The sequence below is a fragment of the Wolbachia endosymbiont of Encarsia formosa genome, from assembly GCF_039540065.1.
GTDB lineage: Bacteria > Pseudomonadota > Alphaproteobacteria > Rickettsiales > Anaplasmataceae > Wolbachia.
Window position 1 is genome coordinate 519,045 of the sequence record NZ_CP154278.1, and the last position, 57,671, is coordinate 576,715.

57 protein-coding genes, 3 tRNA genes and 4 pseudogenes (2 of these 64 cut by a window edge) are annotated in these 57,671 nt (G+C 34.9%); 36 read left to right on the top strand and 28 right to left on the bottom strand.

Annotated features, from left to right (window positions below):
- The 3 genes from AAE962_RS02745 to dnaN form a co-directional block, all read left to right on the top strand.
- Positions 1-391, top strand: the 3' portion of a protein-coding gene (locus AAE962_RS02745) for an RNA polymerase factor sigma-32 (RefSeq protein WP_343289476.1). It extends 503 nt beyond the left edge of the window; only the last 391 of its 894 coding nucleotides appear in the window; the start codon falls outside the window, past its left edge; its stop codon occupies positions 389-391.
- Positions 384-881, top strand: coding sequence for an invasion associated locus B family protein (locus tag AAE962_RS02750; RefSeq protein ID WP_343289477.1), 498 nt, complete (start codon positions 384-386; stop codon positions 879-881). The genes AAE962_RS02745 and AAE962_RS02750 overlap by 8 nt, the downstream gene beginning before the upstream one ends.
- 112 nt (positions 882-993) lie before the next feature.
- Complete coding sequence (gene dnaN, locus AAE962_RS02755; RefSeq protein WP_343289478.1) at positions 994-2,133, top strand: DNA polymerase III subunit beta; 1,140 nt, start codon at positions 994-996, stop codon at positions 2,131-2,133.
- A 1-nt stretch (position 2,134) separates the two neighbouring features.
- Here the strand turns inward: dnaN and truA are convergent, their stop codons facing one another.
- On the bottom strand, positions 2,135-2,872 hold the full coding sequence (truA, locus tag AAE962_RS02760; RefSeq protein ID WP_343289479.1) for a tRNA pseudouridine(38-40) synthase TruA: 738 nt from the start codon (positions 2,870-2,872) through the stop codon (positions 2,135-2,137).
- 113 nt (positions 2,873-2,985) lie between these two features.
- On the opposite strand from truA, the gene recA reads away from it, so the two are divergent.
- Together recA and AAE962_RS02770 are read left to right on the top strand one after the other, a co-directional pair.
- Positions 2,986-4,053 carry a recombinase RecA gene (recA, locus tag AAE962_RS02765; protein ID WP_343289480.1) on the top strand — a complete coding sequence of 356 codons (1,068 nt, stop codon included), beginning with the start codon at positions 2,986-2,988 and terminating at the stop codon, positions 4,051-4,053.
- A 266-nt stretch (positions 4,054-4,319) separates the two neighbouring features.
- A pseudogene (locus AAE962_RS02770) lies at positions 4,320-5,278 on the top strand (transposase).
- A gap of 92 nt (positions 5,279-5,370) precedes the next feature.
- Here the strand turns inward: AAE962_RS02770 and carB are convergent.
- The 3 genes from carB to AAE962_RS02785 form a co-directional block, all read right to left on the bottom strand.
- On the bottom strand, positions 5,371-8,598 hold the full coding sequence (gene carB, locus AAE962_RS02775; RefSeq protein ID WP_343289481.1) for a carbamoyl-phosphate synthase large subunit: 3,228 nt from the start codon (positions 8,596-8,598) through the stop codon (positions 5,371-5,373).
- A 116-nt stretch (positions 8,599-8,714) separates the two neighbouring features.
- Positions 8,715-9,479 (bottom strand): SDR family oxidoreductase, encoded by a 765-nt coding sequence (locus AAE962_RS02780; RefSeq protein ID WP_343289482.1) that lies wholly within the window; start codon positions 9,477-9,479, stop codon positions 8,715-8,717.
- Positions 9,466-10,281: a YihY/virulence factor BrkB family protein gene (locus AAE962_RS02785; protein WP_343289483.1), complete on the bottom strand. Its 816-nt coding sequence runs from the start codon at positions 10,279-10,281 to the stop codon at positions 9,466-9,468. The genes AAE962_RS02780 and AAE962_RS02785 overlap by 14 nt, the downstream gene beginning before the upstream one ends.
- 128 nt (positions 10,282-10,409) lie before the next feature.
- Between AAE962_RS02785 and AAE962_RS02790 the strand changes: the two genes are divergently transcribed.
- Positions 10,410-10,778: a TrbC/VirB2 family protein gene (locus tag AAE962_RS02790; RefSeq protein ID WP_343289484.1), complete on the top strand. Its 369-nt coding sequence runs from the start codon at positions 10,410-10,412 to the stop codon at positions 10,776-10,778.
- A gap of 444 nt (positions 10,779-11,222) precedes the next feature.
- On the opposite strand, the gene AAE962_RS02795 is transcribed toward AAE962_RS02790, so the two are convergent.
- Positions 11,223-12,779 (bottom strand): hypothetical protein, encoded by a 1,557-nt coding sequence (locus AAE962_RS02795; protein WP_343289485.1) that lies wholly within the window; start codon positions 12,777-12,779, stop codon positions 11,223-11,225.
- Between the two features lie 25 nt (positions 12,780-12,804).
- Entirely contained in the window at positions 12,805-12,984 is a 180-nt protein-coding gene (locus AAE962_RS02800; protein ID WP_343289486.1) for a hypothetical protein, read from the bottom strand.
- 445 nt (positions 12,985-13,429) lie between these two features.
- Here AAE962_RS02800 and AAE962_RS02805 point away from each other — a divergent pair.
- Positions 13,430-13,715, top strand: a pseudogene (locus AAE962_RS02805) (GIY-YIG nuclease family protein).
- Positions 13,716-14,017: 302 nt separating this feature from the next.
- On the opposite strand, the gene AAE962_RS02810 reads toward AAE962_RS02805, so the two are convergent.
- The 3 genes from AAE962_RS02810 to ruvA form a co-directional block, all read right to left on the bottom strand.
- Positions 14,018-15,244, bottom strand: a complete 1,227-nt coding sequence (locus AAE962_RS02810; protein WP_343289487.1) for a hypothetical protein — start codon at positions 15,242-15,244, stop codon at positions 14,018-14,020.
- A gap of 268 nt (positions 15,245-15,512) precedes the next feature.
- Positions 15,513-16,502 carry a Holliday junction branch migration DNA helicase RuvB gene (ruvB, locus tag AAE962_RS02815; protein WP_343289488.1) on the bottom strand — a complete coding sequence of 330 codons (990 nt, stop codon included), beginning with the start codon at positions 16,500-16,502 and terminating at the stop codon, positions 15,513-15,515.
- Positions 16,499-17,071: a Holliday junction branch migration protein RuvA gene (ruvA, locus tag AAE962_RS02820; protein ID WP_343289489.1), complete on the bottom strand. Its 573-nt coding sequence runs from the start codon at positions 17,069-17,071 to the stop codon at positions 16,499-16,501. Before ruvA ends, ruvB begins: the two co-directional genes overlap by 4 nt.
- Before the next feature lie 69 nt (positions 17,072-17,140).
- Here ruvA and AAE962_RS02825 point away from each other — a divergent pair, with 69 nt between their 5' ends.
- The 3 genes from AAE962_RS02825 to AAE962_RS02835 all read left to right on the top strand — a co-directional run bounded on the left by AAE962_RS02825 (position 17,141) and on the right by AAE962_RS02835 (position 18,652).
- On the top strand, positions 17,141-17,275 hold the full coding sequence (locus AAE962_RS02825) for a hypothetical protein (protein WP_264336485.1): 135 nt from the start codon (positions 17,141-17,143) through the stop codon (positions 17,273-17,275).
- A 95-nt stretch (positions 17,276-17,370) separates the two neighbouring features.
- Positions 17,371-17,895, top strand: coding sequence for a cytochrome c family protein (locus AAE962_RS02830; RefSeq protein ID WP_343289490.1), 525 nt, complete (start codon positions 17,371-17,373; stop codon positions 17,893-17,895).
- Between the two features lies 1 nt (position 17,896).
- Entirely contained in the window at positions 17,897-18,652 is a 756-nt protein-coding gene (locus AAE962_RS02835) for an alpha/beta hydrolase (RefSeq protein ID WP_264719739.1), read from the top strand.
- A gap of 42 nt (positions 18,653-18,694) precedes the next feature.
- Here the strand turns inward: AAE962_RS02835 and AAE962_RS02840 are convergent, their stop codons facing one another.
- Positions 18,695-20,608 carry an ATP-dependent helicase gene (locus AAE962_RS02840; RefSeq protein ID WP_343289491.1) on the bottom strand — a complete coding sequence of 638 codons (1,914 nt, stop codon included), beginning with the start codon at positions 20,606-20,608 and terminating at the stop codon, positions 18,695-18,697.
- 128 nt (positions 20,609-20,736) lie between these two features.
- Positions 20,737-21,153: a hypothetical protein gene (locus AAE962_RS02845; protein ID WP_343289492.1), complete on the bottom strand. Its 417-nt coding sequence runs from the start codon at positions 21,151-21,153 to the stop codon at positions 20,737-20,739.
- Positions 21,154-21,364: 211 nt separating this feature from the next.
- Between AAE962_RS02845 and AAE962_RS02850 the strand changes: the two genes are divergently transcribed.
- The 7 genes from AAE962_RS02850 (at position 21,365) to ccmE (ending at position 28,261) form a co-directional block, all read left to right on the top strand.
- Positions 21,365-21,952: an NADH-quinone oxidoreductase subunit J gene (locus AAE962_RS02850; RefSeq protein ID WP_343289493.1), complete on the top strand. Its 588-nt coding sequence runs from the start codon at positions 21,365-21,367 to the stop codon at positions 21,950-21,952.
- On the top strand, positions 21,943-22,251 hold the full coding sequence (gene nuoK, locus AAE962_RS02855; protein ID WP_343289494.1) for an NADH-quinone oxidoreductase subunit NuoK: 309 nt from the start codon (positions 21,943-21,945) through the stop codon (positions 22,249-22,251). Before AAE962_RS02850 ends, nuoK begins: the two co-directional genes overlap by 10 nt.
- Before the next feature lie 4 nt (positions 22,252-22,255).
- Positions 22,256-24,103, top strand: a complete 1,848-nt coding sequence (gene nuoL / locus AAE962_RS02860) for an NADH-quinone oxidoreductase subunit L (protein WP_343289495.1) — start codon at positions 22,256-22,258, stop codon at positions 24,101-24,103.
- Positions 24,104-24,106: 3 nt separating this feature from the next.
- The gene (locus AAE962_RS02865) at positions 24,107-25,549 is read left to right on the top strand and encodes an NADH-quinone oxidoreductase subunit M (protein ID WP_343289496.1); all 1,443 of its coding nucleotides are present in this window, start codon (positions 24,107-24,109) and stop codon (positions 25,547-25,549) included.
- Positions 25,546-26,919 (top strand): NADH-quinone oxidoreductase subunit N, encoded by a 1,374-nt coding sequence (locus AAE962_RS02870; protein ID WP_343289497.1) that lies wholly within the window; start codon positions 25,546-25,548, stop codon positions 26,917-26,919. The genes AAE962_RS02865 and AAE962_RS02870 overlap by 4 nt, the downstream gene beginning before the upstream one ends.
- A gap of 4 nt (positions 26,920-26,923) precedes the next feature.
- Positions 26,924-27,751, top strand: coding sequence for a biotin--[acetyl-CoA-carboxylase] ligase (locus tag AAE962_RS02875; RefSeq protein WP_343289498.1), 828 nt, complete (start codon positions 26,924-26,926; stop codon positions 27,749-27,751).
- A 117-nt stretch (positions 27,752-27,868) separates the two neighbouring features.
- Positions 27,869-28,261 carry a cytochrome c maturation protein CcmE gene (ccmE, locus tag AAE962_RS02880; protein WP_343289499.1) on the top strand — a complete coding sequence of 131 codons (393 nt, stop codon included), beginning with the start codon at positions 27,869-27,871 and terminating at the stop codon, positions 28,259-28,261.
- A gap of 70 nt (positions 28,262-28,331) precedes the next feature.
- Here the strand turns inward: ccmE and AAE962_RS02885 are convergent, their stop codons facing one another.
- The 5 genes from AAE962_RS02885 to AAE962_RS02905 all read right to left on the bottom strand — a co-directional run bounded on the left by AAE962_RS02885 (position 28,332) and on the right by AAE962_RS02905 (position 31,043).
- Entirely contained in the window at positions 28,332-28,805 is a 474-nt protein-coding gene (locus tag AAE962_RS02885) for a hypothetical protein (RefSeq protein WP_343289500.1), read from the bottom strand.
- A gap of 95 nt (positions 28,806-28,900) precedes the next feature.
- Positions 28,901-29,254: a hypothetical protein gene (locus tag AAE962_RS02890; RefSeq protein WP_343289501.1), complete on the bottom strand. Its 354-nt coding sequence runs from the start codon at positions 29,252-29,254 to the stop codon at positions 28,901-28,903.
- A gap of 81 nt (positions 29,255-29,335) precedes the next feature.
- Positions 29,336-30,382 carry a hypothetical protein gene (locus tag AAE962_RS02895; protein WP_343289502.1) on the bottom strand — a complete coding sequence of 349 codons (1,047 nt, stop codon included), beginning with the start codon at positions 30,380-30,382 and terminating at the stop codon, positions 29,336-29,338.
- Positions 30,342-30,803, bottom strand: coding sequence for a hypothetical protein (locus tag AAE962_RS02900; protein ID WP_343289503.1), 462 nt, complete (start codon positions 30,801-30,803; stop codon positions 30,342-30,344). Before AAE962_RS02900 ends, AAE962_RS02895 begins: the two co-directional genes overlap by 41 nt.
- Before the next feature lie 164 nt (positions 30,804-30,967).
- Positions 30,968-31,043, bottom strand: a tRNA-Ala gene (locus AAE962_RS02905).
- Positions 31,044-31,341: 298 nt separating this feature from the next.
- Here AAE962_RS02905 and AAE962_RS02910 point away from each other — a divergent pair.
- Positions 31,342-31,414: transfer RNA gene (locus tag AAE962_RS02910), tRNA-Lys, on the top strand.
- Positions 31,415-31,431: 17 nt separating this feature from the next.
- The gene (gene nuoF / locus AAE962_RS02915) at positions 31,432-32,685 is read left to right on the top strand and encodes an NADH-quinone oxidoreductase subunit NuoF (protein WP_343289504.1); all 1,254 of its coding nucleotides are present in this window, start codon (positions 31,432-31,434) and stop codon (positions 32,683-32,685) included.
- Positions 32,686-32,707: 22 nt separating this feature from the next.
- On the opposite strand, the gene infC is transcribed toward nuoF, so the two are convergent.
- The 3 genes from infC to nuoI all read right to left on the bottom strand — a co-directional run bounded on the left by infC (position 32,708) and on the right by nuoI (position 35,809).
- Positions 32,708-33,226 carry a translation initiation factor IF-3 gene (infC, locus tag AAE962_RS02920; protein ID WP_343289505.1) on the bottom strand — a complete coding sequence of 173 codons (519 nt, stop codon included), beginning with the start codon at positions 33,224-33,226 and terminating at the stop codon, positions 32,708-32,710.
- A complete protein-coding gene (gene thrS, locus AAE962_RS02925; RefSeq protein WP_343289506.1) occupies positions 33,204-35,141 on the bottom strand; it encodes a threonine--tRNA ligase in 1,938 nt (645 codons plus the stop codon). Before thrS ends, infC begins: the two co-directional genes overlap by 23 nt.
- Before the next feature lie 185 nt (positions 35,142-35,326).
- Complete coding sequence (gene nuoI, locus AAE962_RS02930; RefSeq protein WP_343289507.1) at positions 35,327-35,809, bottom strand: NADH-quinone oxidoreductase subunit NuoI; 483 nt, start codon at positions 35,807-35,809, stop codon at positions 35,327-35,329.
- A gap of 203 nt (positions 35,810-36,012) precedes the next feature.
- On the opposite strand from nuoI, the gene mnmE reads away from it, so the two are divergent.
- The 6 genes from mnmE to AAE962_RS02960 all read left to right on the top strand — a co-directional run bounded on the left by mnmE (position 36,013) and on the right by AAE962_RS02960 (position 43,130).
- Complete coding sequence (gene mnmE / locus AAE962_RS02935; RefSeq protein ID WP_343289508.1) at positions 36,013-37,341, top strand: tRNA uridine-5-carboxymethylaminomethyl(34) synthesis GTPase MnmE; 1,329 nt, start codon at positions 36,013-36,015, stop codon at positions 37,339-37,341.
- A gap of 47 nt (positions 37,342-37,388) precedes the next feature.
- Positions 37,389-37,476, top strand: a tRNA-Ser gene (locus tag AAE962_RS02940).
- Between the two features lie 168 nt (positions 37,477-37,644).
- Positions 37,645-38,655 carry an NAD(P)/FAD-dependent oxidoreductase gene (locus AAE962_RS02945; protein WP_343289509.1) on the top strand — a complete coding sequence of 337 codons (1,011 nt, stop codon included), beginning with the start codon at positions 37,645-37,647 and terminating at the stop codon, positions 38,653-38,655.
- 628 nt (positions 38,656-39,283) lie between these two features.
- Complete coding sequence (gene terL, locus AAE962_RS02950; RefSeq protein ID WP_343289510.1) at positions 39,284-40,717, top strand: phage terminase large subunit; 1,434 nt, start codon at positions 39,284-39,286, stop codon at positions 40,715-40,717.
- Between the two features lie 121 nt (positions 40,718-40,838).
- Positions 40,839-41,726: an ankyrin repeat domain-containing protein gene (locus AAE962_RS02955; protein ID WP_343289511.1), complete on the top strand. Its 888-nt coding sequence runs from the start codon at positions 40,839-40,841 to the stop codon at positions 41,724-41,726.
- A gap of 162 nt (positions 41,727-41,888) precedes the next feature.
- Positions 41,889-43,130 (top strand): IscS subfamily cysteine desulfurase, encoded by a 1,242-nt coding sequence (locus AAE962_RS02960; RefSeq protein WP_343289512.1) that lies wholly within the window; start codon positions 41,889-41,891, stop codon positions 43,128-43,130.
- A gap of 48 nt (positions 43,131-43,178) precedes the next feature.
- Here the strand turns inward: AAE962_RS02960 and rodA are convergent, their stop codons facing one another.
- A complete protein-coding gene (gene rodA, locus AAE962_RS02965; protein WP_343289513.1) occupies positions 43,179-44,282 on the bottom strand; it encodes a rod shape-determining protein RodA in 1,104 nt (367 codons plus the stop codon).
- A 45-nt stretch (positions 44,283-44,327) separates the two neighbouring features.
- A complete protein-coding gene (locus AAE962_RS02970) occupies positions 44,328-45,776 on the bottom strand; it encodes a proton-conducting transporter membrane subunit (RefSeq protein WP_343289514.1) in 1,449 nt (482 codons plus the stop codon).
- Positions 45,777-45,840: 64 nt separating this feature from the next.
- Here AAE962_RS02970 and AAE962_RS02975 point away from each other — a divergent pair, with 64 nt between their 5' ends.
- Complete coding sequence (locus tag AAE962_RS02975) at positions 45,841-46,146, top strand: NADH-ubiquinone oxidoreductase subunit NDUFA12 family protein (protein ID WP_343289515.1); 306 nt, start codon at positions 45,841-45,843, stop codon at positions 46,144-46,146.
- Between the two features lie 2 nt (positions 46,147-46,148).
- Positions 46,149-46,604 carry an outer membrane lipid asymmetry maintenance protein MlaD gene (gene mlaD / locus AAE962_RS02980; RefSeq protein WP_343289516.1) on the top strand — a complete coding sequence of 152 codons (456 nt, stop codon included), beginning with the start codon at positions 46,149-46,151 and terminating at the stop codon, positions 46,602-46,604.
- A 37-nt stretch (positions 46,605-46,641) separates the two neighbouring features.
- On the opposite strand, the gene AAE962_RS02985 is transcribed toward mlaD, so the two are convergent.
- A complete protein-coding gene (locus tag AAE962_RS02985; RefSeq protein WP_343289517.1) occupies positions 46,642-47,307 on the bottom strand; it encodes a hypothetical protein in 666 nt (221 codons plus the stop codon).
- 24 nt (positions 47,308-47,331) lie between these two features.
- Positions 47,332-47,499: pseudogene (locus AAE962_RS02990) on the bottom strand (IS630 family transposase); the annotation flags it as partial.
- Positions 47,500-47,560: 61 nt separating this feature from the next.
- On the opposite strand from AAE962_RS02990, the gene AAE962_RS02995 reads away from it, so the two are divergent.
- The 4 genes from AAE962_RS02995 to AAE962_RS06735 all read left to right on the top strand — a co-directional run bounded on the left by AAE962_RS02995 (position 47,561) and on the right by AAE962_RS06735 (position 49,019).
- Positions 47,561-48,037, top strand: coding sequence for a transposase DNA-binding-containing protein (locus tag AAE962_RS02995; RefSeq protein ID WP_343288676.1), 477 nt, complete (start codon positions 47,561-47,563; stop codon positions 48,035-48,037).
- The gene (locus AAE962_RS03000; RefSeq protein ID WP_343288677.1) at positions 47,991-48,344 is read left to right on the top strand and encodes a hypothetical protein; all 354 of its coding nucleotides are present in this window, start codon (positions 47,991-47,993) and stop codon (positions 48,342-48,344) included. The genes AAE962_RS02995 and AAE962_RS03000 overlap by 47 nt, the downstream gene beginning before the upstream one ends.
- A gap of 54 nt (positions 48,345-48,398) precedes the next feature.
- On the top strand, positions 48,399-48,662 hold the full coding sequence (locus tag AAE962_RS03005; protein WP_343288678.1) for a hypothetical protein: 264 nt from the start codon (positions 48,399-48,401) through the stop codon (positions 48,660-48,662).
- Positions 48,663-48,767: 105 nt separating this feature from the next.
- Entirely contained in the window at positions 48,768-49,019 is a 252-nt protein-coding gene (locus tag AAE962_RS06735) for an IS4 family transposase (RefSeq protein WP_343288679.1), read from the top strand.
- An 8-nt stretch (positions 49,020-49,027) separates the two neighbouring features.
- Here the strand turns inward: AAE962_RS06735 and AAE962_RS03015 are convergent.
- Positions 49,028-49,778 (bottom strand): annotated as a pseudogene (locus tag AAE962_RS03015) (IS630 family transposase); the annotation flags it as partial.
- Positions 49,779-49,816: 38 nt separating this feature from the next.
- Between AAE962_RS03015 and AAE962_RS03020 the strand changes: the two are divergent.
- Positions 49,817-50,122 carry a transposase gene (locus tag AAE962_RS03020; RefSeq protein WP_343289518.1) on the top strand — a complete coding sequence of 102 codons (306 nt, stop codon included), beginning with the start codon at positions 49,817-49,819 and terminating at the stop codon, positions 50,120-50,122.
- 912 nt (positions 50,123-51,034) lie between these two features.
- Here AAE962_RS03020 and purF read toward each other — a convergent pair.
- Positions 51,035-52,420, bottom strand: a complete 1,386-nt coding sequence (gene purF, locus AAE962_RS03025) for an amidophosphoribosyltransferase (RefSeq protein ID WP_343289519.1) — start codon at positions 52,418-52,420, stop codon at positions 51,035-51,037.
- Between the two features lie 237 nt (positions 52,421-52,657).
- Here purF and AAE962_RS03030 point away from each other — a divergent pair, with 237 nt between their 5' ends.
- The 3 genes from AAE962_RS03030 (at position 52,658) to AAE962_RS03040 (ending at position 54,038) form a co-directional block, all read left to right on the top strand.
- Complete coding sequence (locus AAE962_RS03030; protein ID WP_343289520.1) at positions 52,658-53,272, top strand: hypothetical protein; 615 nt, start codon at positions 52,658-52,660, stop codon at positions 53,270-53,272.
- A gap of 73 nt (positions 53,273-53,345) precedes the next feature.
- Complete coding sequence (locus AAE962_RS03035) at positions 53,346-53,702, top strand: hypothetical protein (RefSeq protein WP_343289521.1); 357 nt, start codon at positions 53,346-53,348, stop codon at positions 53,700-53,702.
- Positions 53,703-53,780: 78 nt separating this feature from the next.
- Positions 53,781-54,038 (top strand): hypothetical protein, encoded by a 258-nt coding sequence (locus AAE962_RS03040; RefSeq protein WP_343289522.1) that lies wholly within the window; start codon positions 53,781-53,783, stop codon positions 54,036-54,038.
- Here AAE962_RS03040 and AAE962_RS03045 read toward each other — a convergent pair.
- The 3 genes from AAE962_RS03045 to def all read right to left on the bottom strand — a co-directional run bounded on the left by AAE962_RS03045 (position 54,035) and on the right by def (position 56,302).
- A complete protein-coding gene (locus tag AAE962_RS03045; RefSeq protein WP_343289523.1) occupies positions 54,035-54,562 on the bottom strand; it encodes a demethoxyubiquinone hydroxylase family protein in 528 nt (175 codons plus the stop codon). The genes AAE962_RS03040 and AAE962_RS03045 overlap by 4 nt on opposite strands.
- Before the next feature lie 437 nt (positions 54,563-54,999).
- On the bottom strand, positions 55,000-55,773 hold the full coding sequence (locus tag AAE962_RS03050; RefSeq protein WP_343289524.1) for a uracil-DNA glycosylase: 774 nt from the start codon (positions 55,771-55,773) through the stop codon (positions 55,000-55,002).
- A complete protein-coding gene (def, locus tag AAE962_RS03055; protein WP_343289525.1) occupies positions 55,763-56,302 on the bottom strand; it encodes a peptide deformylase in 540 nt (179 codons plus the stop codon). The genes AAE962_RS03050 and def overlap by 11 nt, the downstream gene beginning before the upstream one ends.
- Positions 56,303-56,433: 131 nt before the next feature.
- Here def and ftsA point away from each other — a divergent pair, with 131 nt between their 5' ends.
- A protein-coding gene (ftsA, locus tag AAE962_RS03060; RefSeq protein WP_343289526.1) for a cell division protein FtsA crosses the window boundary here: on the top strand, positions 56,434-57,671 show its 5' portion. It continues 1 nt past the right edge of the window; the window shows 1,238 of its 1,239 coding nt (coding positions 1-1,238); it begins with the start codon at positions 56,434-56,436; only part of the stop codon is in view: it crosses the right edge, with 2 bases visible at positions 57,670-57,671.

The following is a 57,671-nucleotide window of genomic DNA, read 5'->3' on the forward strand; positions in this document are numbered from 1 at the left end:
TGTATCTGAAGAAGATGTTGTACAGATGAACTATCGTTTGGCTTGTAAGGATCAGTCGTTAAATAATTGTATAAAAATAGGTGATGACTCTAAAAAGGAGTTACAAGATATGATTCCGTGTAATTTAGTCAATCAAGAATTAGCTTACCAGAATCATGAAGAAAAGGCATTAAAAGAAACAATCTTAAGCAATTCATTAGCAAGTCTTAATGAAAGATCAAGAGACATTTTCATTAGCAGATATTTGTCTGAGAATACTCAGACTTTGGATGAGCTTAGCAAAAAATATTGTGTTTCAAGAGAAAGAATAAGACAGCTGGCTGAACAAGCGATGAGTAAGGTAAAACAACATATAAAATCAGAGAGTTTGAAATTCGGTTTACATGCATAGTCTTTTCGTATTTCTAATATTTTTTTCAATAGACACTCTTGCATCGGTTAGTAATGTACAACTGAGGGAAAAATATAAAGACTGGTTTGTGTATACTGCACTGGAAGATGGTGAGAAAGTGTGTTATATTGTATCCTATCCTAAGGAAAAAAGTGAACACTATACAGCCGATCGCAAGCCTTATGTAATGGTCAGTTACGTTGATAAAAAAGCAGATGAGGTGAGCGTCACTTCTGGCTTTCAGTATAATAATGAGCCCGTAGTTCTCAATATCGATAAAAAAATAAAATATCAATTGCCGATAATACAGAGAAGTCTTGCGTGGACAGATGATACAAAAACGGACCAAGATTTGATTCTAAAAATGAAACAAGGATTATCAATGATAGTTAATGGAAAAATAAAAACAGCAAATGTTGATGATACTTATTCTTTGCTTGGGTTTCAAAAAGCTTACCAAAAAATGCACGACTTATGCCATACAAAGTAAATTATTGATTACTAAAGTATAAGATAGGCTGTTTTTATCTCTCAGATAAAAAGATAAATAGCACTTTACATAGAATATGAATATCATTTAAAATATACTTTTGAGAATTAGTATGTTAGAGGTTGCAGGTAAAGAGCAAGTTGTATGTGAGCAAATGCGTTTTAGCGTTGGCCGAGCAAGTCTTTTAAATACGCTATCCAGAGTGAGCGGGGTGGTTGAAAGGCGCAACGCGATAGACGTTTTAGCGTGTATAAATATCAAAGCACAACATGGCAGCATAAAACTAAAGGCTACCGATCTTGACATTTCAATATTTGCCTCACTTACTGCAAGTGTATCAGCAGAAGGAGAAGTGAAAATCTCAGCACATACTTTACATGACATAGTGAAGAAATTGCCAACTAATTTGGATGTCAATTTCGAAATGAATAATAAAGGAAAATTATTGATATCCTGTGGAAATGCAAATTTTTCTTTACCGAACGTAGTTTCAAATAACTTCCCTGTTCTGGAAGAAGGTGATCATCAATACGATTTCACTCTACTAAGTGCAGATTTGGTAGACTTATTGACTAAAACGAAGTTTGCTGTGTCGCTGGATGATACAAGGTATAATTTAAACGGGATATATCTGCATACAGATGAGCAATTTCTGTACTGCGTTGCAACTGATGGCCACCGTTTATCATGTATAAAAAGGCCTAAACCTGAAGATATCAACGGCGAATTTGGGGTGATCATTCCACGTAAAACTATCATGGAATTATTGAAAGTATTGTGTGATTGTAATGAGATTAATATAAAACTTTCAGATAGAAAAATCAAATTTACATGTGGTGAGTATATTCTAATATCAAAATTGATAGATGGGACTTTTCCAGATTACAAAGCTGTCATTCCAACGTCTCAAGATAAACAAATGATTGTTGAGAGTAGCAAACTTGCTAGTGTTATAGACCGAGTTTCCGTTGTTGTGTCCGATAAAATAAAATCAATTAAATTTTCATTGCAAGAGAATTTATTAACTCTACATTCAAATTCCCAAGAGTGCAGTGATGCGACTGAGTCTATAGAGGTGGATTACGATGGAGCTCTTATGGAAGTAGGATTTAATTCACGTTATTTGCTTGATGCTTTATCCTGCATAAAAAATAAGTGTAAGTTTAGCTTATCAGATGGTAATAGTGCTACAATTATCACTGATGAAGATGATTCAAGCGCACTATACATAGTGATGCCAATGAGGACTTAAACTAGTAATCTATCTTTACTAAGTATAAGCCGTGAGGCGGAGCAGTGACCCCAGCGGCGTTTCTTTTACATTGACTTAATATATTTAGCATTTCTTGTGGATTAGTTCTATTTTTTCCAAATTCAACTAAAGTACCAACAATAATTCTCACTTGGTTATGTAAAAAGGAAATCGCAGATATTTTGATGTATATGTGACTTCCATTTTGTACTATATCAATATCATCGATTGTTCTGACCGGATTTGTAGCTTGACAATCTTTTGAGCGGAAGCTTGAAAGATTATGTTTTCCAAGCAGGTGTCTAGCAGCTTCACGCATGATGTTTACGTCAAGTGGGTTAAATACTTGCCACACATAACCGATTTCCAGAGCTGCAGGAGCGTAGCGATTAATTATTCTATATTCATAACATCTTTTTTTTGCTGAGAAGCGTGCATGAAATGCATCATCTACATCTTCTGCACCAAGCACAACTATAGGAATAGCTTTTAAGTGATAGTTTATTCCATTTCTTATTCTGTAAAGCTCAAATTGCCTTTCCATATTGAAATGAGCAACTTGCCCTAAAGCATGAACCCCTGCATCAGTTCTGCCACCACAATGCAAAGAGACTCTCTCGCCACTGAAATTAAATATAGCGTTTTCTATGGTTTCCTGAATTGAGTTATCAGAGTGTTGTTGCTTTTGCCAGCCAGAGAAACCACTGCCATTGTATTCTATCGTTATTTTGTATCGCACTACAGAGTCTATATATCTAATTTAGGTAACTAACGTTCTTCGTTATTAAAAAACCCTTGGCAGATTGGTTGCGTTCAATTACCATGGAGACTATACAAGTTAATAAATGATCCATGGCACATAATCCAGAAGAAAGAAATGATGATAAGCAAAAAGCACTAGATAATGCAATAAGTCAAATTGAAAGAGCATTCGGTAAAGGTGCAATAATGAAGCTAAAGCAAAACCCTGTAGAAAAAATAGACACGATATCTACAGGGTCGATTGCACTTGATTCAGCTCTGGGTGTTGGGGGATTGCCAAAAGGACGTATAATTGAGATATTTGGCCCTGAGAGTTCTGGTAAAACTACCCTTGCTTTGCATGTAATTGCTGAAGCACAGAAAAAAGGAGGTTTATGTGCATTTATCGATGCGGAGCACGCACTGGATGTTATATATGCTCGTAAACTTGGAGTAAACACCGATGATTTAGTGATTTCACAACCAGACACTGGAGAACAAGCGTTGCATATTGTTGAGTATTTAGTATGTTCTGGTGCAGTTGATGTAATAGTTATTGACTCTGTTGCAGCACTAACTCCAAGAGCTGAAATTGAAGGAGATATGGGTGATCAGCACATGGGACTACAAGCAAGACTTCTAAGTCATGGGCTACGAAAGCTCACCTCTGCAGTTTCAAAAGCAAACTGTATATTGATATTTATTAACCAAATTCGTATGAAAATAGGAGTAGTATATGGAAATCCTGAAACTACCACCGGTGGGAATGCGTTAAAATTCTATACTTCTATAAGACTTGATATAAGAAAAATTGGTGCAATAAAGGATAAAGAGAATATTACGGGTAATGAAACGAGAGTTAAAGTTGTAAAAAATAAAGTCGCTCCTCCATTTAGAGAGGCAAAATTTGATATAATGTATAATGAAGGCATATCAAAACTTGGGGAAATAATAGATATAGGAGCAAAGCTTGGTGTGCTTGAAAAGGCAGGTGCTTATTATTCATATAACAATACGCGTCTTGGCCAAGGAAGAGAAAATGTAAAAAGTTACCTCAAGGCAAACAAAGAAATTGCAAATGAAATAGAAACAAAAATCAGAGATTTATTTAAAAATCACGATAACTCTATTGCAATAGAAGAGGAGCGTGAACAACTTCTAGAAGAATCAGTATTCTAATCTAGAGCAGCAGAATAGCAAAATAAGATAGACAAAAACATAGGAACAAATGGTGTCATGAAAGTAGATGATACTAAAGAGGATATTTGAATAGAAAGAAATGGGTGTCATGCCAGTGCCTAGACACTGGCATCTACCGTCTTAAACATTAAGATAAAAATTATTGTTTTTTATCATACCATTTAAACAAATGATGGGGAACGTTTAAAAAAGTGTGTCAAAGCGAGAAGTAAAAATAAAATAGAAACAAAAAATGGAGATTTGACATGAGTCAAGTAAATGGAACTACTGGATTGGTAGACTATAAAGAATTAGAAACAAATATCCTATCATCGGTAGACCATTGATGGGGAGAGATGGTAACAAGGCTACTGGAAGAGAGTCTGGAAGGTACCATTTACCCACTGAAAGAGAAGAGAAGAAACGGAAAAAACTTTGAGGACAAATATTTGAACTTTTGACACCAAGAGATAGAGAGCGAACCACAGATAGTGAAAAAAAAGGTAAACAACTGAACTTGAGGCAAAAAATATCTGCAGCAGAGATATCTGGAATTACAGATAAATTACTACCTATAATCAATGAATGGTGTAGTCGTCCACTACAATCAATATATCCGATAGTATTCATGATTTTTTAAGGTGAAAGAAGACGGTTGTTGTGTAAGTAAGTGCATGTATAACATATTGGGTATAGATCAAGAAGGCAAAAAGGATGTATTGGGTTTTTATTTGGCTGAAAGAGAAGTTCTGGTTGGGGGTATTAAATGAGATAAAAGAAAGAGGAGTAGAGGATATTCTAATAGCTTGTATTAAAAAGTTTTCCTGCTGCTATAAATAGCTAAAGCAGAAATGTATAGTACATCAGATAAGAAATTTACTGAAGCAGCAAAAACTTTCATAAGTGATCTGAAGAAAGTATATCAGTATTCAAGCAGAGAAATTGCTGAAAATTATTTACTCGAGCTGATGGAGCGAAAAATATCCTTTGGTCATAAAATCGTGGCAAAACAATTGGGAAAATTTATTTTAAGTATTTCGGGACATTTAGGCGGATACACTAATCCTATCGATGAGACATTTACTAAAACCAAAGGTTCATTTACCAGCTTGTACAAGTTGGTATATTGTTCTATAAGGAAGGTGGAGGAAAAGTGCTGTACATATTAACTATATCTCAGCTCAACATTTTCTTTCTCCACAGATTGAAAATTGAGTTGAACTAAAAATTCGCTTTGACGCAGTTTTTTGAACATTATCCCTTAGCTTACAAGATCCTCATTTTGAAATAAGTAATAATTTATTATAGTCTTGATATTTAAACGTTTTGTATCTGCTGTAATGATTTCACTTCCAATTTGCTATTCTTTACATATTGAATTGCAAGCGCTAACGCTTTACTTCCAGAAGCTGTGGTGCTATAAGCTATATTTTGCAAAATAGCAGTTCTGCGAATATCTTTGCTGTCTGAGACTGACTTTACACCTTTTGAGGTATTGATCACTAGATTTATTTTTCCATCTTTGAGCATATCAACTATGTGGGGTCTGCCTTCTCTCACTTTATTTACAGCTTTTGCAGCAATGCCGTTATTGTTCAGATACGAAGCTGTGCCTTTGGTGGCATATATTTCAAAACTCAGTTCTTTCAACATTCGTGCAACAGGCAATATACACTCTTTATCATCATCTTTTACTGAAACCAGAGCTGCTCCTTCTGTTGGTAACTTGTATCCTGCAGCCATGTGCACTTTTGCAAGTGCAGCTTCGAAAGATAAGTCAATTCCCATCACTTCTCCTGTTGATTTCATTTCAGGACCAAGTAAAGTATCAACTCCTGCAAAGCGGGTAAATGGAAAAACAGCAGATTTAACTGCAAAATGATTGAAAGGCTTGTTTTCCTGATTCAAATTTTTACCCAAAATAACCTGAGAGGCAAGCTTTGCAACAGGAATGTTGATTACCTTGGAAATGAAAGGAACTGTACGGCTAGCCCTTAAATTCACTTCAAGTATGTATACATCACTCTCTTGAACAGCAAACTGAATGTTTATCAGACCTTTCACTTTTAATGCTAATGCTATTCTTTCAGTTTGGAGCTCGATCTCTTTTATTACTTCGTCACTCAATGTATTTGTCGGTATTGAGCATGTTGAATCGCCAGAGTGGATACCAGCTTCTTCAATGTGCTCCATGACTGCTGCAATGAAAACTTTTTTCCCATCACATACAGCATCAACGTCAACCTCAACTGCATTGACTAAAAATTTATCAAGAAGCAGCGATCCGTGTTCAAAAATTTTGGTTTGATTCAAGACATACTCTTTAAAGCTCTGAGTATCATGTCTAATCGACATAGACTGACCGCCGAGGACATATGATGGCCTGACTACTAGTGGAAACCCCACCTTTTCTGCGTTGGTTAACGCTTCTTCTACTGAATGGCAGATAGAATTTTCAGGTTGTTTTAAATTAAGTTGCAAAGCAAGATTTTTAAATCTCATGCGATCTTCTGCAAGGTCAATAGAATCAAACGAAGTTCCCAGAATTTTGAAACCTCTCTCGTTAAGCACTTTGGCTAACTTTAAAGGCGTTTGCCCGCCGATTTGAACTATTACACCAACCAGTGTGCCATTTTCTTGCTCTTTGCTTAGTATTTCAAGCACATCCTCTGCAATCAGTGGGGCAAAATATAAACGATCAGCGGTATCATAATCAGTTGAAACGGTTTCGGGATTACAGTTAATCATTATTGTTTCATACCCCATTTTTTTGGCAGCAGAAACTGCGTGTACGCAAGCATAATCGAACTCAATACCCTGACCAATGCGGTTTGGACCACTTCCTAAAATGACAACTTTTTTTCGATCCGAAATATTAGCCTCACATTCCGTTTTATTTTCAACATCACCTTCATAACAGCCATACATATAAGCAGTGCTCGATTCAAATTCAGCTGCACAGGTATCTACGTGTTTATAAACTGGATTAATGCCAAATTTTTTTCTTATTGCTTCAATCTGCTCTACTTTCTTATTGCTTAATTTTGCCAATCTTGCATCTGAAAATCCCATTTTTTTCAGCTCTAACATTTCATATGCAGTTCCAGGAAGGCCATTTTCCTTGATTTTTTGTTCAGCGAATATAATTTGCTGTATATTCTGCAAAAACCATAAGTCATATCCTGTAATCGAATTTATTTCTTCTATGCTAATTCCGTGGCGCATTGCGTCAGCAGCAATCAGTAATCTGTTTGGCAGCAATTTTGCTAATTGAGATCTGATTTGATCAATATCAGTATTTTCAGGAAATACTTCATCAAGTCCTGTAAGATCAGTTTCAAGTGAACGAAAAGCTTTCTGCAGTGACTCATTAAAAGTGCGGCCGATCGACATTACTTCCCCCACTGATTTCATGGAAGTTGATAGTTCACAATTCGTCCCCTTAAATTTCTCAAACTCAAATCGAGGAATTTTAGTGACGATGTAATCAATCGCTGGTTCAAATGCAGCAGGTATAACTGGAGCGCAATCATTACGTATCTCATCGAGTGAATAGCCGATAGCAAGTTTAGTTACAACTTTTGCAATAGGATAACCTGTTGCTTTTGAAGCAAGTGCAGAAGAGCGAGAAACCCTTGGATTCATTTCAATCACAACGAGGCTTCCATCTTCTTTAGGATTCACTGCAAACTGCACATTTGCACCACCGGCGCTAACATCAATTTCCCTCAGCACTGCTATAGATGCATTTCTCATTTGTTGATATTCAGCATCACGCAGAGTCAAAGCAGGAGAAACTGTGATACTATCTCCGGTGTGCACTCCCATTGGATCAACATTTTCTATTGAACACACTATTATACAGTTATCCTTGCAGTCACGGATAACTTCCATTTCATATTCCTTCCAGCCCATAATTGATTCATCTATCTGAACTTCATTTATTGGTGAAATTTTGAGAGCACTTTCTGCAATATTGAAAAACTCCTCTTTATTGTATGCTATGCCGCTACCTGCGCCACCAAGAGTGAATGATGAACGGATGATAGCTGGTAATCCAATGTAATCCAAAGCCTTTTTTATTTGTTCTTGATTTTTTATAATGATACTTTTGGGGTATTTTAGACCTATTTTATCCATGGATTGGCGAAATAATTCTCTATCTTCCGCTTTTTTTATTGCTTCTCTATTTACTCCTATTAATTCTACGTTGTATTTGTCTAACACTCCATCATCTGCAAGTTTTATTGCACAATTAAGTGCTGTTTGCCCTCCCATTGTTGGTAATATTGCGTCTGGCCTCTCCTTAATTATAATTTTCTCTATGATTTCAGGTAGCACCGGCTCAATATAAGTTGCATCAGAGAATTCAGGATCTGTCATTATAGTTGCGGGGTTGGAGTTAACTAAAATGACTTTATAACCTTCACTTTTTAATACTTTACAGCTTTGCGTTCCAGAATAATCAAACTCGCATGCCTGACCTATAACTATTGGGCCTGCTCCTATTACTAATATAGATTCTATATCTGTGCGTTTTGGCATAATTACAATAATAGTCTCGACTCAAATAATGTTACCAATCTTTCCTGTATATGTGAATTTTTATTAAACCTAACTACCTTTAGGCTTAACGGTATCTTTGCAGATACTATGGTAATTTACTCGGGAGATTTGCTAAGTGGTAAGATTTGTCCTGATATGCTACAATCTTCAGAAGCAAGTTCTACAAATTTGTCTGTCAGTTTATCAGGTGGCACCAATTCAGATATATCTTTTCCCGAAAATGCTTGCTTATACATTTCACTATCGATAGGCCCTTCCGAATACACGGCATTTATGCATAAGTTCGTATGTTTTGTCTCAGATGCATATATCTTCACCATTGCTTCTAGTGCAGCCTTACTTGCAGCATATGCTACCCAATATGGATAAGAGGAAGGAGAAAGTGTTATCTCTGAGGTCATGAATATCGCTCTTCCAGCATTAGACTTTTTTAGTATTGGACCCAAATTTTTTAGCAAGTACCAACTGGCAGTAAAATTTGTATTCATTACGTTCTGTAGATCTTCAAGCTCACAATCATGAACAGAGCTCAACTTACCTAAAATTTCAGTGCATGCAATCAGTATATCAAGTGTTCCAGATTCTGATAATTTCAGGCTTTCTATCATGTTTGGCAGTACTTTTACGCTCTCAAAATCCAAAAGATCAAGTTGAATTAGTTTTACAGAGTCTTCTCTAAGCTCTTCAATTTCGTTGTATAGTGACTTAAGATTATCAAGAGATCTGGAAATCAGAATCACAGATGCACCTTCTTTTACAAATTTTTTTGCGACAGAAGAGCCTATTTCATCTGAAGCCCCGGTAATTAAAGCTATTTTACCTTCTAAGTTACCCATTTCTTTCTCCTTAGCAAGATTCATTGAAATATTTTAGCTGAAAATTAAATTTTGCTCCATATATAAAAATCAAACTTAGCACATAAAAAAATAGTAACGATACTACCACACCACCTAAACTTCCATATATCAAATTCAGTTGGTCAAAGGAAGCTTTTAAATATTGTTTGAAAGCTGAAGCAGAGATCGTCCAAAGAATAACAGCCACACAAGATCCGGGAAATACGTCTGATAAGTTTTGTTTTATGTTTGGCAATGTAAAATATAGCCAAGATACTATAGTAAAAAGCACAAACTCAATAAGTAAATATCTAGTATAACTTAGCCCTTGGTAAGAAAAATCAATTAGCATTGGCACTAATGTAGAGAACACTATAGTTAGAGTTATAATGAGTGTGATCACTAAAAATTGTAATATACTGAGCACTCTTCTCAAGATATAAGGTGGCGAAACTGGAATTTTATAGGCCTTATTGAGTATTGTTCTAAATCCTTCAATTGTCGATGAGGCAGTCCAAACAGCGCCTACAATTGCCAAGGTTAATAAGCTTTGCGGAGGGCCTGATATTATCTCCCTAATACGCGGCATTAAAGATGATAAAATATCCTGTGGCATGTTATCAATAATAAATGCCCAGCCGACATTGTATTGATCTAAGAAATTTGCGAATGTTGATGCCACGGCTATTAAAACAATAAGAAAAGGAAATATTGATAACAGAATTAAAAATGATAGATACCCTGCGTGCTCCACTCCATCATTGTAAATTGTGTCAATCAAAGCACGATAAAGGCAATAAACGATGCTATAAAATTTCTGTAGCACTTGTAATATAAATAAACTAAGAAAAGTATTCTAAATGAAATAAAGCATACTTTTAAGAAAAAAATTCTCACCATTTACTAAAATTTAATCAAAATGATAGATAATACAGCGTTAAATACGGAGGCATAATGAAAAACTTTCTTCTACTTGTAGCTTTAATTCTTTCCTTTGCGTTTGATGTACATGCTGATGAAACATCAGCAGTGATATGTAAAATAGTAGACTATGCTCAAGGTATAGGTGGGCCAATGATCACAGTAGTGATAATAGGTGCAGCATTGCTTGCAATATTTGGCAGGATGCCGTGGCCAGCACTCTTTGCACTCGGTGCATTCACTGCTGTGTTTTTTGGTGCACCCAAAATTGTAAACGTGATAGCACCAAATATTGCAGGAACTTGTATAAATTGTGCTAGTGATCAGGAAATGTACGGTAATCAATGTGTTCCGAAGTGTACTGGAGATACACGACGTAATACAGTAGGAGCATGTGTTTAGTGATTTGAGACAGATGGTAAAAATAGTGCTTAAGAGGAGCACTATTTTTACATTATATCATAAACCTTTGTTGAGATTCTCTTCACTTGAAAGTGGTTAAAATGGCCACTTTCAGTATCTATAATTACCTAATAAATTTTCTTTCTGTAACCATATCAGTTAAAGTTTGGATCCAGTATTACGCGCTGCCTTTGTGTTTGCATAACTGCACGAACTTGTGATTGAGGGCAATTTTCGCCATTAGGGGTGTTATTTGAGTAGCTCCTTTTCTGTCATTTCAGTAACTGACATTGATTCCTTTATGATGTTGTCATCCCAGTGTCACGCACTGGAATGACGAAGCTACTTTAATGACAAGAAAGAAAGCACTGGTCTCACATACATCTAAACGGATACATAAACTTTCATTCATAATTCATCTTCGAATAGTCTAATTCCCTTTAGCTATAAAATACAGCAAATTGATTTAAGCTTTTTTGCAGAACGCTGGTCATGCTGTGATGCAGACGGTTTGTCAAGCATTGGTTTGGGCTTATTATCAAAAGAAGATTGTGCTGAAGAAGCGCAAAAGCCACTATCTTTAGTCGAAGCATCATCCCCACCTTTACCTTCAACAGAGTAGTCGGGTCCAAAAAATTTTCTTAAGTTTCCATTATGTGATTTACCTATAACTGAATTCTTAGGTGAATCACCAAAACCACTATCTGCACTTGTATCTGCACTTGGTCCATCCGTCCCTACTTTTTCTTCAGAAGGGGCAAGAGTTTGTGGTTTCATAGCTGGCACACGCGCAGGATCAATGGACAGTTTATAGTCCTCATTGATTACAGAGCTTACTATGACTTTATTCATCACACAGTAAGCAATGTCTGGATTCGCACAATCTATTGCATATATTCCTTCACCACTAATCTCTAGCTTTGATAGAAAACTCTCGTCAATATAATCTTCCATATTACTTAATACATTCATGCCAAATATCTTATTAAGATGATCAACCTCTTCTCTTTTTAAAAGTATAACATAATCATTACTATACTTAAAAACAGGGATTAAAATCGACTTTTCTCCTTTGCTCAGATAGTCATGGCGTCTTTTATCAGAGCAAGGGACACGCATTGTAGCATTAACTGACGTGCCTGCTTTGCAAAATAAATCAATGAGCGAAAATTTTCTGTCTACAGAAAGTGGATCATCATCATTTGAAACTTCAAGAGCACGAAAATCAATCACTGAGAGGTTTCTTACAATACTTTTAATGAACTCAATCTCATTGAAAACGTTTGATTTTATATATATCTCATCACCCTTGATTTCTAAAGCTTCCTCAGGAGACTCCCTATACTCTCCTATCTTTGATAACAATAAATCTTTAAAACTGTCTTGCAATGTTGTGTCATCAGGATCAAAATCTATAGCATATAGGTAAGTTTTTTTATCCTCAACTTCTATCTCCTCAAATCCCCCATGTTCTGCTATATACTTCCTACCAAGTTTTTCTATTAAATCTATCTTTGCATTTTTTGCAAATTCATTAACTTCTATCTCCTCAAATCCCCCATGTTCTGCTATACACTCCTTACCAAGTTTTTCTATTAAAACCATCTTTGCATTTTTTGCAAATTCATTGGCTAGCAAACATTTTAAATTAAAAAACACCTTTTCATCTATTGGTATTGAAAATTTATACTTTCTTTGGTCTTTTTCTAGAAACTTTTTATCACCTTTAAAAGGAAAAGAATTCATATCAAAAGACAATTTGGCAAGTTTATGTTGAGTATCTTTATCTCCATTATAAAATACATCTAATATACTTCCCTTCAACTCATTCAGGTACTTCATGCATTGCATTTTATCCATGTTTTCATCAAATGAGATAACTATACAATCCTTCTTAGAATATTTTTCTACGACCAGATTAGTAGCAATAGCCTCATTATAACGAAGAATACCATTAAACGCTCTTACTAATTCTTGATTTATTTCACTTTTATTAGGCATAACTCCACCCCCTAAATTAACATAATTACTTACTACTACCTTGACCACTAGATTGATTTTTCTTTCTTTCCTCTTCACGTTTAATCCTGTCTCTAAAATCATCTATTGTAACATTTTCACCCCTCAAATTTCTCAGATTAATCTTTCCTCCTCCTGGAGCAGTATTATCAGATACTCTTTTGCCTGCATCATTGTTACCATGCATATCAACCTCTAAATTAAAATATTATGTAATGAGTATATTAATAATTAATTATTAGCACAAGCAGTTTTTTAACATAAATTTTATTCACCATTTTTATACTCCTGGATTCCAGACTGGGATGACAAGAGAAGAAGTACTGGCATGACAAGAGAGAGCTACTTGTCCGCCATGTCATTCCAGCACTTGATGCTGGAATCCAGATGAAAAACCAGTGTCAGCTACTTGGATGACAAGAGAGGAGGTAATGGAATAACACCTTTCCTTATTGACTTAAGTCGCAACTGTACAAACATTGCAATATGGCACATCGTTGGCACTGGCTCCCATTCAAGACGATGTCATTCCAATACTTTCTCTCTTGTCATTCAAGTAGCCTCTTTGGTATCATCAAGTAGTTCCTTTAATGTCATTCCAGTCTGGAATTCGGTAAATTTATTTATTATATATGAAAAGTTATTATATTTATATACTTGCAAGTGAACGCAATGGAACCCTATATACAGGTATAACATCAAATTTGACTAAACGAATTTGGGAACACAAAAGCAAAGCCATCTCTGGTTTCACGTCAAGGTACAATGTTTGTAAACTAGTCTATTTTGAAAGAGATAAATTTAGCAATTAGTAGAGAAAAACTCCTAAAAAGCTGGCAGAGAAAGTGGAAAATAGACTTAATTGAAAAAACAAATCAAGAATGGAAAGATTTATATGATGAAATTGTATCTGGATGACAGTGTCTGAGTACACAACTGTACGAACATTGCAATACGGCGCATCGTTGGCACTAGCTTCCATTCAAGACGGTGTCATTCCAGTCTGGAATCTAGAAGAGAAAATGGATCCTAAACTGAAATAACAACTCTTTTAAACTAAGTTTTCTGGATCCCAGTGTCAGCTACTTGGATGACAGGAAAATAGGTACTGGAATGACAAGAGAGAGCTACTTGAATGACATTCCGCCATGTCATTCCAGCACTTGATGCTGGAATCCAGATAAAAAACCAGTCTGGAATGAAAAAAAGAGAGAGAACCTTTACACACTTCTCTCTTTGCTAACTGAAGAAACATGGTTTTCAACTCTTACATCATCAGTTAATCCTCCTGGTAGTTCAACAGAAGCATTAGACTTAGTAGCTTCTCGCTGATCACTATTGCAGTTATATTTAGCTCCTTTATTTAACATCTTTGCATTGTATGTAACGTTCGAGCGCTTAACTCTCCTGTGTTCCTTTTGCCGTGGAGCAGGTGGACAGACAGATAATTTTGGTTTTTCATTTTTCTCTTCTTTTGCTTCTTTCTTTTCTTTATTTATTTTTTCCAGTTTTTGTACTTCACTATCTTTGTCACTTATAACAGGTTTAGGTAGAGTGTCTACTAATTTTTCTATAGGCTTTGGTAAAATAGCACGTTCTTGCTTATTCAGAGTGATTGGCATTGGAACTTGAGATGAAAAATTAAAGAGGTGAACTGGAGCAACTTCATTCACTTTTGTTTCTATTTCTTGACGAACTTCTTTTAATTCTGTTTTTTCTGCTTTTTTATCTCTTTTTTCTTCAGTGACATCTTGCTCTACTACTGCTGCTAAATCAACTGCAAAAATTTCTGCAAACATTGCAATGACTGAACCCACTAGAAAAGTTTGCAGCTTCAATTTTAAATTTTGCAACGCTTGCAAACGTTCGAGTATTGCTATTTCCTCTTCCGGAGATAACCCACCACTGAGTAATTTCTCCTGCAATTCTTTTATCTCTTTGTCTAGCCTTTTATCCCAACTTAAATCTTTTTTGAAGATCTTTTTAACTAATTCCTTAAGCTTATCACGAAAAAACTTAATTATCGAAAGAAGCAGATTTTTCTCTTTCTTCTCCTTGAGCATTTTGTAGACTTTCGGATCTACATTTACTTCAAAAAGATTAAAGAGGGATTCAAAGAAATTTGCGAATACCCCTTGATTATTATCAGTAAAGTAATCCTCATCGTCTTTTATCTGTAGCTCTACTTGAGATAATGTTTCATCAGTGCAACTCGCAGCCTGACGCTCAAGCTCTATTCTCTTGAGCTCAGCTTTCCTAGCAAGCTCCTCCATGAATCCTTTTAATTCATTAAGCTTCTGCTCTGCAGAGAGATCTTGCTCCCTAATTCGATTAATGAAGATTGAGCTACCGTCCTCTTCGGTGTTATTGATTAAAAAATTTTCCATTGCTTTTTCTCCATTAATTAAATTACTGTTTCTATAATTGTTTAGAAAGCTTTTTACCATTTTATCTTAAGTCTATAAAACATAATAACTCAATCTTACAATATGAAGTATTTAATAAGTATTAATCTTAAAAAATATCAATAATCTATTGATATTTTTATATTTATACTACATGCAGCCTATCATATATTACATAATCTTTCAAGAACATATTCACTATAATAGAAGACTTTCTTATTTGCCTCTAAAACACCCGCAAAGCATATAATTAAGAGAATATTATAGTCTTAGTGTAATATTATACAATGTACTAAAATATGTTATAATGCTAGCATACCACTGAATTGATGCTGAGATATTCCTTTGCTCGATCAGTTAAAACACGTCCTCTTGGTGTGCGCTTTACGAAACTGACCTTGATTAAATAAGGTTCTACTGTTTCTTCAATATTGCCAAGATCTTCAGATAGCGCAATAGATATAGTGTCAATTCCAATAGGTCCTGAGGTGTTAAACAAAAATCTCAGATAATCCATATCTAATTTATTTAGTCCCATTTTATCTATACCCAATTTTGATAGTGCAGAACCGGCAATTTCACAGGTAATTTTTTTATCATCTTTTACTTCAACAAAATCTCTTATTCTTCTGAGTAATCTCAAAGCAATTCTTGGAGTACCACGGGCGCGGTAGGCAATTTCCTGCACAGCATCCTTTTCGATTTCAGCACAAAGAACTCTTGCACCTCTTTTTATAATATCAACCAGTTCCTCAAAAGAATAAAACTCAAGATGTAGGGGAATACCAAAACGATCCCTCAGCGGTGCAGAAAGCAGTCCAAGCCGTGTTGTTGCTCCAATCAGTGTAAATGGTGGTAAATCTATTCTTAAAGTTCTAGTAGATGGGCCCTCACCTACTAGTATATCTAGGCAAAAATCTTCCATAGCAGTATATAAAACTTCCTCAATGCTACGATTTAATCTATGGATCTCATCGATAAATAGAACATCCTTTGCATTTAAAGTAGTGAGCACTGCAGCTAAGTCCCCAGCTTTACTAAGCAATGGACCAGAAGTTGCACGAAAGCTAACCCTTAACTCCTTAGAGACAATTTGTGCTAAAGTTGTTTTACCAAGCCCTGGAGGACCATAGAGTAATACGTGATCCAAAGCTTCAGCTCTCGTCTGTGCAGCATTTATAAACACTTTTAAATTTTGTATTAAATCTTTTTGCCCGAAAAAATCATCAAGTTGCTCAGGCCTGATATTTAAATTACGTACATCTTCAGAGTATTCCTTACTACATGATATTGACTTCATATTGTTTTAAGCGCCATACGAATAATATCTTTAGTGTCCAAGTTTGGTGATTCATCTTCTATTTTTTTTATTGTATCATAAGCTTTTGTTCTTTCATATCCAAGATTGATCAAGGCTGAAAGAGCATCTTCACTAATTGAGTGAAAATTATTGTTATTTATCTCTAATTTACTTACTTTGCCATTCAGCTCAGTAATAATTCGATTTATGAGTTTCAGGCCAAGTCCACTCACCTTAAGTGCTAGTTTATCCTCATTTATAATTGCCAAAAATAGTTGCTCTGGAGTTAATTTGCTCAAAATTGACATTGCGGTTCTATAGCTGACACCGCTCACTTTAACTAATAAACGCAGACACTGCTGTTCTTCTTTACTTATAAAGCCATATAGCTGAGCAACGTTTTCTCTGCTATTTGCATAAGTGTCGATAAGTAATTTTACTCTACTTCCGATTGAACAAGCACTTAAAATTTTGGCTGAAAGATACACTATATAGCCAACATCATTCACATTCAGGATTATGTGATCGCTGCACACTTCATCAACTATTCCGCTTAGATTTCCTATCATTTTTAGTACTGTATAAAGTTCAGTTTAAATGCTCCTGAATCTTAGGTCAAGCAAACGAACATTATAGCAGTGGTTTCAGTTTCAATCATTGCAGACAAGTTTGCAGGAAATCTATTTGAATATGTTATTCCAGATCATTATGTAATTGAACCACAAGTTACTCCGATAGAAGTAGAATTGCAGTCTCCTAACTTAGCTAAGTAGTAGAAATTTCCATCTTTGGCGACATTAAGGTAATTGTTTGCTGTTTGCAAAAATATTTGCATAATTTAAGTAACACTACTTGATAAGAATTAACTATGGAGCTTAATAAGATTGCAGCATCGATTTTACTTTCTGGATTAATAATTATGATAGTTAGTAATGTAGTTGATACGCTCTATAACCCAGAGGATTATAAAATTGAACACCAAACAATAGTAGCAGCCAGCAATGAGCCTCAGCAAAAGATTGAACAAGTGGCACTTGATATTGGGGAGCTCATGCAAAATGCTAGCTTTGAAAAGGGGAAGTCAGCAGCAAAAAAATGTATAGCTTGCCACAGTTTTGAGAAAGGTGGAATGAATAAAGTAGGACCAAATTTGTGGAACGTAGTTGGAAATAAAAAGGCACATCTTGGCAGTTCGTTCAATTACTCAAAAGCACTGCTTGAAAAAGGTGGAAAATGGGGATATGAAGAATTATTTACTTTTTTAAAAAATCCAAAAGCCTATATAAAAGGTACACGTATGGCATTTGCAGGCATTTCCAATCCACAAGAAATTGCAGATCTAGTCAGCTATTTGCGTTCGATGAGCGATAGTCCGGTTGCCTTGCCAAAGTAGTATGAATTATTGTAAATTACTTGATGGAAGTAATGGCCATATAGCATATCGAAAGCTACAAGGAAAGAAGGCTTCTATAGTTTTTCTTAGTGGTTTTGCATCCAATATGGATGGAACTAAAGCAACTGCTATTTACAAATTTTGCCAAGAAAATGACGTAGCACTTGTGCTCTTTGATTATTTTGGTCACGGTAATTCAAGCGGTGACTTCGCTGATTATACAATAAGTGATTGGCAAAAAAATTGTGCTAAAGTGATAAGCGAATTAACTAGCAGCAAACAAATAATTATAGGCTCAAGTATGGGTGGATGGCTGATGCTGCTCACTGCCCTTCAATTTCCAGAAAAAACTGCAGCGCTAATTGGTATATCGTCTGCTCCTGACTTCACTGAAGATTTAATATTTAAGCAATTATCAGATAAGCAAAAAGAAGAGCTGTGTTCTAAAGGTGTAATAGATTTTACTTCAGGGCACTGCGCGTACAAAATAACTAAAAATTTGATCGAGGATGGCAGAAAGAATCTCCTTTTAAATCAAGAAACAATAGATATAAACTGTCCTGTGCGCTTATTGCATAGCATTAATGATAAAGATGTTCCTTATCAAACTTCATTGAATTTAGCTGAAAAAATTAAGTCAACAGACGTTGAAGTACACTTAATAAAATCAGCAGAGCACAATATGTCTGATAATCATTCACTGAAAATTTTATTTAAGACCATCAGAGAATTTTTGTCAGGAGAAATATATAATTGAAGTAATTTAGATGTGTTTGTCGTAAGAACTGCAGTTATAGCTTCAACAGTAGGCGCTATTCTTGATCACCTCAACATTTTCTCTTGGCAGTTCTTTAATAAATCGAGAAGTGCGCATTGGTTGCCACTGATTATTAATCTCCCTCCTATCTGCACATGAAATGACTAACCTTTCTTTGGCTCTGGTTATGCCAACATATGCAAGTCTTCTCTCTTCTTCCAAAGCTTTACCACTTTTATCTTCAAAAGATCTTTGATGAGGAAATAATCCTTCTTCCCAACCAGGTAAAAACACGCACGGGAATTCAAGCCCTTTAGCCGCATGAAGAGTCATAACATATACATTGTCATCGCTATTCATATTATCCACTTCCATCACCAAACTAATGTGCTCCAAGAAGGTTATAGCGCTGTCAAAATTCTTCAAAGATGCAATGAGCTCTTTAACATTTTCTATTCGCGCTAAACCCGTCACTCCTTCATTCTCAAGCATTTCCATATATCCTGATTGATTTGCTACGATTTTAACGAATTCATGCAGCGGTTTTACGCTTACTATTTCTTCCCAAGCTTTAATTGTATTTAAAAAATCATTTAGTGAGAGTTTAATTCTTTCGGTTACTTGATCACTATTAACCAATATTTTTGCTGCCTGAAAAAAAGAAATTTTGTTATCCTGAGCAGTCGTGTATATTTTCTTTAGAGTTGTAGCTCCTATGCTTCTTTTGGGACGATTTACGATCCTTTCAAAAGCGAGGTCATCATTATTATTTGTAACAAGCCTTAAATATGCAATTATATCCCTTACTTCTTGACGTTCGTAGAATTTTACGCCACTTATAATCCTATAGGGAATTGAGTATTTTATAAAATACTCTTCGAGAACTCTAGTTTGAAAAGTGGCCCTAACCAGCACTGCAATGTAACTAAATTTGTATTTATTGAGCTTTAATATCTGTTCGCTTATAAACCTTGCTTCAGCTTTTCCGTCCCACAATTTTATTAGACTTACCTTTTCTCCTTCAATATTTGTTGTCCACAACTTTTTCTCTAATCGAGTCTTATTGTGATTGATAATATATGATGCAGTTGCAAGTATATGTGATGTTGACCTGTAGTTACATTCTAATTTTACGATTTTTGCATTTTTAAAATCATCAGAAAACTTCAAAATATTTTCAACTTCTGCACCACGCCAACTGTATATCGATTGATCATCATCTCCTACACAACAAATATTTGAGTGCTCTTTTGCAAGGTATTTTAGCCAAAGATATTGTATTGCATTTGTATCTTGATATTCATCTACCATAATATATTTAAACTTGTTTTGGTAGTAGGACAGAACCTCGGTCTTTTTATTAAAAAGTTGTATGTTATATAACAATAAGTCACCAAAATCAACAGAGTTAAGGAATTTTAACCTTTCCTGATACTGGTAATAGACCTTGAGTGCAGTTACATATACTGGCCTAAATGATTGAATATCTTCCACTTCAGATGGCAATAAGCACTTCTCTTTCCATTGCTGAATAATATTCATAATGGTCTTACATTTTTCCGATAGGTAATCAGGATTTATTTCATCGATAATATTTTTTATTACCTGTAATTGGTCATCCACACCAATGATTGTAAAATTGGGGTTTAAGCCCACAATTTCTGCGTGCAGGCGCAAAATTTTTGCTGCAATTGCATGGAAAGTGCCAAGCCATGGTATTTTTGTGCCCGTTAGATCAAGCACTCTTGATACCATCTCATTTGCTGCTTTATTTGTAAATGTAACTGCTAAGATCTCATCAGAGTAAGCATAGCCATTTCGAATTATGTGCGCTATCCTTGAAGTGATCGTTCTTGTTTTTCCTGTTCCTGCTCCTGCTAGTATCAAAGTTGGTCCATTTACGTTAGTTACAGCTAATTGTTGCTCTGGATTTAGCAGTGAGAGATAATCGTTCATTGAAGCCCTATAGACTATAACTTCGTAAAGTTAAACCTATGATCCAAATATTGTAAAGATTTTATTGAATAGAACAGTTTAAAGAATACTTCACTCAAGTACTACATATTTAAACGTAGGTTTTGTATCTATCTTGTTTTAGTAGCTTCAGCTGTATGTAGAGTAACAAGAACTTGATTTGAGATGTTGGCACTAGAGCTTCTACTTGTTGGGTGGATAGGTGGAGTTTGGAATGGCTTAGACTTACGATTCAGTTCCTTCATCTCTATTTCCTCAGCTTTAACAGGAAGTTTTTCTGGAATATAGAAGTTATGCATTTCAGGTCGTTCAGTGAGATTTTCATATGTTTCTTTCAACCAAGATCCGATATCATATATAAACTCATATGCTTCTTCTTTAAATTCTCTCCATGATCTACCTAAACTGGCTAGTGTGTTATTGAAGTAAATTTTCACATGATCTCTTGTGGTGTATTGATAACTTTTGCCATCTAACTTGCCACTTTGCTTATCACAAGTTTCGAAGTAACCAAATGTGTTATACATTTTGAGCTATGACTGACTATTAACATACATATATTTTACATTAATAAATTAAAATTGTCAAGAGTGTTTGTGTGACTGAGAAAATGCTCTATATAATAATTTAAAATGGAGCTGAAGCTTGTAGTACAATGTTTTTAAACGTTTAATATAATATTGACTTTACGGCAATAATTATTTTAAGTTAGTAACTATTGTTGCAGTTAAAGTATCGATGCCTTTTTTCTTTTATTTTTTCGCAATTCTTAGCATTTTATCTGCTATTTGTGTAATTAGTGTAAGAAATCCTGTGAATGCAGTATTATTTTTAATTTTCACCTTCGTTAACTCTGCAGTGCTTTTCATTCTCCTTGGAGCTGAATTCATTGCTATGATGGTACTGATAGTATACATCGGTGCGGTCGCAGTGTTATTCCTCTTTGTAGTTATGATGCTCGATATTGACTACATAAGGTTGCGCCAGGGTTTTGTAAAGCATTTCACTCTTGGTGCTATATTATGTGTTGTGTTTTTTCTAGTCATCAGCTTTGTAATCCTCAGCTCAGCACCAAATATAAGCAATGTTATAAACTATAATACTAATAACGTGAAAGCTATCGGTAATTTGCTCTACACTGACTACATGTACGCTTTTCATCTCTCTGGTATTCTGCTGCTTGTTGCAATTGTTGGTGCAATTGCTCTTACTTTGCAGGACAAGAAAAAAGGAGTTAAAAAACAGAATGTATTAAAGCAATTGACACAATCTTCATCTGTAAAATTGGTTAAGGCTAAATTTGGAAAAGGAGTAGAATGGAAATAGGATTAAATTATTTTTTGATAGTTGCTGCTGTTTTGTTCACTATTGGGGTGTGCGGTATTTTCATTAACCGTAAGAGCATAATCAACATACTGTTATCAATAGAAATATTATTGCTGGCAATTAATATCAATCTAGTTGCTTTTTCTGCCTTTATGAATGATATAGTTGGGCAAATTTTTGTGATGTTTGTTCTGACTGTTGCAGCAGCAGAGTCAGGAGTTGGGCTTGCAATATTGGTTGTATATTATAGAAGACGTGGCAATATAGAAGTTGAACAGGCAAATTTAATGAAAGAATGAAAGTATGATTGATATACTGAAATTAATAGTATTTCTGCCACTTTTTGGTTCATTGTTTGGAGCATTTTTTAGAAAAAGTCAGTTAGTTACAACGGCAGGGATTGGAATATCTGCAGTTTTATCTTGGTATGTTTTTCTCACCTTCTCTGAAAATTATCACTTGAGTTTATTTCCTCTATTTTCATTAAGTGTATTAAAAGTAAATTGGGCAATTAGTGTTGATGCTCTCTCATCCTTAATGCTTATTGTCATTACCACCGTTTCACTAGTAGTCCACCTCTATTCTATCGGTTATATGGATCATGACAAAGGGAAGTCGAGGTTTTTTTCTTACCTATCGCTATTTACGTTTTGCATGATTGTGCTGGTTGTAAGCGATAATTTCGTGCAGCTTTTTTTTGGCTGGGAAGGGGTTGGCCTGTGTTCTTATTTACTCATAGGATTTTGGTTCCAAAAATATTCTGCAAATAATGCAGCAATTAAAGCATTTGTTGTGAATAGGGTAGGAGACTTTGCACTATTGATTGGAATCTTTCTTATTTATTATACATTTCACTCTTTGAATTTTACTGAAGTTTTTGATACAACTGATCTTCTTGGCACGCAGAACATTAGAGCATTCTGTTGTGAATTCAAAGTAACTCATATAATATGCATATTACTTTTTATTGGCTGTATGGGTAAATCTGCACAGCTTGGTTTACATGTTTGGTTGCCAGATGCAATGGAAGGGCCAACCCCTGTTTCTGCACTCATTCATGCAGCAACGATGGTAACAGCAGGTATATTTTTAATAGCAAAATGTTCTCCATTGTTTGAGTTATCAAATGTTGCACGAGAATTAATAGTTATCGTTGGTGCACTTACTGCTTTTTTTGCAGCCACCGTTGCGATTACTCAGAATGATATAAAAAAAATAATTGCTTATTCAACCTGCAGTCAACTTGGTTATATGTTTATGGCATGTGGGCTTTCTGCTTACAATGTTGCTATTTTTCATTTAATGACACACGCTTTTTTTAAAGCTCTACTATTTCTTGGTGCTGGCAATGTAATTCATGCAACGCATCATGAGCAAAACATTCAGAAAATGGGAAATTGCTGGAAGAAAATCCCTTGCACTTACGCTCTCATCTGGATTGGGTCTCTTGCGCTTTCTGGAATATTTCCATTTGCAGGTTTTTACTCAAAGGATTTGATAATTGAACATGCTTATAGCACGGATAGCTTTGCTTTTGTAATAAGCTTAGTTGTTGCATTCTTCACAGCGTTTTACTCTTGGAGGTTATTGCTTCTTGTGTTCCATAGCCAAAAACAGAGTAAAATTAATATACATGAAGCACCGAAGATTATGCTTATACCATTACTGATACTTGCTTTTGGATCGGTATTTTCTGGAGTATGGGGAGCAAATATTTTGAACATAACTAGTAATGCGTTTTGGAAATCAAGTTTAATGGTGATTGATGAGCATGGAGTTCATAATTTCTTTATAAAACTGCTGCCAACCTTAGCGAGCATAAGTGGAATAGCACTTGCGTACCTAATTTACCAATATCAAGTAATTAGGAAAATTAAGAGTAAATTTTTACTTAAGTTTTTGCAGAATAAATGGTACTTTGATGAGGTGTATGAGTTTGTTATAATTGCACCGATAAGGTTTATATCTAGGCTTCTATGGAAGTTTGATGTTAAGGCTATTGATTCATTTGGACCAAATGGTGTTGTAAGGTTGGTTAATGAATGTTCAAAAAGTTCTATAAAGTTACAAACTGGTTATATATTTGATTATGCATTTATTATGTTTGTTACTTTAATAATCGGTGCTTTATATATTATTGGAATTAAATAGAAGGTGTTGTTACTTAGTATATTCTTGCTTCCACTGATAGGAGCGTTGATTTTATCCTCGATCAGGATTAATCATCAATCTATACACCTAAGATTCCTTGCCCTATTTTTTACTATACTTCCATTTTTGCTTAGCATTGTAACTTGTATAGAATTTGATTATAACAATGCGGACTTTCAGTTTGTCAGCTATCCAATAAAGAATGTAGGAATAGGGATAGATGGTATATCGTTGCCTTTCCTTCTGCTTACAACTTTCTTGTTTGTAATTTGTATACTCTATAACTGTAAAATGAGTTATACGAACCTAAAAGCCTATATGGCATTATTTCTACTGCTTGAGAGTTTTGTAGTCGGGTTTTTCGTTTCACTGAATGCTATAAGCTTTTATGTGTTTTTTGAAGCTGTTTTAATACCAATGTTCTTTATTATTGGCATTTGGGGAGGAAAACACAGGGTATATGCAACGTTTAAGTTATTTCTTTATACATTAACTGGCTCATTATTATTTCTACTTGAATTAGTGTACATCTATAGCATTTTTGGGACGTTTAATATACAAAAATTAGCCACATTAGTGCCAAGCCTTGATCTTGAAGTGCAGTCATTGCTGTGGATTGCATTTTTTATTTCCTTTGCAATAAAAGTTCCAATGTTTCCATTTCACACTTGGCTTCCTGATGCGCATGTGCAATCACCAACTTCTGGATCTGTAGTTTTAGCTGGCTTGCTTATTAAAATGGGGGGATATGGATTTTTAAGATTTTCTATTCCAATGCTTCCTCAGGCAAGTTTGTATTTTTCAAATTTTGTTGTTGTGCTGAGCATTATTGCGGTGATATATGCTTCGCTAGTTGCGTTTGCTCAAGATGATATAAAGAAGTTAATAGCTTATTCTTCAATAGCACATATGGGGATCGTTACTGCTGGCCTCTTTTCATTTTGTGAGGAAGGAGTACTGGGTAGCATATTTCAAATGATTAGTCATGGCCTTATTTCTGCTGCTTTATTTTTGTGTGTTGGAATGCTATATACTCGAACTGGAACTTTGGAGATTGCAAAGTATTTTGGCATAGTAAATACAATGCCAAAATTTGGTTTTATGTTCATTTTGTTTTCAATGGCTTCAATAGGGCTACCTGGAACATCTGGGTTCATAGGTGAGTTTTTGGCTATGGTTGGAATGTTTAAGAGCATAGGGTTTTTTACAGGATTTATCGCACTTGGCACTATTTTAAGCGCAGTTTATATGCTGAATTTATGTAAGCAAATAATATGGGGGGTTAGCTATTCTAAATTATTAAATAATCGCTTGGATAGCATAGAATTTTCTGTCTTAATTCTGCTTGCAGTGTTTGTTATTTTGCTTGGATTCTACCCAACCCTTGCACTGCATTATTTGAAGCCATGTATGGCAAATTTGTTAGTCAAATATAATGCGCTATGAATTATATACAGATATTGCCGGAAACGTTCTCTATTATCTCCTCGTTAGTGTTGCTACTGCTTGGAATTATATTTAACCGCCGAACTATCAACTTATTAGCACTTGGCTGCACAGTGGTAACTTTGATTATTTTAATTATTTCGGCAGAAAACAATGAAATTTTTCTCTTTAATTCGTTGTTAAAACTCAATTTATACATCAGGTCAGCCCAAGGGTTAATTCTCAGCACAGGAATTTTAATACTTTTGCTGCTGAATTTATCAAAATATGACTATAAATATGAATTTTCAATACTGATTCTTTTTGCGCTATTTGGCATGATAACTTTGGTTTCAGCAAATAGTCTGATTTCTTTTTATTTAGCTTTTGAGTTGATGAGTATATCTTTGTATGTTCTTGCGAGCTTTAATAAAGATTCAGCTTATTCATGTGAAGCAGGAGTGAAATATTTTACACTCAGTGCATTATCTTCCTGCATTATGCTATATGGAATGTCGCTGCTTTATGGATATACAGGAGAAGTCAATTTCTCTGAGCTTGGTTCATTTCTGCAAAACCATCAGATAACTTATGGACTAGTTTTTATTCTTATTGGTTTGTGTTTTAAGCTTGCTATTGCTCCTTTTCATATGTGGGCTCCAGATGTCTATCAAGGTGCACCTACCATAGTAACTGCGTTTTTTTCTACGGCCCCAAAAGCTGCACTTGTAACATTTTTAATTCGATTGATGAATGAAGAGTTAGTAAATGTAAAAAGTTATGTTCAGCCTATTTTCTTATACGTTTCAGCATTGTCTGTGCTTATCTCAGCTTTTGGGGCCTTGCGTCAGCAAAACTTAAAAAGGCTGCTTGCTTACAGTTCAATTGGTCACATTGGTTTTATATTTGCTTCACTTTCTATTTTTACACAAGACGGAACAGATAGTGCCTTAATGTATCTGGTGATATATATCATCACAAGCATAGGGCTATTCTCATATCTCGTACAAATTGACGATGACGATTGTGATATTGCAAATTTATCTGGTATAGGAAAAAAGCAACCAATTTTAGCATTCCATCTTTCTATACTATTACTCTCGATGTCGGGAATACCTCCACTTGCAGGTTTTATCGCTAAATTTTTTATATTCAAAAGTTTAATAAATTCTGGCTTTATCAGCCTATCTTTGATCCTTGTAATAGCGAGTGTGATATCATGCTACTATTATTTAAATATCATGAAAGTTATGTATTTTGATAAAGCTAGTGGTAATAAGGTTGCTTATTCTAAGGGTCTATTCATTATCACTTCAGTGGCTTCACTGATCAACCTCGTTCTTTTCTTGTATGTAGAAGATCTTTACTCACTCATTGAACTAAAGGGCTGACAAGGTGACCCTTGAAGGTTTTCGTATTCATCATTACAAAGAAGTTTCAAGTACTAATAAAGAAGCATTGGATTTAATTGAGAAAGGGATATCTAATGAAACTATTATTATTACCGATAAACAAACAGAAGGTAGAGGGCGCACTGGAAAAAGTTGGATTTCTCCAGAGGGTAATTTCTATGCAAGTTTGATAATTAATCAGGAAACGGATGTTAGCAAATTGACAGAATTGACTTTTGTGACTGCTGTTGCTGTCGGGAATACTTTATTATCGTTAAATTTCTTGAATAATCAAACCCACTGTGGTGTCATTCCAGTGCGTGACACTGATTTTTCTTCTGGATCCCAGTGTCAAAGCACTGGGATGACAAGAGATCCATTCATAAACGGTCTCAATCTTCAATATAAATGGCCAAATGATGTTCTAATCGATGGCAAGAAAATAAGCGGAATATTGCTTGAAAGAAAGTCCAATTCGAATTGGCTAATTATAGGAATTGGAATTAATGTCAATCATGCACCACTTCCAGGAACAACGTGCATTAGCAATTACGGTGAATCTGTGTCTAACATGGATCTGTTAAAGGAATTAATAATAAATTTTAATAAGCTAAGAAAGCAATGGCTATTTGATGGGTTTTATGCTATAAGAGAAATGTGGCTCACAAGAGCATTCAAAATGAACAAGCAAATCAGTGTAAAGCTAGCTGACAAATTGCATGAGGGAATTTTTGCTGATATAAATGAGAGTGGTAAATTGGTATTGCAGCAAATAGATGGAAGCTTAATCTATTTTGATGCAGGTGAGTTATTTATTAATGATATATTATGAATACATATGTAATTTTTGCTTACCTTATTAGTCTCATACTGATTGGTGGAAATTTGATTTTTACTGTTTCTTGCTATATAAAAAGTAAAAAAAACTTAGAAAGTCTTAAAAGCAAAAATGAAGAAGAAACATAAGCGATTACTTATAACTTCAGGAATTTTCTGCTTTTTAAGCTGTATCGTCTTTTTTATTTTAACGACGCTCAAAGAAAATATCTCATTTTTCTATACAGTAAGTGAAGCCATAGTCTTAAAAAACAGTCAAAAGTCAATCCGCGTTGGTGGAATGGTTGTTGAAAATAGCGTGATACGAAGCGAAAGCGAAGTAGTTTTTCAAATGACAGATTTTAACAAAAGCGTTGTGGTGAAATACCAGGGAATACTTCCACCAATGTTTTCAGAAAAAAATGGTGTTGTTGTGCAAGGTAAAATGTCTGATAACAGCACCTTTCTTGCAGATACGGTGTTTGCAAAACATGATGAGAACTATAAGCCAAAAGTTTTAAAATAGATTTCCTAATTCAGTTGTATTGAAATCGTATGTGAAAGAAAGCAACAGCCTGTTAATAAGCTATTAACTACTATAATATATCAGGGTGAGTTGGCGCTTCCCATTTTACGTTATTATGGTCAATTATTGCTGCTTTTAATCCTTCAACTTCGCCCATTAGGTGAACAAATTCTTCTGTCCATGTTCTATAGTTTTGATTATTATCAATAAACTCATCCTTTTGATTGTTATGAATTAATTGATTCAAATGAGATAAACCGTTAGCCAATGCTTGTTTCATATCAATACACTCTTCTCGAAGTTGTGCTATGTTGTTCATAAGTGAGGCATTCAAATCAGAAACAAACTTCACATTTAAATCGTAGACTAACTTATCCATAACTTGATAGACGTAATGAATTGTTGCAATTTTATCTGCAATGTCCTCAAAGTTTGTGGGCTTAACTTCAACTTCTATATTGTCTATTTCTTTAAAGTTGAAATCGCTCATTTGGTTTATTACTTCAAAGTTATTTTCGCTTTCTTGTTTACTGTTGTTACTCATGTTATCTCCATAAAATTTTAAAATCAACTCAGTTACACTGAAATAGCATGTAAAAAGAGTAACAGCCTGCTAGCAAGCTGTTACTTTCCTAACTACTAGAGTATATCAGGATGGGTTGGTTCTTCCTCAGGTAACATATTATTTAATTTAGCTGTTAAATCTGCTAGATCTTTTTGTAATCCTTTACTTGTGTCGCCTATAATATCTTGCAAACTTACGACTTTATCTTGCTCTTGTTTTAACATAATATTTAACTTATTAATAAATTTTTCATTAATATTATTAGCTAATTCATCAAATGCTTTTTTAACAGTATCACCACTAACCGCTTTTTTTAAGTCCTGTATATCCTTACCAGTACCTTTCTTAAGTGTAACAAGACCAAGAGCGCTTATAAGTTGTTCTTCATTATTAGCACTTTGTAAAAGGTTTTGTGAGTTCTTACTCATATAAATTACCTCCATAAATTATTAAAGTTTAAATTATTTTTTAGTTTCACATGCACACTGTTGATTTATCAATATCCAAGTTCACAATAAATGATCTGTTACTGCAAACTCAGCATTAACATCTTGAAGAACGTAAGTTGATGGATGTGCATCATTCCAATTTGCTTCACTCTCCTCAGGAATCATTCGGTCAACCTTACCCAGAAGCTCTTTCATTTTTTCATTTTGCTCGTTAAATTTCTCTTTTAATGCATCAATAATAGCTTTAGAATGATCCTTACTGCCGAGATCACCAATCACATCTGTCACTTTCTCATAAGGCAGTTTGTGAATGATATCTTTAAGCTCTTCTGCACCCATGTTATCCAAAAGTTCTGTAAACTGCTTATCAGACATACTATGAGCAAAAGCTTGAAGTTTTTCTGGGTTGTTAGCTAAAGACTTAACAACCATCTGAATCTTATCAGAATCATCAGTTAACTCTCGAGCTACTATTGCAAGTTTATCGTGGTCTAGCTTCTTAACTAAATTATGTAATGTATCTTCTTCTAAAGTTTTTACTAAAGTTGGAAGTCGATTTTTTAATGCTTCGTCAAAAAGAGTGCTTAAAACTTCCTCAGGTGCATCTTTTATTAGTTTTACAAACTGATCATTACTTATTGTCTTGATAACCACCTGGAGCTGATCCATTTTAAGGTGAGGGAAAATTTGTTTTACTTGATCTAGGTTAAAGTCTTTTACTAAGTTCGTAACCTGATCCTTATTTAATAAGGGGACTATTATTTTTAACTTTTCTTGATTTAATTCATGAACAAGAATGTGTAATTGGTGGTTGGTTAAATGACTCACCAAAGCTTGCCATTGATTATCTGTTAAGTGCTCTACTAAATACTCTATTTGGCCTGGACGAAGAGTATTGGCAAGAATTTCTAACTGACCTTCTGTTAGTTCCTCAACAAAAATTTTAGCAAACATCTTTGATAGTAGTATATTCTCTGGTATTTTAGATAATATATCTTTTATTGTTTCTTCACTGACATCCAGTCCAATATATTGTAATGCCTGATTGTCAGGTGAATTAATAATATTATCCTTGATAATCTGAGAAATAATATTTGTAAGTATCATCCAGCTCTTCCTGTGTTACATAACTATGTTTCGATCTCTCAGATTTAACATTATTACGCAAATTACTACCACCATCTCCTCTACTTATAAACTTCGATTCCATTGATAGCTTGACCAACATATCACCGTAATATACAAATGCACAATCGTTTTCTGAATAACCTGGTTTATTTCCAGAAAGAATACTTTTTAGGGCATTTCCCTCTTCATCCCTTATGCAATAAAACCCATCTCTAGCGATGTTATCGCCGCATAATCTTATTGGTAATTCTATCGCTTCATCTTCTTTTTCCAGTTGCACAAGCTTAACTTTTTTAACAGGTTGAAAACGAGAAAAGTCAGGCCAATAGACGCTGCTACCAAATCCTTTTGATAATTCCTCTCCGGGTACCATCTTAAAGACAAGTTTTTTTCCACTCATAAGTATTATCCAATAAATTTAATTATATCTATTCTAACATTTATTGATTAATTTATTATTAAATTGGTTTATACTAGAATTATAATAACAAAATATCACTAGAGAATTAGTATAAAACCCCGATAGAATAAATAGGCTGGCTTTATGGTATGTTGAACCTATATTGGTGGAGGCAAGCGGGATCGAACCGCTGACCTTCTGCGTGCAAAACAGATGCTCTACCAGCTGAGCTATACCCCCACTTTTGCTTAAAGCATAAATCACTCAGGCTGAAATGCAAGAAATATTTATTTGTGAGGCTATTGCTAAATATTGCACAAATTCTGCATTTATGTATAATTCTCTATCTTTTTAGAGTTGTACGTCAGCTTTACCAAATGAATCTTTGAATTAACAAGAAGTTTTCCTTCAAAAATTTTTAATTAAATTATCACTAATGCAGTATATTATATAATTTATTTAACCACGCATGAAAATTTTAGTTTGATTAAAACAGATAAAAACTATATTACTGTTTAGTATAGCTGAAAAATAAAATGATCCCGTAGCTCAGCCGGTAGAGCAACTGACTTTTAATCAGTGGGTCACGCGTTCGAATCGCGTCGGGATCACTTAGAATCTTAAAAGCATGCTAAAAGAACAGGACAAAGTATTCATAAACTTAAATGGTAAAGAAACACCACTACTTGAGGGTGCAAAAAAACGTGGTAGTTGGCAAAAAACAAAGGAATTACTGGATTTAGGATCAGAAAAAATCATTGATGAAGTAAAGAAATCTGGCTTGAGAGGTCGAGGGGGTGCAGGATTTTCTACTGGCCTCAAGTGGAGCTTTATGCCTAAAAGTCCTTCAAAATCATATTTAGTAGTCAATGCAGATGAGTCAGAACCTGGTACATGTAAAGATAGAGATATATTACGATATGAGCCACATAAGTTACTTGAGGGAATTCTCCTGGCCGGCAAAGCGATTAGCGCATCAGTTGCGTATATTTATATCAGGGGTGAATTTTATAATGAATATTTAGTTCTAAAAAAGGCACTTGAGGAAGCCTATAAAGAAAACTTAATTGGAAAAAATGCCTGCAAATCAGGTTATGATCTTGATGTATTTATCCATAGGGGTGCAGGAGCTTATATATGTGGAGAAGAAACAGCTCAACTTGAATCAATTGAAGGAAAAAAGGGCTTCCCTCGCATGAAACCTCCATTTCCCGCAGGTGTTGGACTTTTTGGCTGTCCAACCACAATAAACAACGTTGAAACTATAGCCATGGTTCCAGATATTCTAAATCGCGGAGGAGAATGGTTTGCATCTCTTGGTAAACCAAATAATACTGGTACTAAGATTTTTTGTATTTCAGGACATGTAAACAACCCGTGTAATGTTGAAGAAGAGCTCGGAATTCCACTACGTGAATTGATTGAAAAATACGCAGGTGGAGTGCGAGGAGGTTGGGATAATTTACTTGCTGTAATACCTGGTGGGTCTTCAGTCCCATTAATTCCAAAATCTATATGTGATACTATTGAAATGGATTTTGATTCATTAAGGGCTGCACAATCAGGGCTTGGTACTGCTGCTGTAATAGTGATGGATAAATCAACTGACATAATAGCTGCAATAGAAAGATTATCACATTTCTATATGCATGAGTCCTGCGGACAATGTACACCATGCCGTGAAGGCACTGGATGGATGTGGAGAATTATGAGAAGAATGGTAGCAGGAAATATTAAACCTGGTGAAGTAGATAAGCTACTTCACCTTACAACTCAAATAGAAGGGCATACAATTTGTGCACTTGGCGATGCTGCAGCTTGGCCAGTTCAAGGATTAATCAGACATTTTCGTCATATAATTGAAGAGAGGATAGTAACTTAACTTATATTTTTAAATGATTTTACTACTTAGCAGCTAAAGTTAAAGAATATTGATTTCCTTCCCTTTTAGGTGCTAATTCTACTTTTGCAATATCTTCAGCGTCTCTAATTAGACGTTCTAATTTTTCCAGTCCAACTTCAGTGTTTATAAGCTCTCTCCCTCTAAATCTCATTGTGACTTTAATTCTATGTCCATGCACAAGAAAATCCCTTGTTTGACGCAATTTTGTTTCGTAGTCGTGATCACCAATATTAGGACCCAGTTTAATTTCTTTTATAGTTAATGTTTTTTGTTTCTTTTTTGCTTCACTTGCCTTCTTTTTTGCATCATATTTTTGTCTGCTGTAATCCAGAACTTTACATACTGGAGGAGTTGAATCAGGTGCAATTTCCACCAAGTCTAGCCCGATATTATGAGCAGATGCCAAAGCTTGTTCTATTGGCACAATTCCGACCATTTCACCATTATGATCAACTAAGCGTACCTCCTTAGCTGTGATGAATTCATTAATTCTATTTTTATTGTTTTTTTGTATCTGCAAACTTTAACTCCCTAAAACTTAAATTAATACTTTTTAACAGCAATTCAGTAGCCTTTTCCAAAGAAAAAAACTCCTGTCTTTCCGATCCTAAATTTCTTACTGAAACAGTTTTACTTGTAACTTCATTTTTGCCTATAATCCATAATATAGGAACTTTGTTTGAACTATGCAAACGTATCTTATAACTAATTTTTTCATTGGTCAAATCAGTCTTGACTCTCACACCTTGTTCTTTTAAAACGTTGCTGATTTCTGTGGCGTAACCGTCAGCCTCATTTGTAATGGTCAGAATAGCAAGCTGTGTTGGAGCAAGCCAAACTGGAAATTTTCCTGCATAATTTTCTATTAAAATTCCAATAAAACGCTCAAAAGTTCCAAGAATTGCCCTATGTAACATGACAGGGTGATGCTTGTGCCCATCTGCTCCTATATAAAAAGCTTCAAGCCGCTCCGGTAAAATAAAATCAACTTGCAACGTTCCGCATTGCCAATTTCTTCCTATTGCATCTTTCAAAACAAACTCTAACTTTGGACCATAAAATGCACCTTCACCAGGGTTAAGTTTATAACTCAAGCCCGCTTTTTTCACGGCTTCAAGCAGCGCTTTTTCAGCTCTATCCCACACTTCATCATTACCTGCTCTAATATCTGGACGGTCTGAAAATTTCACATAAATTTCATTGAATCCAAGCTCTGAATATACTTCTTTTAAAAGGTCACAAAATTTTACAGTTTCAGAATTTACTTGTTCTTCCATACAAAAAATGTGTGCATCGTCTTGCGTAAAACCACGCACTCGCATCAGTCCGTGCAATGAGCCTGAGCTTTCATTCCTATGGCACGTGCCAAATTCTGCCATACGCATTGGTAGATCACGATAGCTTCTGGTGTGAGAATTAAAAATCTGCACATGACAAGGGCAATTCATGGGTTTTATTGCTAGCTTTTTACTTTCAGATTCATCAATAATGAACATATTTTCACGAAACTTATCCCAATGTCCCGATTTTTCCCACAGCTCTTTGCTTACTAAAATAGGTGTTTTTACCTCAAAGTAGCCATTGTTCATTAACTTTTTTCTGATGTAAGACTCAAGAACATTATATAAAGTATATCCCTGTTCATGCCAAAAAATCTGCCCAACAGCTTCCTCTTGAATGTGAAATAAGTCCATATCCCTAGCGATTTTGCGATGGTCGCGTTTTTCTGCTTCTTCCAGACCTTTAAGATAAGTATTTAATTCATCCTTATTTCTCCACGCGGTGCCATATATTCGCTGCAACATTGGGCCATTAGAATCACCACGCCAGTATGCTCCTGCAACTTTCATAAGCTTAAACGCTTTAACTCTGCCAGTTGAAGGAGAATGTGGACCGAAGCATAAGTCAACAAAATCGCCTTGCCTGTAAACAGTTAGGTTTTCACTTTCTGGTATGGAGGAAATAATTTCAACCTTATATTTTTCGTCTATACCACTAAAGAAATCAATTGCCTGCTTGCGAGTCCAAACTTCTCGAACAAATCTGTAGTTACTTTTTATAATTTCCTTCATTTTTTTTTCTATTGCAGCAAGATCGTCCGTGGTAAAGGTACGATCTGTAGCAAAATCATAGTAGAAACCATCTTGAATTGTTGGCCCGATAGTAACCTGAATATTAGGAAAGAGTTCTTTCACTGCCTGGGCCATTATATGAGCAGCATCGTGCCTTATTATGTCCAAACCCACTTCGTCACTCAGTTGTATCACCTCTATCTCTGCATCAGATTCAATTTCACGTGAGAGATCATACAACTCACCGTTTACTTTCAATGCAACTGCTTTTTTCAAAGCATCCGGTTGTAATATATCAAAGCCAGTGACTCTACCACTGTATTCTTTTACTTTTTGTTCGGTTGAAAAGGTAACTTTTATCATTCATCAGACCTTTTGTCATCCCAGTGTGTGACACTGGGATCCATGTTTCTTTTTTTTCTAGATTCCAGCGTCACGCGCTGGAATGACACCAAAAGGTGAGCTACTGATCTTTCACTTAAATAACAGTTGTACAAAGGATCTATTACATACTTGCTGTAAGAAATTTTAATTGTTGACATACCTAGTTAATAATACGGTCTATTCTTTTTTAACCTGAGTGCAATTGCATCTTCCCAAACTTCACCATTACGCAACAACTTTTCTTTATTGTACATTAGCTCCTCTCTTGTTTCAGTAGAAAATTCAAAGTTAGGACCCTCCACAATTGCATCAACTGGACATGCCTCTTGGCAAAATCCGCAGTATATGCATTTTGTCATGTCAATATCATAGCGCGTGGTGCGACGACTACCGTCTTCTCTTTTCTCTGCTTCAATAACTATTGCTTGAGCAGGGCAGATAACTTCGCATAATTTACAAGCTATGCATCGTTCTTCACCGTTTGGATACCTACGCAACGCATGCTCACCACGAAACCTTGGACTTAAAGGGCCCTTCTCCATAGGATACCTTAAAGTAACCTTTGACTTAAACATATATTTTAATGTAATAACAAACCCTTTAATTAACTCTACAAAAGACCAATACCAAGCTAATTTCTTAAGCATAAAATATTTAAAATCTATGTTGATAATTATAAATCATATTATCAGTTTTCAAAATAAATATTTTCACCTGAGTGACCTTTACAGTTTTTTATATAATGTATTTATTAATATGATATTACTATAAACTAGCAAGATGGATAAAAATTTTGAATATTTTCAAATTAGGTATTTTGGTTTCTTAAATTGCTAAGTAGTTTATATAAATGACAAACACAAATGAAACTATTTTCGCTTTATCGACCCTATTGGGTAAGTCAGGAGTTGCAGTAATCAGAATTTCAGGCAACTACGCGCTTAAAGCTTTAAATCATTTTCATATTAAGAAAGAAATTAAACCAAGATTTGCTACTTTAGTTGATCTATATGATGATTCCAATCAATTGATAGATAATGGAATAATCATCTATTTCCCTGCTCCAAACAGTTTCACTGGCGAGGACGTTATAGAGTTACAAGTGCATGGAAGCAAGGCAGTCATAAAAATCATCTTGGAGGAATTATCAAAAATTTTTGTTATGGCCAGGCCTGGAGAATTCTCACTTAGGGCTTTTCTAAATGGTAAATTTGACTTAACGCAAATAGAAGGGATTGCAGACTTAATTGATGCTGAGACGAAAATGCAAGCTAAACAAGCGATTAAGCAGATATCGGGAGAATTGGAGAGACTATACAGCAATTGGAGACAAAGATTAATAACGATACAATCCAAAATCGAAGCATATATAGACTTTCCAGAGGACATTTGGGCAGAAAAAAGTGAATTGAAAAAAATTAATAATGAAGTGCAATCTCTCGTGCAGTTGATACAAGAGCATTTAAATGATAATAGACGGGGCGAAAGGTTGCGTGAGGGCTTACATATTGTAATAACTGGTGAACCAAATGTCGGTAAATCAACTCTGTTTAATTTCTTAGCCAAGCGTGATATTGCTATTGTTTCTGAATATGCAGGCACAACAAGAGACGTGCTTGAAGCTCATATTGACATTGGCGGATACCCAATCATTCTCTCTGATACTGCTGGAATTCGTGAGAGTTCAGACCCGATAGAATCAGAAGGCATAAGTCGAGCAAAAAAGAGGTCTTTTGAAGCTGATCTAAGAATAGAACTATTTCCTTTTGAACAACGTTATAATATCAATTGCAACGTTGTAAATAGCGATACTATTTATGTATTGAGCAAAGCTGACGATGCAATTAATGACAGAAATATACTGATTGGCGGTGTAGATTTTCTACATATTTCTATTTTAAAGGAAATAGGTACAAACAAGTTGATCTCTCTCATAAAAAAGAAGGCAGAGGAAAAATTTGGGCATGATAGAGACACTCCTGTGATTACTCGGCAAAGGCATAGGAGTCACATGCAGAAAGCACTGGAACATTTACAACGTTTTAATATCGATAATCCAATTGAGTTGATATCTGAAGACTTGAGGCTTGCTGCATTTGAACTTGGTGCAGTGATTGGAATTATTAATGTTGAGGAAATATTGGACAGTATATTTAGCAACTTTTGCGTGGGCAAGTAAAGCTTTTATAGATTGCTTAAAATCAAATATTGTGATAGAAAAGAAATGGACGGATGGCCGAGCGGTTTAAGGCACCAGTCTTGAAAACTGACGTACGTGATGAGCGTACCATGGGTTCGAATCCCATTCCGTCCGCACATCATCTCGCTACGATAGCTGATTTTTAGAGCTTATTTGGACTATGTGGTTCATAACTCTGGAAATCTTATCTAATCTAGCCACATCTTTTAAAAATACATCCCTTTGTAAATTGACCTTGTTAGCAAAGAAAGCTAATATCTATAAATAGATCACCATCTGAATATGGAAACCGATATCGTAATAATAGGTGCAGGGCCTGTTGGAATATTCACTGCTTTTCAAGTGGGAATGCTTGATATGAGATGTCATATAATAGATGTTTTGGATCAAGCAGGAGGACAATGCACAGCTCTTTACCCAGAAAAGCCAATATATGATATACCTGGTTATCCTGTAATTACTGCCCAAAAATTAATTGAGCAATTAATGGAGCAAGCTTCACCATTTGAGCCTGTTTACCATTTAAGTAAAAAAGTGGAAAAGATTTCGAATAACGGAAGTGAAAACTTTACTGTCATAACGAGCATAGGTACAGAGGTAAAATGTAAAGCTGTTATTGTTGCTGCAGGTAACGGAATGTTTGAACCTAACCGTCCACCCTTAAGTGGTATATTAGAATATGAAAATCAATCTGTATTTTACAGTGTAAATAAAATTTCTGATTTTCAGGACAAAACTATAGTCATTGCAGGGGGGGGTGATTCTGCAGCTGATTGGACTGTAGAACTTTCTAAAGTTGCAAAGAAAATTTATGTGATACATAGAAGAAAGGAATTTCGCTGCACTCCTGAAACTAGAAATAAATTAGAATCACTTGAAAATGATGGAAAGATAGAACTGGTAGTGCCATATCAATTACACAAACTAGCAGGAAGTAATGGGCAGTTGAGCGCAGTGATAGTAAAAAACATTGCTTCTAAGGAAGAAAAAGAAATATCCGCTGATTTTTTGCTGCCATTTTTTGGATTGTCAATGAATCTTGGGCCAATAAACAATTGGGGTATAGAGTTAGAACATGGCAGCATAGTTGTTGATCCGACTACCTTAAAAACCAGTAGAGATAGAATATACGCAATCGGAGATATAGCTACTTATGCCGGTAAACTAAAGTTGATACTAAATGGTTTTGCTGAGAGCGCCATGGCTTGTTATGACATATACAAAGTAATCCACAACTCTCCAGTCAATTTTCAATATTCAACTTCAAAGGGAATTCATGGAAATAAAGAGTAAGGACATTCATGAGCCTGCATGCAGTTACCTCAAGCATAAGTGAATACAAAGGAAAAAGATTACTTTAAAGATTCTCCCAACTCCCTTATTATGATAATAAGAGTATTTATCCTTGTTTTTGACCTGCAGGCTCAATGACAAAATTCAGTAAAAAAAACTCAGATATTTATTGGCAAATTACACAAAAATTATAGCGGCTACATGTTTTTTAAATTTTTTCTACTTCAGCCAAAACACGCTTGTTAGCACATTATCAATTTACATTATTATAGGGTCAAAACTCGTCACACGGGGATTCTTTTGCCTTTTTTCTTCATTTGGTAAGTTTCTTAATACTTGTAACTAAAGCTTAAGGCCAGCACTTGATGCTGGAATCCAGAAATCTTTTGAGCACAAAAGTTATGCTAGGTTTTTGTTGGTAAGAAACCAGTGTCAGCTACTCGGATGACACCAAAGGGGCACTTGGATAGAGGCTACTTGAATAACACCATCATAAGGTGAACCAGTGTCAAGCACTGGAATGACAAGGAAAGGGCTACTTGGATGACAAGAAAAAGGACGCTGAGATGACACCAAAGAGGCTGACACCACCATAAAGTAAATTCCACTAACACTATAGGAGACTAACATGAACTTTTTAAAATTTATCGAACTATGCTTTCAAACGGTAATGCCGTGGTGTGAGTATAACAATTATCAGTATGTAAAAGTTATAGCAGACAGGCTTGAAGCAGCAAGTGTTGGCGAAGTGAAGCGAATAATATTCAATATGCCTCCGCGCTCGATGAAGTCTATGTGCGTGAGTGTTGCATGGCCCGCATGGATACTTGGTAATCAGCCAACCGCAAGAATAATAGTTGCAAGTTATTCTCAGCGGCTTAGCGAAAAGCATTCGCTCGACACCAGGTGCGTAATGCAATCTAGTTGGTATAAAGCGCTATTTTCAGAGGTAGAACTATGCAAAGACCAGAACACTAAATACAAATTTCAAACAGTACAGAGAGGATGCAGGATTGCAACGTCAGTTGGAGGAACATTGACTGGTGAAGGTGGAGATTTTATCGTCGTGTATGATCCACTGAGTTCCTCTCAAGCTTTGAGCGAGACGTTTAGAAAACGTGCCACAAATTGGTTTGATCAGACTTTAGTAACTAGGCTCAATAATAGAAAAAAAGGAGTTATTGTTGTTGTAATGCACAGACTACATCAGGAGGATTTAACCGGGCATCTTCTTTCCAAACCGAAAAATATATGGCATCACGTTTGTTTGCCAATGATTTCTGAAAATAAGGAGATTATCTATTCAATCAAAAGATCAATTATCCCTTCTCCTGTTCCTATTATTCAAGTAACTACAAATGAGTGCAAAAGCTCAACAGGCGCTACATCTTCAAGGATTTTATACTTAAAAAAGGAAGGTAAGCTGCTATATCCCCTAGATGGAGGAGAAATTGAAATGATAAAGGCTGAACTTGGGAGCTATGCTTTTGCTGCTCAATATCAACAAAGTCCTCTACCGCTTTCAAGTGGTATAATTAAGCAAGAGTGGTTAAAACGCTATAGAAATTTTCCTGACAATCTCTCACATATAACACAAAGCTGGGATACTGCAGTTTCAACAGGAGATTCAAGTGGCTTTAGTGTCTGCACTACCTGGACAAAGGTAGATAATAAGTTTTATTTACTAGATGTGTATCGTGCAAAGCTTGAGTATCCAAAACTTAAAGAACAAGTTCTATCACTAGCTGCAAGTTGGAAGCCACACGCAATTCTAATCGAAGCAAAGACAAGCGGTCAACAATTGATTCAAGAGCTAAAGGCAATACCTATTATCGGAATAGTGCCTCATAACAGTAAAATCGCTCGATTACACCAGATTGTTCCGATAATAGAATCTGGCAAGGTTTTTCTGCCGCATCAAGCAACATGGCTCAGCGATTTTGAGTATGAAATTTTAATGTTCCCAGAAACCCGCCATGACGATCAAGTAGACAGCACTGTGCAATATCTTCAGTGGATGAGAGATAGTAGTTCTCGAACCGCAGCTATACGGACATTGTGATTCAAGAGGCAATAATTTGCTACCCACAATTTCGATTATAAGCTCATTTAAAATAAATATTGATTTCTTATATTAATTATTTAAAAATTAAAATAAATTATTTAAGATTAGGGTAAAAATTATGACAATAAATTATCAGCAGTGGCGGGAAGTATTAAGTACGGTTAATAGTGATAATAAATTAGATAAAAGGAACGTAATTGAAAAAGTAAAAGAAGAGCTAAAGGCAAGCAATGAAGAGGTATTTAAACAGTGGGAAGAGAGTAATTTTTATGTAAATTATAAATTTGAAGTTGGAGATAATGAATTCACATTATTACATTTAACTGCTAAGTTAGGCTATACGAGCTTGACAAAGGCTTTAATAGTAACAAAAGGGATAGATGTTAATATAAAAGATAAGAATAAAAAGACACCTTTACATTTAGCTGCTGAAAATGATTATAAAGAGGTAGTAGATGCTCTGTTGGAAAAAGATGAAATCAGGATTAATGAACAAGAAGATAAGGAGGGATGGACACCTTTACATTTAGCTCTTATGAATGGCCATGCAGACGTGGTAGAATCTCTCGTAAGAAACGGTGCGAATGTTAATATAAAAGATGACTATAGAGTGACACCTTCATCTTTGGCTATTCAAAGAGATTATGTATTTACTCCGCCAAAAAAACGTGAAGGCTCCTATGTTAATGTGAAAAATCATGCTAGAACTGCTTCTAGGAATTTAACTAAAGAGGAAAAACAACGCACATCAGCAATTGCGAAAGGTTTTTTTGCCGGTAGTGCAACTGCATTATCAGGTGTTTTAATAGCGAAAGCACTTTCTGCAACTGGAATAGTTACAGTTGAGTCAAAACCCTCTACACCAATAGCAGTGGCTAAAACTGCAGCTATAGCGCTAGTAGTTGGCAGTGCTGTATATGCATTGTCAAAACCTGATACTCAAGTTGATAAACCAGTCTTAACAAATGGACAGCAAGAAGCTGCTAGCGCTGGTAGGTTTGCCTAGCGCGTATTCGACCTAAACACTGATCATAGGGAATGACATTACAGGGACACTGGAATAACGTAGGAGAGAGCGCTGGCAACGTTAGTTTAGGCAAGATTATATCTTGAAAAAATTAAGCTTTAGTGCTACTAAATGTTGTAACTTCTATGCTGAAACCTTACTATGAATGTGGAAAAAATACGCAATGCTAAAATAAAATTACCGATATTCCTTGATTATCAATCTACTACTAAGGTAGATCCTCGCGTTTTAGAGGTGATGATACCTTATTTTGGTGAGTTTAGTAATGCACACTCTCGTAGTCATTCATTTGGTTGGACAGCTGAGGAAGCAGTAGAAAAAGCAAGGAAGTACATTGCTGATTTAGTGAATGCAGACAGCAAAGAAATCGTCTTTACCTCGGGCGCAACCGAATCAAATAACATGGCTATCAAAGGTGTTGCTCATTTTTATAAGAATAAGGGAAATCATATAATAACTGTCTGCACGGAGCATAAGTGCGTTTTAGATTCTTGTCGACATCTGGAAAATGAAGGCTTTAAAGTTACATATTTGTCCGTTAAGCAAAACGGAATTATAGATTTGTTGAAACTTGAGGAGGCAATCACTGATAAAACAATTCTGATTTCAGTGATGATGGCAAATAATGAAATCGGAGTAATGCAGCCTGTCAAAGAAATTGGTGCAATATGTAGAAAGCATAATATATTTTTTCATACAGACGCTGCTCAAAGCTTTGGAAAAGTTCCAATAGACGTAAATGAAATGAACATTGATCTTATAAGCCTTTCTAGCCATAAAATTTATGGACCTATGGGAATAGGTGCATTATATGTCCGCAGAAAAAATCCTCGTGTTAGGTTGACACCACTAATTAGTGGTGGTGGACAGGAGAGAGGCATGCGCTCTGGAACAGTTCCTACTCCCCTTGCAGTTGGTTTTGGTGAAGCGGCACGTATCGCTAAAGAAGAAATGGGAACAGAAGCAAGTAAATTAGAGGAACTGAGAGATATTTTGTACAATAAAATAAAAGAGGCATTTCCTGATGTTGTTCTAAATGGTGATTATGGAAATAGGATTCCCGGTAACCTTAACTTGAGTTTTCCTTATGTTGAGGGTGAGTCTCTTATCATGGCAATCAAGGATTTAGCAGTAAGCTCTGGTTCTGCATGCACATCTGCATCTCTTGAGACTTCTTATGTCATAAGATCACTAAACAATGGCCATGATCTTGAGCATTCATCAATTAGATTTGGCCTTGGCCGATTCACAACTAAAGATGAAGTTCTATACGCGGCAGATCTTGTTACTAAAAATGTTGGACGGCTAAGAGAGATGAGCCCACTTTTGGAAATGGTACAAGAGGGAATAGATTTAAGCACCGTAAAATGGGATTCTCATTGAAGAATAAGACGTTAGCCATTAGCAGAGTGATGGTTGTCTAAGCTCTTTCTATGGATGAAATCGGAAGCTTAGCTTTAAGTACTTTGTAGATGCTACGGAACTAAGTAGCAACCCTATACATATCAAGCTCGCAGCAGTTGTGCTGCCACCATAGGATAGAAATGGTAGTGGGTCACCTATTATAGGTAAGAGACCTATTGTCATTCCAATGTTTATAAAGAAATGAGCGCTAAAAAAGGCAAAAATTCCTATAGATATTAACTTAGAAAAGTAATTTTTTGACCTGTAAGCGATGGAGAGTATTATAGCAAGCAATGTAGTATAGAGTAAAACCAAAGTCATGCTACCTAAGAATCCCCATTCCTCACCAAGTACCGCGAAAGCGAAATCTGTGCGTTTCTCTGGCAAAAATCCAAGTTGAGTTTGACTACCATTAACAAACCCCTTACCAAACAAACCTCCTGAACCAATAGCTATTTGAGATTGCTGTGCATTATAACCTATTCCAAGTGGATCTACTGATGAATCCAAAAATGATAATATCCTTTGCTTGTGATAAGGGCGCAAAAAAGGCCAAATAGCTGGTATTGCGAAAATGCCAAGCGTTCCAAAAATTATTAAATGAGGTCTTTCCATTATTGCTGTAAATATAATTGATGCTCCTATAAACAACATTATTACAGCTGTGCCTAAATTAGGTTGCTTCAATACAAGGAATACAGGTAAAAAAATAACTATAAGTGGCTTAAATAAGCTTTGAAATTTCATCATTTTATACACACTTTGTTTACTAAAATAACAAGCAAGTGCAAGTATTAAGCCTACTTTTGCAAATTCTGATGGTTGCAAACTAATGGATCCAACTCTTATCCATCTTGTTGCACCCATTATATGTGAGCCAAAAAAATTTACTGCTAACAGCGCAATTACTGCTGCTATATAAAAAAAATAAGCGTACTTCAAATAAAAATCTAGTTCTATAAATGACATAGCTATAGCAAGCAGAAAGAAGAAAGAGAATATGACCAATTGATGAATTGCAAATGGAGTCCACTTTCCTCCAGCAGAAGAATATTGCACAACAATGCCAACGCAAAACAGAGCTATTACGTTAATGAATAATAATAAGTGAATCTTCTTCAGCTTATCCACAGCAAAAACTTTACAGACTTTGAGATACAATAAAACATAAGAAAATCAAAAAGCAAATTTATTAATTACCAACCGAATTGGACTACTATATATCCCAGTTATTACCGTTAAAATTGCCATAAATAATAGACAAAATAGCATAAGCAATGGTACCTCATTAAGTGTCATTCCAGCGTTTGATGCTGTACTGTTTTCAAAATATATTTTCTCAACCATTCTCCACATATGTATTAGTGCAAGAAAAGAGCCAGCAGCAAAAACTATAAGGGAAATCCATGCATGAGATTCTATAATTGCTTTCATCATATACCACTTACTTACAAAGCCATTTGTCAAGGGTACACCGATTAATGCTAAACTAAGTAGAGTAAATGCAAGTGTTGTATAGGGCATTGACTTTTTTAGTCCTGATAAATTCTCTATTTTTGTCATACCAACCTTATAAGAAATACACCCTGCAGTCATGAATAAAGACGTTTTTATCATGCTATGATTTACTATGTGAAGAACTGCTGAAAACAAACCTGCTTTTGAATTTAAACCCAGCATTAAAATTATATAGCCAATCTGACTGATACTGGAGTGAGCAAACAGTCTTTTTATATCTTTTTCGATTATTGCAGATATTGATCCAAATACAACAGCACAAAGCGCAAGGATGATCATCACGTTGCTTAGTGGTAAGAAAAAATTTTGCTGGAAAACAGTGTAAAAGATTCTGATAAAAACATACATCATCACTTTGGTTACTGTGCCTGAAAAGAATATGCTAATGAAACTAGGTGCTTCACTATAAGCATTAACCAACCATTTACTGAGTGGAAAGAGTGCCATCTTAATTGAGAGACCAACAAAAATGAACAATGTACCAAGTCTTATGATGTTATTATCATATAATGGCACTATCCTTTCAGCCATGTCAAGCATGTTGAGCGTTCCTGTCATAGAGTATAAAAGCCCGATGCCAAACAAGTAAAATGTTGCTCCTAGAGTACCACTAATGAGGTATTCAAATGCTGCAACTAAAGCTTTCTTATCCCTTCCCATTGAAACTAAAACATAAGAAGAAAGAGATGAAATTTCTAAAAAGACATAAAGATTGAATATGTCATTTGTGACTAAAATCCCAAGTAATCCACTTAGGCACAGTAGAAATAGAGAGTAAAAACCAGTGATTTTGTTTTTGCTAATCTCCTTTTCATTAATATGAAAGCTATAAAGCACACTAATCAGCGCTATAAAATTCACCAAAGTTAGAATCAAGGAGTTCAACATGTCGATTCTCAACTCTATTCCGTATGGAGGAGCCCAATCTCCAAGATAATAAGTTATAATTTCACCATTGTATGTTTTCACTAGCAACGTTAATGAAATAAAGAAAGTAGCTGTCGTTGTAAAAAAAGAGATAAACCAGGATACCCTATGTTTTTTGGTAAGAAAGCAGAACATCGATGCAATTATTGGTATAATAACTTGTAGAATTGGTAATTGCATTAAACTGTTGTTAATACATCGTTAAAGTATTAGTATATATAATACTTTTTGTTTTAATACCTTTATGTTATCTAAAATTTATAATTCAGTAACAAACTTATTAAGGAGAAAAGGTAAACTTATAGGTAGAGATGAAAACGGAAATTCTTACTATGAATCAAGTAAAGGAAAAAGACGGGTAATATATGACAATGTTTCTGAGCCTACAACAATTCCTCCAGCATGGCATATATGGCTGCATTATACTGATAATGCAGTACCAGTGAATAATAACAAAAGAAAAATTCCTAATTTAACAGGTACAAAAGATGCATACTACCCAAACCAAAAGGTGAAAAATTACTATGAAAGATGGAATCCTAATAACTAAAGATGCGAAGGTCAAATATACTTGAAATAACTGCTGGTTCATTTGTATTAATTTTTACTGTTTTTCTTATCTTCTTCGCTATTGATAAATTATCTTACATAAAGAAAAACTATAAGGATTGTTATAAAATACATGGCCTTTTTACTGATGCTAACGGTGTAGGAGTTGGTGATAGTGTCAAGATCTCTGGTGTGGAAGTCGGAAGCATAACTGGTGTATCACTCGACAAAGCTACCTACATAGCACGAATCGACATGTGTATAAGTAGGGATATAAAACTCCCAGTTGATAGCTCAGCCCTAATCACTAGCAGTGGAGTTGTTGGTAGTAAATTTGTTAATATATCACCTGGCGCAGATCCCAAATTAATTTCACACGGTGGTAAGATAGCACACACTCAAGCTGAAGCAAATATGGGCGGAATAATGGATAAAATTATTGGCATGTTTACAAGGTGAGAATAAGAACACATAAGCCAACTTGGCCTATGCACAATTAAGGGATTTTTCTATCAATAGCTTGAAGTTGTTCAGCGTTTGAATTATCAAGATTTCTGCTAGGTTTTACATTCCTAATCATCTCAACAAATGCTTGTACTTTCAGTATAGGAGTGTTTTTTCTTACGTCACTTATATCTATCAAGTCAATTAGAGATATTTGTGATTTTTTTCTAAAATCCTCTTTATGAACGTCAAAAAAATTTCTGATATCAGTAAACGTCATATCTTTGAAGCTATATTGATAATGTTCTGACAAAGGATCAAGTAGTAGCTTATTATTATGTAGAAATATTTTTCTTCCTATGTCATCAGCTTTGTTGATTAAAATGTCAGCATATTTTGAATACCGTTCTTTTAAAATCTCTTTGAATTCCTTATTTAAATCTCTACCAATAAATTTGTTTCTTATATATTCGCTTTCTTCCCACATTTTAACTATCACATTAATGTTACTTTCTCTCAGAAAGGTATATAGCACACTATTCTCTTTCTTGAGCTTTGACACTTCTTTGTTAAATTTTGAAAACCACCTTGGTAAATTCTGCAAGAAATTGTTATTTCTTCCTCTCCAGAACCTCACTAACTCATCCATAAATTGAATATTTCGCTGATTGATAAACAACCCAGCAGCTTTTAGTTTTGTAATGTGAACTATCATCAATTTTATATCTGCACTAATACCAAATTAATTAACCAAATAAGAAGCATTGCAGAGTTGTTTAACCGTGGAAGGGGAAAGAGAGGTAATAAATTTACACAAAGCACATTCAAGCAGAACAATTGTATCGTAGATTTTATTGCGTAAAATGTTCTGTTTTATATATAACCAAAACCTCTCAACAGGATTGAGGTCTCACTTTTACCCACAAATAAAAAAGTGAGTAAAATGGATACCAAATAAATTTGGGATTAAAATGAGTGAAGTAAGTACAAATGTGCAATATACTGATGGCTTAGGGGATAAATGGCTGGAAAGAGAGTTAAAACACGTTAATTTAGGAAATACAAGACTTAATAAGAGACTTATTAAAACAGGATATTGTATAGAGGGTAAGGCGTCTGGATCAATTAATCAAAGCTGTAGTGGATGGAAAGAAGCTAAGGGTGCATACAGATTATTTAGCAATGAAAAGCTTAAGGATAAGGAAATTTATTCTTCCCATTACAAAGAAACTATGGAGAGAATGAAAGGAAATCAGTTTGTTTTTTCAGTTCAAGATACAAGTTATTTGGATTTTGACTCTCATATAAAAACCAAGAGGCTAGGTAGTATTTCTAAAGCTTATACGAAGAATAAAATGGGTTTACTGTTGCACAGTGCCTTAATAGTCAGCAAAGGAAGGATTGCCTTTAGGTCTATCTTCTCAACAATGTTGGGCACGTTCTATTAGGGAAAAAGAAAAGGCACAAGAAAAAGCAAACAGGAAATACCGTACCTCCATAGAAGAAAAAGAAAGTTATAAGTGGATAACAGCTCTCAAAGAAAGCATAAACAACCTTCCTGCAAATGTACAACTTGTTACCCTTGGTGATAGAGAGGCAGATATCTTCAAATTTTTATGGATCACTGAGACATTAGGTAGTTTTTATGTAATCCGTAATCGAACTAATAGAAGATTTATCTGTACTGAAATTGGAAAAACAGATTTGCAAACACGCATCACTCAACTGCCAGTAAAGAAGAAAATTTCTCTATAAGTTAATAAAGATAGAAACCAAAGATCAAGGAAAGCTAATATTGAAGTTAAGTATATGAAAGGCTATATACCTATCAGATCTTCTTCAATTTATGGATCAAAAGACACAGTGCATAAAATAAGTGATAAAATCCCTGTATATGTGGTAAGTGCAAAAGAAACAAATCCTCCTGAAGGATTGGAAGCTATTGATTGGACTTTGCTGACTAATGTACCAGTTAATAGCACTTTAGATGCTATAGAAAGGATAAATTGGTATAAGCTAAGATGGAAAATTGAGGAGTATTTCAGGGTTTTAAAATCAGGATGTAAAATATAAAGCTCTCGTTTAACTAGAAAGGAAAGGCTACAGAAATTAATTGCTATAAAGAGCATTATTGCATTTAAAATTTTATATTTAACAAAAGTCGCTTTATCAAATCCCATGGAAACCTGTACTAAAATTTTAAGCAATGAAGAGTGGAAGGCCCTTTTCATACGTGAGCATAAAGTAGCTACATTGCCAGAAGAACCTCCAAAAATAAAACAAGCTATTATTTGGTTAGGAAAATTAGGTGGATTTATGAATAGAAAAAGTGATAATTTACCAGGGGCTATGACTCTATGGCGGGGCTATGAAAATCTTAAGGAGAGCATAGTTATGCTTCACATCATGACCTCTCAAAATTGTGGGTAAAAGTGAGTGTTAAAATCTGGAGAATACGGAGGCAGATATAAAATTTCTGCACCAACCCCTTTAGCAAATCTTATTAGACTTATGAAAAGTAGCATTATCAAGGATAACAGTTTGTCCAGGTTCCAAAATCGGTGTCAGAAAGTGCTCAAACCATTTATTAAAGATATCCATATTGCAGTGGCCTTCAAAGGTTAACGGAGCAATTATTTTTCTTCGACTTAAGGCTGAACCATGCTGATTCGTTGAGTTTTCTTGCCAGATTTTAGGGCATAAAACCGCTGTCCTTTCTGGCAATATCCATAGGGGTAGTCTTCAGTGTTATCAATGCCAGACTCATCTATATACACTAATTCTTTAGGTTCTTTTGTCGCTATAACATTTGCAAATTGAGCTCGCTTTTCCTCATTTCTTTCTTTGTATCCGTAGATCTTTTTTTTCTTGTAAATCCTATATTTTAAGTGCTCGATGAATTGTTTGTCTACTAATATTGCCCCAAAGCCTAGCCATCTCTGACTGAGTTTTGCTACCTTGTTCATTTGCAAATTCGGCAAATGCATTCCAGTCGTTAATTTTATGGTTATAGCCCACGCTTCCAGGCTTTTTTGACTGAAAATCTCCCGTTTTCTCACGTCTTTTCTTCCACTCATATAAAGTTGTTTTTCCGATCTTAAATCTCTTGGCAACAGTTTCTCCACTCTCCCCTTCATCCAACGCTTCCATTACCTTTTTCCTTAAGTCATAACTATATGCTACTGGCATCCTTACCTTCACTACTATAAATCTACATCTTACTCTTTTTGGACTATTATGGGAAGCGCTATAATTTTCAGCACAAAATAAAAGCATTATATGCAGATAGGGCATGCGATAGGCACAAACTTTATAAATTGTGTAAGAAATACGATATAAAGACAAAAGTTCTACCAAAAAAGGACGCAGCAGAACATTCAAAAATAGATTATATGTCTGACAGAAATGCTGCTATTAGGTTAATAAAATTATATGGACAAGATGGTCTAAAAGAGTGGAAAAAGGAAGCAATTTATGGAAAAAGATCTTACATAGAAGGATTTTTCTCAAGGTTGAAGCAAGTATTTGTTTAGGAATAAATCTGAAGTAAATCGTGAAAAAGAATTACTAATTAAGTGCTATTTGCTTAACAAATTCACTGATATTGGTATGGCTAAATTTGAAATCATTACATAAATTTGTCGTAAACCATCACTGCTTAAGGTGCTATGCAACAAAGCCCACTGGGATCCAGCCTTTACTTACCAACAAAAACTTAGCATAACTTTCATGCTCAAAAAATTCCTGAATTCCAACATCAAGTGCTGGAATGATACCGTCATACCTGTTGGAATATGGATGTAGCCTTACCTCACACTCCTGTCATCCCAGTATCTTTATTTTTCATTCAAGTAGCTGACACTGGGATCCAGGAAATTTGATTGGATATTAAGTTTATGAGCATAGAAGCAGCTAATTTTATGTTAAAACACAACATTTTTGATGAGGCTGTATTAAGAGATGGATCCCAGTGTCAGCTACTTGAATGACACCTTTGCTATCTTCAAAAATGAATGCTCGTACAGTTGTGTGTCAGCTACTTACATAACGCCTCTCTAAAATTACTTTAGTTACAAATATTAAGAAATTTACTAAACGAAGAAAAAAGGCAAAAGAATCCCCGTGTGACGAGTTTTAATAATTTAGATTGGCGTTGTAATAATGTGCTAACAAGCACGATTTGGCTGAATGTAGAAAAAATAAAAAAACATACAGCCGCTATAATTTTTGTGTAATTTGCCAATAAATATCTGAATTTTGTCATTGAGCCTGCAGGTCAAAAACAATGATAAATACTCTTAGTATCATAGTAAAGGGAATGACGAAATTTGTAAAGTAGTTTTTACTCAAATGACGCCCAGGCAAAAACTATATGGTTATGCAAAAACCTATTTTTAAAACTGTTAATGTAATATAGAAAAAACCTCACCTTCATTAATAATAGATTACTTACCAATCGGATAATCACCAGTGAAACAAGCATCGCAATATTGCGGTGTAGCGTTGTTACGTTTTTCTTCTTTAACAGCCCTGTATAGTCCATTAATACTCAAGAAGGCTAGGCTATTTACTCCTATAATTTCCTTAATTTCCTCTACAGATTTATTTGCAGCAATTAAATCTTTGCACTCTGGCGTATCTATTCCATAAAAACAAGAATGCTTAATTGGTGGGCTTGAAATTTTGAGGTGAATCTCTTTTACTTCCGCATCCTTTAGCATAACTATTATATTTCTGAGCGTACTACCACGCACTATACTATCATCTATTAAAATTATGTTTTTGCCTTTCAAAGTGTGCTTATTAGAATTGAATTTTAATTTTATTCTAACTTTACGTACTTCAGCGGTGGGTTGTATAAAAGTTCTTCCTATGTAATGATTACGAATTATCCCCAGTTCCATAGGTAATCCTGAATGCTTTGCATATCCAATAGCTGCAGGTATTCCAGAATCAGGTATTGGTACAACCATATCTACATTGTTTTTTGGTGGGCTCTCTTCTGCAAGTATTCTTCCTATTTCTTTTCTTATATCATATATGGACCTCTTCTCCATTATGCTGTCTGGTCTCGAGAAGTAAACGTATTCAAAAATACAAAAACTTGATTTTTGCTGTGGGAAAGGAAACATTGAGGCTAGCTTACTATCCGAACTGATGGTAACTAATTCGCCTGGTTCTATTTCTCTAATAAACTCTGCATTTATTATATCAAGAGCACAAGTTTCAGATGCAAGAACGTAAGAACCGTTTAACTTTCCTAAAACAAGAGGCCTGATTCCAGATGGATCACGTACTCCAATAACTACTTCTTGATTGATTGCCACAAAAGAATAAGCACCTTGTATTTGCTTTAATGCATATATAAAACTCTCTAAAAAGCTATCTTTTTCACTGCTTGCTGTCAGATGCACTACTACTTCTGTATCAATATCTGACTGAAAAACGCACTCTTGTTTAATTAATTGTTCGCGTATCGGAGAAATATTAATTAAATTACCATTATGTGCTATGGCAAAATCCCCAAATTTGCCACTTTTGCCAAACATGGGCTGCACTCCAAATTTACTACCACTTGTTGAGTATCGAACATGACCTATTGCACAATCCCCAGGTAAGGATTTCTTTATTTCATCTATATCATCAAATACACTGCTCACTTGGCCTTGAAAGTGATAAGAGTGCAGCTTATCGTTGTTACTGGTTACTACGCCAAAAGACTCTTGACCTCTATGCTGCAAAGCGTGGAGAGCAAGTATAGAGTTAAAAGCAGCACTTTGGTTGTAACTTATGCCAAATACCCCGCACTCCTCATGTACTTCATCAAGCATGAAAAATATTAAATAAAGCCTGATTGTACTTTAGTAGAGGCAAAGTACAAGAATTTTATTTGTTAATCCCTTTCAAAGTTGAAGCTTTCTACGGTAGTTTTGATGTATACCAGAAAGTAGGTTATATGCAATTAACCAATTTTGAGATTTTTGACAATTTTTTATCACTGAAGAGAAAAAGATATTTTTATTGACTTATCTATGTATTGAAGTAACCACTAAAAAGTTTTAGTGGTTATGGTATATAATATTTCTAAGCAAGTAGGTAAACAAGGTGAAAGTAATCTTATTTTAGAGCCTGAACAGTTCTCTAACAGCTTCTTCAATAGTCAACAGAGTAGTTCATCAAATCCAAAATTACCGACTATAAGTCGTAAAGATAGGCATATGGATTTAATCAAGAAAAGGTACGCAAAAAACAAAGATGTTGCAGAATATCTAAGAAGTTATGACTTTATTAAAAGAGAAGAAGAATTGTCAATAATTTATCTTTTTGAGCGAGACTCATCTTCTACGAAATTGCAAATACCATTGACTACAGATGAACAAATTCTAGTTAAAAAATTTTGTGATGAGATGATAAAAGGTATAACAGAACACGATGAGCAAGAAAGCGTTTTAAAGTACATGGAACGCATAATAGAGGGTTATTTAAATCAAGGAATAAGATTAAACTCATATTACGGTAAGGATAATAAGACTGTAACATATTTTATATTTGAAAAAATGGAAGAATTAATTAATCGCTTTCATGAAAATCCACACAATTCAACTACAAAAAATATCATACAAAAGATCACTCGTAATTTAGTGTTAAAAGGTGGGGTAGAAAAAGGAGTTATCTTTTTATAGCGATATTGAAGGTGGATATTACGGCTCTAATTATTTAAATGATCTTAACGAACAATGTAAGAGTAAGAAAGAAATGCTAGAGGGTCTAGCATATGAAGGTATTGTGAAAGAAAATAACAAGCAAATTGATAAATATGATCTTGAAGTAGAAGTAGATAATAAATATTTTTATATTAAGTATCCACAAGGTAGTATTGTTGAAACTGCGAGAACTTTAAATAATGAAAAAGCTAAGGATTTAGAAGTTGGCATATTTCAGATTGAGGAAAGTATAGTAAAAGTTGAAATTATAGAAGATGGAAAAAGAAATTACACAGATATCTTAAAAGGTGGTATTGAAATATTTTTTACTACTAAAATAGGAGAGATTAGTATTTATCTAAGGAAAGATGGTAACAAAATGGTAGTAGAAATTGATGAGAAAAGCTAAATAAGGTTTAGCAAGTTAGAAAACAAATAAAGCTTTGGAGGGAATTGTCTTATACAGGGGAAAAGTGTTTTAGAAGTTATGGGCAAGAGTTTTGAAAATATTCCTGAGGAGTTAACTCAGACTATTAAAAACGTTCCATCTACTAGTCTTATGCAAACATGTTTACAACAACAAGAAAACTCTAATAGAGAATTAAATCAATGTATTTTTAGGATAATAATTAAGAAATTAATTATAAACATTCATACGCATTCGATTGTAGTAGAGGATATGGGGCAGCAATTAGCACAAGAACTAAAGGCAAATGTGGTTGGTTGTCAAATAGTGATTGATTAAATCAATTTAGAGAAGTAAATAGCAGCTTTGCAGCTTGTTTTTATGAACAAAGATAAAACGTTGTAGCCAAGTGCGCTTTCAGCATTGTGCTGAATTGCAATATCTCTGTGTTCTAACTCCTCATCACGAAACTTACTTATAGTTTCTCTTAATTCCCCATCTTCTAAATGTAAGACCTGCTTCTTGTAATGCTCTCCGATCACCTCTTCAACTGCAGCAGTGCAAGCCATAGCAGCTTTTTTACCCATCATAGCAGTTACAACACCAAGTGACACCCCTAAAACATTCCAAACTGGCAGCAAAGCAGTAGGACGAACTCTTTGCTCCTTGATTTTCTCATTAAAATAGTGGAAATGTTCTTTTTCCTGCTCCTCCATTTCAATTATTTTGTCAATTATAGAAGATTTTTTAAGAATAAATTTTTGACCAGAATAAATGCAAATGGCTCCATATTCGCCAGCATGATTTACTCTAATTGCTCGTTCTAAAAAATTTCCTTTCAATTTTTTTATATTGCTTTCCAATGTCTCATCCCTTTATTTCTGCATTAGTACTACTATAAACCAACATATTATAGAGTAAATAAAATTCCATGCGTACATTGCAAAAACATTGTGATTACAGGAACTCAAGCAGCTATAGCAACGGCAATAGTTACTTGACGGACTCCTCCATTCTCCTTAAAATAAGGGTGAAGATATATTATTTATCTTCAGTCTGTGCAGATAAAGCGACAAAAAGCTCAATATACTTGATGTTTAATTTTTTGCACTCTATGTCTTTATAAAACTTTTACCCACATAAGCTAAAATGCGCTTATCAAAGGATTTAACACAATGAAAAACGCCAATTAAAAAAATAGGTAGTAGCTGATAGATTTTCTTTTGCCTTTTTCTCTGTTTAGTAGATTTTTTAATATTTAATTCAATTATCCGGTACTAAGATGATAACGAGTAGTAAGCTAAACATCCGTGTAGTTATTGGTATTATCAAGATATTCCCTAATCTTCTTCAAATCTTCCCAAGCTAAGCGTTTTTGTGCTGGTTGACGAAGTAGATAGGCTGGATGAAATATAGCGGCTGTAGTAATTGAATGAGATAAATATTGGTTAGTATAAGTATGAAATCTGCCACGCAAGTTCGATATAGTCTTTGTGTTATCAAGAAGGCTATAACATGCAATTCCTCCGACAAAAATCAGAATTTGCGGTAAAATAAGAGCAATGTGCTTCTCAACAAATGGTCTGCACATATCAAGCTCTAGGTCAGTTGGTTTTCTATTACCTGGTGGACGCCAAAACACCGCGTTGCTTATGTACACCTTAGTGCGGTCCAAACTAATTGCACTGAGCATCTTATCAAGCAGCATTCCGCTTGCACCACAAAATGGTATGCCTTTAAGGTCTTCATTTGCTCCTGGTGCTTCACCAACAAGCATGATTTTTGCATTTGGATTACCATCGGAAAAAACAGTATTAGTTGCAGTTTTTTTTATTTCACAACCCTCAAATGACTTAACTGCACTTCTTAGTTCATCTACACTACCACATTCACTTGCAAGTTTCCTTGCTTCAATGATCCAGTCACTTGGGAACATGGCTTTTTTCTGATCGATGACAGAAGACTGTACAGCTCTCTCATTTTCCATTTTTTTTTCCTCTTCACTTTCAGTTAGTGTGCAATCAACTCCCACTTCATGATAGAACTTCAACAATTCTAGATCTTCATTGCTCATAGTGTCTCTTAACCTTTTGTGCTTTTTTCATAGCCAAATCATACTTCAACTTAGATAAATGTCTAATGTATAATATACCATTTAAGTGATCCAATTCATGCTGAATACACCTTGCAAGCCAACCACTAGCTTTTAGCGTCTGTTCTTCGTTATTTAAGTTTTTATATTTTACAGTTAAATATTTTGGACGCTTGATTTCATGGATTTGCTCCGGAATTGAAAGACATCCTTCGCTCATAATCACTTGTTCATCGGATAATTCCTTAACTTCAGGATTAATCATGCAAAACTTACCAACTGAATCATATCCTACTAACTCATCTCCAGCCTTTTCTGTATGAACGTCCATGACAAAAATTCTCTTCAGCACTCCAACTTGTACTGCAGCAAGACCAAGACCTTCTGCATCGTACATAGTTTCGAACATGTCGTTTACTAATTCTTTAATTTTATCGGTTATATCTGTTACTTCACTGGCGCGTGTAGTTAATCTTTCGTCAGGGGCAATTATAATTGGTAACTTAGACATAAAAATTGTAATTCTGTGTTTTATTTTTCTTTTTGTCTAGGTATATTAAAATGTTGCTACATTTATGATAGAAATATAAATTCATTCAGGGAAGCTACAATTTAAATGGAATCGCATCATAAGGTCAACCAATGTACTCTGCAGTAATAACAAAACCAAAGCAGAATGTTTTTGCTGTTTTAGACGTGGGTACAACAAAAATTATCTGTCTCATTGTTAAAATCAATAGCAATTTTAGCTATAAAATAATAGGAGTGGGTTATAAAAGTGCAGAAGGTATAAATGGTGGATCAATAACTGACGCAAAGCATGCAAGTTACTCTATTTCATCAACTGTAGGTTTAGCTGAACAAGTATCAGAAGAGACTATAGACCAGATATATGTGAATGTGGCTGGATGTGGGATTTCGTCTTTTAACGTACATAACGAAATAATTGCAGCTAATCACGAAATTTTAGACCGAGATATAAAACGTGTAGTCTTTCAGACATTTGAGAAATATATCGAAGAAAATGTTATAATTCACAATATACCACTTAAATATCACTTAGATGATATGACTGACATAAAGGAGGTCAGTGGATTATATGGAAAAAGATTGTCTGCTGATGTTAATGTTGTCACTGCTTCGCGTCCAGCTCTTACCAACATTGAAAATTGCATAACTAATAATAGTGGGATAAGTATGGCTGGTTGTGTTGCTTCTGCATATTCTTCAGGTCTTGCTTGTCTAAGTGAAGATGAAAAAGAGCTAGGAACTGCCGTTGTTGACATAGGAGGTGGATGCACTGCAATTGGAATTTTTAAGAGAGGAAAACTTGTGTACACAAGAAGCATTCCAATTGGTGGCATTCACATTACCCGAGATATAGCTTATGGACTATGCACAAGTATAGAGCATGCTGAACGCATAAAAATACTATACGGTAGCACTATTGTAACTTCAATAGATGAGAATGAATGTATTGCAGTGCAAAGTAATGAAAGCGATGAACCAACTCAAGTGTTTAAGTCTGAACTTGTTAACATCATAAGACCAAGGATTGAGGAAATACTTGAGCTGATAAGAGAACAATTTCAAGAACAGAAAGATCCAATTAATAAAGTAGTGATCACAGGTGGAACCAGTCAACTCACAAGCATGAAAGAAATTGCAAGCTATATATTCAATAAACAAGTCCGTATCGGATGCCCTGAGTGTTGTAGCGGTCTTGATGGCGAATACGACAAAAATCCTGTATTTTCTGCTGCTTTAGGCTCTATAAAGCTAATAGTTGACACCTTTTATAGAAATAATTCTGGAATGCTTGGTCACGATGGCAAAATAAGTAAGTTATACCATTGGGTTAAATCAAAAGTCACAGTCTA

Coding starts and splice junctions, on each gene's coding strand:
- AAE962_RS02750 (WP_343289477.1), top strand. CDS start 384: ATGCATAGTCTTTTCGTATTTCTAATATTTTTTTCAATAGACACTCTT.
- dnaN (WP_343289478.1), top strand. CDS start 994: ATGTTAGAGGTTGCAGGTAAAGAGCAAGTTGTATGTGAGCAAATGCGT.
- recA (WP_343289480.1), top strand. CDS start 2,986: ATGGCACATAATCCAGAAGAAAGAAATGATGATAAGCAAAAAGCACTA.
- carB (WP_343289481.1), bottom strand. CDS start 8,598: ATGCCAAAACGCACAGATATAGAATCTATATTAGTAATAGGAGCAGGC.
- AAE962_RS02780 (WP_343289482.1), bottom strand. CDS start 9,479: ATGAATCTTGCTAAGGAGAAAGAAATGGGTAACTTAGAAGGTAAAATA.
- AAE962_RS02790 (WP_343289484.1), top strand. CDS start 10,410: ATGAAAAACTTTCTTCTACTTGTAGCTTTAATTCTTTCCTTTGCGTTT.
- AAE962_RS02795 (WP_343289485.1), bottom strand. CDS start 12,779: ATGCCTAATAAAAGTGAAATAAATCAAGAATTAGTAAGAGCGTTTAAT.
- AAE962_RS02800 (WP_343289486.1), bottom strand. CDS start 12,984: ATGCATGGTAACAATGATGCAGGCAAAAGAGTATCTGATAATACTGCT.
- AAE962_RS02810 (WP_343289487.1), bottom strand. CDS start 15,244: ATGGTAAAAAGCTTTCTAAACAATTATAGAAACAGTAATTTAATTAAT.
- ruvB (WP_343289488.1), bottom strand. CDS start 16,502: ATGAAGTCAATATCATGTAGTAAGGAATACTCTGAAGATGTACGTAAT.
- ruvA (WP_343289489.1), bottom strand. CDS start 17,071: ATGATAGGAAATCTAAGCGGAATAGTTGATGAAGTGTGCAGCGATCAC.
- AAE962_RS02830 (WP_343289490.1), top strand. CDS start 17,371: ATGGAGCTTAATAAGATTGCAGCATCGATTTTACTTTCTGGATTAATA.
- AAE962_RS02835 (WP_264719739.1), top strand. CDS start 17,897: ATGAATTATTGTAAATTACTTGATGGAAGTAATGGCCATATAGCATAT.
- AAE962_RS02840 (WP_343289491.1), bottom strand. CDS start 20,608: ATGAACGATTATCTCTCACTGCTAAATCCAGAGCAACAATTAGCTGTA.
- AAE962_RS02845 (WP_343289492.1), bottom strand. CDS start 21,153: ATGTATAACACATTTGGTTACTTCGAAACTTGTGATAAGCAAAGTGGC.
- AAE962_RS02850 (WP_343289493.1), top strand. CDS start 21,365: ATGCCTTTTTTCTTTTATTTTTTCGCAATTCTTAGCATTTTATCTGCT.
- nuoK (WP_343289494.1), top strand. CDS start 21,943: ATGGAAATAGGATTAAATTATTTTTTGATAGTTGCTGCTGTTTTGTTC.
- nuoL (WP_343289495.1), top strand. CDS start 22,256: ATGATTGATATACTGAAATTAATAGTATTTCTGCCACTTTTTGGTTCA.
- AAE962_RS02870 (WP_343289497.1), top strand. CDS start 25,546: ATGAATTATATACAGATATTGCCGGAAACGTTCTCTATTATCTCCTCG.
- ccmE (WP_343289499.1), top strand. CDS start 27,869: ATGAAGAAGAAACATAAGCGATTACTTATAACTTCAGGAATTTTCTGC.
- AAE962_RS02885 (WP_343289500.1), bottom strand. CDS start 28,805: ATGAGTAACAACAGTAAACAAGAAAGCGAAAATAACTTTGAAGTAATA.
- AAE962_RS02890 (WP_343289501.1), bottom strand. CDS start 29,254: ATGAGTAAGAACTCACAAAACCTTTTACAAAGTGCTAATAATGAAGAA.
- AAE962_RS02895 (WP_343289502.1), bottom strand. CDS start 30,382: ATGATACTTACAAATATTATTTCTCAGATTATCAAGGATAATATTATT.
- AAE962_RS02900 (WP_343289503.1), bottom strand. CDS start 30,803: ATGAGTGGAAAAAAACTTGTCTTTAAGATGGTACCCGGAGAGGAATTA.
- nuoF (WP_343289504.1), top strand. CDS start 31,432: ATGCTAAAAGAACAGGACAAAGTATTCATAAACTTAAATGGTAAAGAA.
- thrS (WP_343289506.1), bottom strand. CDS start 35,141: ATGATAAAAGTTACCTTTTCAACCGAACAAAAAGTAAAAGAATACAGT.
- nuoI (WP_343289507.1), bottom strand. CDS start 35,809: ATGCTTAAGAAATTAGCTTGGTATTGGTCTTTTGTAGAGTTAATTAAA.
- mnmE (WP_343289508.1), top strand. CDS start 36,013: ATGACAAACACAAATGAAACTATTTTCGCTTTATCGACCCTATTGGGT.
- AAE962_RS02945 (WP_343289509.1), top strand. CDS start 37,645: ATGGAAACCGATATCGTAATAATAGGTGCAGGGCCTGTTGGAATATTC.
- terL (WP_343289510.1), top strand. CDS start 39,284: ATGAACTTTTTAAAATTTATCGAACTATGCTTTCAAACGGTAATGCCG.
- AAE962_RS02955 (WP_343289511.1), top strand. CDS start 40,839: ATGACAATAAATTATCAGCAGTGGCGGGAAGTATTAAGTACGGTTAAT.
- AAE962_RS02960 (WP_343289512.1), top strand. CDS start 41,889: ATGAATGTGGAAAAAATACGCAATGCTAAAATAAAATTACCGATATTC.
- AAE962_RS02970 (WP_343289514.1), bottom strand. CDS start 45,776: ATGCAATTACCAATTCTACAAGTTATTATACCAATAATTGCATCGATG.
- AAE962_RS02975 (WP_343289515.1), top strand. CDS start 45,841: ATGTTATCTAAAATTTATAATTCAGTAACAAACTTATTAAGGAGAAAA.
- mlaD (WP_343289516.1), top strand. CDS start 46,149: ATGCGAAGGTCAAATATACTTGAAATAACTGCTGGTTCATTTGTATTA.
- AAE962_RS02995 (WP_343288676.1), top strand. CDS start 47,561: ATGAGTGAAGTAAGTACAAATGTGCAATATACTGATGGCTTAGGGGAT.
- AAE962_RS03005 (WP_343288678.1), top strand. CDS start 48,399: ATGAAAGGCTATATACCTATCAGATCTTCTTCAATTTATGGATCAAAA.
- AAE962_RS06735 (WP_343288679.1), top strand. CDS start 48,768: ATGGAAACCTGTACTAAAATTTTAAGCAATGAAGAGTGGAAGGCCCTT.
- purF (WP_343289519.1), bottom strand. CDS start 52,420: ATGCTTGATGAAGTACATGAGGAGTGCGGGGTATTTGGCATAAGTTAC.
- AAE962_RS03030 (WP_343289520.1), top strand. CDS start 52,658: ATGGTATATAATATTTCTAAGCAAGTAGGTAAACAAGGTGAAAGTAAT.
- AAE962_RS03035 (WP_343289521.1), top strand. CDS start 53,346: ATGCTAGAGGGTCTAGCATATGAAGGTATTGTGAAAGAAAATAACAAG.
- AAE962_RS03040 (WP_343289522.1), top strand. CDS start 53,781: ATGGGCAAGAGTTTTGAAAATATTCCTGAGGAGTTAACTCAGACTATT.
- AAE962_RS03050 (WP_343289524.1), bottom strand. CDS start 55,773: ATGAGCAATGAAGATCTAGAATTGTTGAAGTTCTATCATGAAGTGGGA.
- def (WP_343289525.1), bottom strand. CDS start 56,302: ATGTCTAAGTTACCAATTATAATTGCCCCTGACGAAAGATTAACTACA.